The organism is Streptomyces sp. NPDC058985, assembly GCF_042740985.1.
Classification (GTDB): domain Bacteria; phylum Actinomycetota; class Actinomycetes; order Streptomycetales; family Streptomycetaceae; genus Streptomyces.
In genome coordinates this window covers 1-44,868 of the sequence record NZ_JBHYJX010000061.1, presented here as the reverse complement: position 1 = coordinate 44,868, position 44,868 = coordinate 1, and the positions used below count along the sequence as shown (strand labels likewise).

Below are 44,868 nucleotides of genomic sequence, written 5' to 3'. Positions count from 1 at the left end.
CCGCACGTGTCCCGGCCCGGCGCTCACCCCGTCACGTCAGCCGGCGCGCCCGGTCGGCGTGAGGGTCAGCGTCTGCTCCCCGGGGCCGCGCCGGCCGCCGACGCGGTCGCCGGTGCTGTCGGTCCAGGAGCGGACGGGCGTGGTCTCGGCGCGCCGGTGGGGGTTGCCGGAGACGCCGATCACCAGGCCGCTGTAGCGGTTGACCAGCCGGTACGTGCCGTCGGCGGTGGAGTCGGCGGAGGTACCGGGGATGATGAACCACTGCTGTCCGACGGAGGGTCCGCCGCTGCCGGGCCGGGTGACGGTGGGCTTGGTGCCCCATGCCCGGCCGGCCGTGGTGCTGGAGTCGACGCCGAGCAGCCCGCCGGTCGCGGCGTTGGCGATGCGGTAGGAGCCGTCGCCGTTGCCGGTGAAGACCCACTCCGCCAGTCCGGACGGCTTCGCACCGCGCACCGACGTGGTGGCGGAGCCGTGCGCCGTCCGCTGGGCGAGGGCCCGGCCGTCCGCCCCGGTGATCCGGTACGTCTTGTCCACGTCGACCGGTGCCGCCGGGTCGGAGGTGCCGATCGAGATGTCGACGTACTCGCCGGCCTTGCCGTCCGAGCAGCCGAAGGAGCAGTACGAGCGGAACGACTTGCCGACGATGCCGGAGCCGGTCCGGTTCACACCGTCGAGGAACCAGCGGTACCAGGACGCGTTGGTGTGGTCGCCGGTGTCGCCGATCGGGAACCACTTCTGCGTGGCGAGGTCGTCGGTGGCGTAGAACTGCTGCGGGGCGTCGCCGCTCTGGTCGACCGCCTGGGGTTCACCCACGTACAGGCCCAGGTGGGCGTTGTAGGTGACGTCCATGACGAACAGGGGCGAGGTCGGGGGCATCTCGCCCGCCGCCACCTGCTCGTCGACCTTGCCGGGAGTGGCCGGGTCGTACTCGTCCGCCACGGGCGTGTAACCGGTGTCCCCGGAGCCGCCGACCGGCACCATGTTGCTCTCGCGGCCCCCGACGCCGGGCTCGGACCAGGCGCCGTCGTACCACTTCTGCCAGGTGCCGGGCGCCATCTTGCCGGACATCGGCGCGCGGGCCACGTGGGCGTGGAACGCCTTCCAGCTGCCGCCCTTGTCCACGATCCGCGAGCCGTAGTAGACGTAGAAGTACCCGGAGGCGGTGTCGGCGAACAGGCGGGGGTCGCCGTCGCCGTAGTGGTAGGTCTGCTCCGGGAACGCCTCGGTGTCACCGCGCTCCGTGCTGTACGGCGAGGTGATGACGTGGTCCTCGACGGACCAGGTCCGGCCCTGGTCGCGGGAGACCGCGTAGTCGATGCCGTCGTAGTGGAGGCCGTCGGCGAAGGGCTGCGGGGTGAACTCGTTGTGCACCAGGCCGTACCAGTCGCCGGTGTCCGGGTCCACCCACACACCGGCCAGGTCGCAGTAGTTCTTCTGCGCGTAGTGCGAGCCGGCGGGCGGGAAGGTGGACTCCTTGCCGGTCGGGCTGTTGTTGCACCGCCAGGTGGTGTCGTCGTTGCGGTCCCTGGGCTCGCCGGGGTCGACGGCGTCGCTGATCGCGGACCGTTCGGCGGTGTCGAAGTCGGTGCCGGTGTAGAAGCTCCAGGCGCGGCTGTCCTCGGCGCCGTACAGCGCGTGGGCCTGCTGGTAGTAGAAGGTGCCGTCCTTGTCGATGTAGGTGGCGGCCGGGGTGTCGTCGGGCCGGGTCCAGGAGCCCTTGTCCCCGACGGTGACGATGTAGGTGGTGCCGGGGCCGGACGCGGCCGCGGGCGGGGACCCGAGCGAGGCGCCGCCGGCGAGGGCGAGCGCGGTGGCGACGGCCGCGAGGGCGAGTCTGCTTCGGGGAGCGGTCAACCGTGACACGGGTACTCCTCAACTCGTTTTGCTACCAGTGGGGGTTGGTGAAGCGATTGCGGTGTGCGGGCCGGTGAGCGGGGGCGGGTTCGGTCAGTCAAAGGTCTCGACGTACTCCTCGGCCGGTCCGAGGTCGGGGCGGTCCACGAGGGCGATGTGGTCGCCGAGGCGTTCCAGCTCCAGGACGGTGAGGGTGTTGGGGCCCGGGCGGAGGAGGGGCCGGGGCAGGTAGAGGGTGGTCTGGGGGCCCGCCTCCCAGTACCGCCCGAGCAGCATGTCGCCGACCCAGACGAAGCCCTTGGCGAATCCGGGCAGGGCGAGGAAGGTGTCGGCGGGTTCGGGGACGTCCAGCACGGCGGTGGCGAACCCGGCCGTGGAGCCGGGCCCGGCGGCCGACGTGGCGCGGGCGATGTCGTGCGGCGACCACTCGTCCAGCGGGAGCGGGTGCATGGTCCAGCCGTGCACGAGCCGGCGCTCGACCCGTACGCCGCCGAGGATGCCCTTGCCCTGGCCGAGGAGCGGCCCGTAGTTGATCCGCCCCTGGTTCTCCACCAGCAGCTCCAGCCGGACGCGCGCACCGGTGCCGGTGAGGGGGAAGGCGGCGGTCTCGCGGTCGAGTACGGCGACGGGCACGCCGTCGGCGAACACCTGGGCCCGGTCGTGCAGTCCGGTCACGGTCACCTCGTGGCGGCCGGCGGGCAGCAGTGGGTGGGCCGTGTAGAGCACGAGGCCGGCGGACTGGCCGAGTTCGTCGAAGCCGAGCGGCACGGGCGCGTGCACGGGCTCGGCGGCGGCGCGCACTCCGTCCAGCAGGGCGGCCCGCCGGGTCACGGGCAGCGTCGCGGGCGGCAGCAGGGGCGGGTCGGCGGGCAGGGGCCGCAGGCGCTCCAGGACGCCGGGCACGGTGGCGAACCTCTCCCGCAGTGCGTGGAACTTGGGGGTGAGCGCGCCGTGTTCGGACACCGGGGCGTCCGAGTCGTAACTGGTGACCGTGGGTTGCAGGGAGTCCCCGTCGTGGTTGGCGCCGGCCCACAGGCCGAAGTTGGTGCCGCCGTGCGCCATGTAGAGGCTGACCGAGCCGCCCGCGTCGAGGATGTCCCCGACGTCCCGGGCGGCGCTGTCCGAGGACCGCACGTGGTGTTTCTCGCCCCAGTGGTCGAACCAGCCGTTCCAGAACTCGGCGCAGAAGAAGGGCTCACCGGGCCGGCGTGCGCGCAGGAGTGCCGCCGCCTCCTCTGGCCGGGAGCCGAAGGTGGCGGCCGCCAGTTCGCCGGGGACGCTCCCGCCGTCGTGCATGAGCGGCGTGGGGCCGTCGGCGGTGTAGAGCAGTTCGGTGATGCCGCGGTCGGTCAGGGCGTCCCGCACCCAGCGGACGTAGTCGTGGTCGTCGCCGTAGCTGCCGTACTCGTTCTCGATCTGGACGGCGACGACCGGTCCGCCGTGTACGGCCTGGAGTTCGGCCAGGCGCGGGACGAGCGCGTCGAACCAGCGGCCGACCGCTTCCAGGTAGGGGCCGTGGCTGGTGCGCAGCCGCATGCCGGGGGTGCCGGTGAGCCAGGCCGGCAACCCGCCGTTGTCCCACTCGGCGCAGATGTAGGGACCGGGCCGCACCATCACGTCGAGGCCGGTCCGCTGGGCCAGCCGGGCGAAGCGCGCGATGTCCCGCCAGCCGTCGAAGTCGGCCTCGCCGGGGCGGCGTTCGTGGAAGTTCCACGGGACGTAGGTGTCCACGGTGTTGAGCCCGAGGGCCGCCAGCCGGTCCAGGCGGTCGGCCCACTGCTCCGGGTGGACGCGGAAGTAGTGCAGCGAGCCGGACAGGATGCGGTGCGGGCGGCCGGCGCGCAGGAACGTGCCGTCGGCGTGGGTGAGTATGGGCGTGCGCGGGAGGGTCACTCGACGGCTCCGGAAGTCGTGCCGGTCCCGCCCCGGTTGTTATCGATCCCTGGGCGGAGGCGGGTGCTGTCCCGCTTGACTATGGCAGACAATGTTATCGATGCCAACAAGTTGGGACGAGCACGGCCCAGGGCCCGGGAAACACCAGGTGACAGCTCATGTCAGCGATACCATCGGCCAGGAGGGCACCCGAGGAAGGACCGCATGACGAAGCAACAGGGCGACGGTGGGCGACGGCCGCCGGGGATGACCGACGTGGCCCGCGCCGCCGGGGTGTCCGCGCAGACGGTGTCGCGGGTGCTCTCGGGCCATCCGCACGTGCGGGAGAAGACGCGGGCCGACGTCATGGCCGCGGTGGCCAGGCTCGGGTACCGGCGCAACAACGCGGCCCGCATGCTCTCCTCCGGGCGCAGCCGCACGATCGGCGTGGTGACCCTCCGCACCACCTTCTACTCACGCGCCCTGGTCACCTCGGGCATCGAGGGCGCCGCACAGGCCGCCGGATACACGGTGAGCACCGCGACCACCGCCTCGCTGGACACGTCCGCCATCGAGGACGCACTGTCCCGGCTCACCGACCAGGGCGTGGAGGGCATCATCCTGTCGGTGCCGCTGATCCACACCAGCCCGCGGCTCGAAGAGCTGACCCGTGCCACCCCCACGCTCACCATCGACGGCTCCCGCACCGACGCCACCGAGGTAGTCGCCGTGGACCAGTCGCTGGCGGCCCGGCTGGCCACCCGGCATCTGCTGGACCTCGGCCACGAGACGGTCTGGCACCTCGCGGGCCCGGAGCAGTGGCTGGAGGCCGCCAGCAGACGGGAGGGCTGGCGGACCACGCTGGAGGCCGCCGGGCGCGCGGTGCCCCCGCCCCTGGAGGGCGACTGGTCGCCCGCCTCCGGGTACCGGGGCGGGCTGGTCCTGGGCAGGATCCCGGACGCGACGGCGGTGTTCGTGGCGAGCGACGAGATGGCGTTCGGCGTCGTCCGGGCCCTGCGCGAACTGGGGCGGCGCGTCCCGGAGGACATCTCCGTGGTGGGCGTCGACGACATCGAGCTGGCGGAGTACTGCTCACCGCCCCTGACCACCGTCGCCCAGCCCTTCGCGCAGATGGGCGAACTCGCCGTCGCCCACCTGCTGCGCTACATCGCCGCCCCCGAGACGGTGCCCGAACCCGCGTCAGTGGAGCCGCGCCTCGTCGTCCGCGCGAGCACGGCGGCGCCCGTCAGGGACTGAGCCGCCCCCCCCAGCGCCGTCCGCAGGGCCAGCGGGGTGGCCGCCGCCCAGGCCTGCGGGGAGCAGGAGTGGGGGTACGGGACCGGTGCGGGGGTCGCGGAGCGGTCGTAGCCGGCCAGGACCTCGGGGAGCCGGTGGCCGTGGTGGGACGCCGCCGCGATCAGGCCGTCGGCGACGGTGCGCACCTCGTCCGCGAGTCCCTGGCGGGCCAGGCCCAGCGCGACGACCGCGTTGTCGTGCGGCCAGGCGCTGCCCCGGTGGTAGGAGAGCGGGTGGTACGGGCGCTGTCCGGCGGCCAGGGTGCGGATGGCCCAGCCGGAGAAGAAGTCCGGCTCCAGCAGCCGTTTGCCCACCCGGCGGGCGCGGTCCTCGTCGAGGATGCCGGACCACAGCAGATGCCCGGCGTCCGAGGCCAGCGCGTCGACCTGGCGGCCGTCGCCGTCCAGGGCGAGGGCCGGGAAGCCGGCCCCGGGCATCCAGAAGTCCGCCGTGAAGCGGGCGCGCAGCCCCGCGGCGGTCTCGCGCAGGCGGCGCGCGTAGGGTTCGTCGCCCCAGACGCCGGCGGCGAGTTCGGCGGTGCGCAGGAGCGCGTCGTAGGCGTAGCCCTGTGCCTCCGAGACCGCGATCGGTCCCTCGGCCTGGGTTCCGTCGGCGAAGCAGACGGCGCCCTCGGAGTCCTTCCAGTTCTGGTTGACCAGACCGTTCGGGTCGGGGGTGTAGACGAGGTAGCCGTGCCGTTCGAGGCCGCCGTCGGTGAGCATCCAGTCGACGGCCCGCCGGGCGTGCCGCTCCAGGCGGACGGCGAGGGTGCGGTCCCCGGTCGTCTCGTGGTGGGCGTGGAGCAGCACGAGGAAGAGCGGGGTGGCGTCGACGGCGCCGTAGTAGCGGCCGTACGGGACCTGCCGGAAGTGGGCGAGTTCGCCGTGCCGGGTCTCGTGGACGATGCGTCCGGGCTGCTCGCCGCTGAAGGGGTCGTGGCGCTCGCCCTGGACGGCGGCGAGCGCACTCAGTACGGCTGCCGCCGTCGCGGGCCGGTACGGCAGCAGGAAGTACGAGGTCAGCAGCGAGTCGCGCCCGAACAGGGTCATGAACCACGGGATGCCCGCGGCGGGAACGCGCAGGTGCTCGCCGTCGACGCCGGTGACCGGGATGGTCAGCAGGTCGAGATCGGCCAGTCCGCGTTCACAGGTGCGGGTGAGGTTGTCCGTCGCCGGCGTGTGGCCGTGCGGGTGCCGTTGGCCGGTGACGGGGGTGGAGGAGGTCGGCGCGGTGTGTCCGTGCGGGTGGGCGCGGGCGGTCAGCCGCACCTCCGCCCGTCCGTGCGCGTCGAGCGGCAGCCGCCAGGACAGGGTCCGGACGGTGGCGTCCCCTTGCGGCTCGGCCAATCCGGCCGTCTCCGGGGCGGGGCGGCAGGTGAGTTCCGTACGGGCGTGCCATGCGGCCCGCCGGTAGGTGAAGACCGGCCCGTCGGCGCCGTCGTGGGTCTCGTACTCGGCGCCGGGCTTGGCGTAGTGGCGGTCGTCGGCGCGGAGTTCGAAGAGGTCGGCGAAGTCGGCGCCGACGGTCAGCTCGACGTGGGCGGTCACGGGATCGGGGCGGTTGCTGACCAGGGTCAGGTGCTCGGTGAACGCGCCCGCGGTGACGCTCTGCCGCCGGAAGACGGTGTAGGCGGGCGGGTGGTCCCGGGTGCCCTCGGGGGTCAGGACGCAGGCGGCCGTGGAGTCGCCGTCCGCCGTGGCGGGCACCAGGACGACGGGCGCGGTGCCGTCGACGGTGAGCCGCCAGCGGCTCAGGTGCCGGGCGTCCTGGAAGAACAGGCCGTCCGGGGCCGTGCCGCGGGTGCCGGTGATCTCGCCGTCGGTGCCGAGCCGTACGAAGGTGGCGTCGCGCACGAGTTGGACGCGGCTTTCGGCCGTGGTCATGACCGGGCCTCCGTCAGATCGTGTCCCGTCGGGTCGGACCCGGTCGGGTGGTCCGCCGCCGGGCCGTTGCTCAGCAGGTCGAGGGTGAGGGCGGCGGTCCAGGAGAAGTGCCGGGTGCCTCGGGCCGCGCCGGTGCCGGGGTCGACGTACTCGGCGAACCCCGAGTCTCCGGCCCGGGCGAGGAAGTCGGCGCGCAGCACGTCGGCGTCCTGCCGCAGGCCGTGGGTGCGCAGTCCCCGCTCGATCAGCCAGGCCGTGTTGAACCAGGCGGGGCCGCGCCAGTACCGGGTGGGGTCGAAGGCGGGGCCGGTCAGGTCGTAGCTCGGCACCAGCCGGGTGGCCGGGGCGCGGAAGTGCGCCCCGGTCAGCGTGGCGTGCAGGCTTCGGACGACGTCCGCGGGCAGGTGCGGGACGAGCAGCGGGACCAGGCCGCTGACGCTCCGCTCGTCGACGTGCGTGCCGGTGTGCAGGTCGCGGACGCGGAACAGTCCGGCCTCCGCGTCCCACAGCCGGTCCACCAGCGCCCGGGTCAGTGCGGCGGCCCGCTCCGTGTGCCGCTCCCCCGGCAGGCCCAGTTCGCGTGCCGTGGCGGCGAGCGCCAGTTCGCTGACGGCCAGCAGCGCGTTGAAGGACGGGTCCTCCACGGCGAACCGGTGGGGTGCCGTCCGGTCGTCGTAGCCGGCCTCCCGGTACTCGGTGGCCAGCCGCACGTAGCGGCCGTAGTCGAGGTCGGTGGGCCGGTCGGCGGGGTGGCCGTGGTCGAGGTCGGCGCGCCGGAAGGTGCCGGGCGGGCTGGGCTCGATCCGCTGGAGCGCCCGGTCCCAGCAGGGGCTGTTGTCCATGCCGGGTTCCCACGGGTGCACGACGGCCGCGAGGCCTCCGCCGCCGAGGTCGCGGCGGTCGAGGAGGTAGTCGTGCCAGGCGGCGAGGCGCGGGTGGACGCGGGCGAGGAAACCGCGGCGGCGGGACTCGTCCGGGTCGGCGCGGTGCACCAGCCAGGCCGCCAGCGCGTGCACGGGCGGCTGGACGATGCCCGAGGTCTCGGCGGCCGACGGTGCGCCCGCGGCGCGGCCGGCCCGGGAGGACTGCCAGAAGTCGGGGCTGGGGAAGTAGGCGCCGTGCGGCAGGGCCGGGTTGAAGACGATGTGCGGGACGCGGCCGTCCGCCCACTGCGCGGCCAGCAGGGACTCCAGTTCGCGCTGGGCGCGGCGCACCGACAGGTGGCACAGCCCGATGGCGACGAAGGCGGAGTCCCAGCTCCACTGGTGCGGGTAGAGGGTGCGGGAGGGGACGGTGGAGGCGCCGGTCCAGTTGTCGAGGAGGACCCGCGCCGCGCCGCGCCGCAGGGTCAGGTCTGCGGGCGCGGCGGGCGCGGGCCGGTCCAGGAGGTCGGGGGAGTTCACGCGCCGGACCTCGCGAGGAAGCCGGGGACGGAGCGCACGGCGTCCAGGGGGTCGCCGGTCAGCCGGCATTCGAGGGCGAGGTGGCCGTCGTAGCCGATGGTGTGCAGGGCGCCGAGCCAGGCGGGCCAGTCGAGGTGTCCGGCGCCGGGCTGGAAGCGGTTGGAGTCGGAGACCTGGGCGTGGCCGATGACGTCGGCGTGGGCGACGATCGCGGCGGCGGGGTCGGTCTCCTCGATGTTCATGTGGTAGCTGTCGATGCCGATCCGGACCGAGTCGAGGCCGACGGCGCGGATCAGGCCGGCGGCCTGGTCGAGCCGGTTGACCATGTGGTCCTCGTAGCGGTTGAGCGGCTCCAGGAAGAGCGTGACGCCCTCCTTGCGGGCGTGCTCGCCGAGTTCGGTGAGGCCGGCGAGGAGCACCTCGCGGTCCTCCTCCTCGGTGCGCGGCGGCTCGAAGGGCGGCAGCCGGCGGGAGAACATGCCGTACGAGGCGGGGGTCTGGGCGCCCACGCCGCCGATCTCGGCGATGACGGTGAGCTGGGACTTCATCTGGGCGACGGCGTCGCGGCGGACGTCCTCGTCGAAGGCGCCGAGGAAGTGCAGCATGTCGACGCAGACGGTCGGCATCACGACGCCGTCCTGGCGGGCCTGCTTCAGTTCACCGAGGCGGGAGGCGAAGTGGAAGTCTCCCTTGCCGCGCAGTTCGATCGCGTCGTATCCGGCCTGCCGGGCGAAGTCCCACTTGGCCTGGAGGGTGTCCCCGGGCAGCAGCTGTTCCTGGACGGCGGTCTTGAGCATGGGGGGCCTTTCGGGAAATACCGGTCGCAATGGAGCGGGTCTCAGAATTCCAGGACGACCTGCAGCGCCTCGGCGGGCCGCTCGTCCAGCAGTACGTAGGCGTCGGCCGCGTCGGCGACGGGGACGACGTGGCTCACCAGGGCGTCGACGTCGACCTGGCCCTCGGCGACCAGGCGCAGGAAGGTCTGCTGGAGGCGTTCGACGGTCCAGCGGTTGGACAACTGCGGCGGGACGCCGCCGATCTGGGAGCAGATCAGCTGGACGCGGTTGTGGTGGAACTCGTCGCCGAGCCGCAGGCCGATGCCGTCGCCCTGGTAGAAGCCGGAGGCGACGACGCGTCCGCCCGCGGCGACCGAGCGCAGCGCCTCGTGCAGGGCCGGGTAGGCGCCGCTGATCTCGATGGCCAGGTCGGCGCCGAGGCCGCCGGTGGCCTCGCGGACGCGTTCGGCGACGGCGTCGGCGCGGGCGTTGAGGGTGTGCTGGGCGCCGTACCGCTTCGCGGCCTCCAGACGGCCGTCGAGGGCGTCCACGGCGGTGACGCGGGCGCCGCTGAGCCGGGCGAGCCGGGTGGTGAGCAGGCCGATGACGCCCTGCCCGAAGACGGCGACGTCCTCGCCGAGGTGGATGTCACCGGCCAGGACGGCGTTGTACGCGATGGCGCCGACCCGTGCGAAGGCGCCGGCCAGCGGTTCGAGGCCGGGAGGGAGGGTGTGGCCGATCATGCGCTCGGCGGGCACGATGCCCTCGCTGCGGTGGCCCCAGATGCCCCACACCAGCTCGCCGGCGACCGGCAGGCCGGGGGTGCCGGCCAGCTCCGGAGAGACCTCGACGACCTCGCCGACCTCGGAGTAGCCCCAGCCGGCCACCGGGTACTCGATGCCGGGCGCGCCGTCGCGGAAGAGCCGCGCCTCGGGGTCCCAGGTCCGGGTCAGATACGGGTTGGTGCCGCGGTAGGCGGTGAGTTCGGTGCCCGCCGAGATACCCGAGTACCGGGTGCGGACCCGCAGGTGGCCGGGCGGCAGTTCGGCCCTGACGTGCTCGGCGACCTCGACCTGGCGGGGGCCGGTGAACTGGACGACCCGCTCCACGGACGGCACGGGCGACGCTGCTGACTTCGGCGACACGGATGACACGGAGGGCTCCGGAAGGGTTGCTGATGCGGTTGCGTCGACAATATCCGCAACTTATGTCTTGTCAACAAGCAAAAGTGATGCTGTGATGCGTGGCGAGCAGACGTAAGCCGGAACGAGGACACTCAATGCGCATCAGGACCCTGCGGTCGAGGACGACCGCGGTCGGCGTCACGGCGGCCCTGGGAGTGGGGCTGCTCTCGGGCTGCGCGGGCAGCACCGGGCCCGGCAAGCCGGACCGTGAGATCACGGTCTGGTCCCAGGAGAACCTCCCCGACCGGGTCGCGGCGACGCGGAAGGTCGTCGACGGGTTCGAGAAGAAGACCGGCATCAAGGTCAAACTCGTCGGGGTCGACGAGGCCCAGATGCCGCAGCTGATCATGTCGGCGGCGGCCTCGGGCACGCTGCCCGACGTCATCGGCGCCGCCCCCATGGGCCAGGTCTGGCAGATGTACACCAACGGCCTGCTGAACACCGACATCCCGAAGCGGATCGTCGGCGAACTCGGCCGGGACACGTTCAACGCCAACGCGCTGGAGCTGACCTCCGACGGCGCCACCAGCCTCGGTGTGCCCTCCGACGCCTGGCTCCAGTTGCTGGTCTACCGCAAGGACCAGTTGGCGCAGAAGGGCCTGCCGGCGCCCGACGACTACGCGAAGACGCTGGCCGCCGCCAAGGCGCTGACCACCAGGGGCCATGACGGCATCTCGGCGGCCACCGACCCCAGTGACGTCTTCACCTCGCAGAGCTTCGAGAGCATCGCCCTCGCCAACGACTGCCAACTGGTCGACGACCGGCACGAGGTCGCCCTCGACTCCCCGCAGTGCCAGACCGCCTTCCGCACCTACGACCGGCTGGCCCGCACCTACGGGGCGCCCGGCACCCAGACCGTGGACTCCACCCGGGCCACCTACTTCGCCGGGCGCTCCTCGATGGTCGTCTGGTCCTCGTTCCTGCTCGACGAACTCGCCGGCCTGCGCAAGGACGCCCTCCCGAGCTGTCCCCAGTGCGCGAAGGACCCCCAGTACCTGTCGGACAACAGCGGCATCGTCACCGCGATGAAGGGCCCCGACGCCAAGGAGGCGGCCCAGTTCGGCGAGATCACGTCCTGGGTGACCACCAAGACCGCCGAGACCGCGGCCTCCCGCGAGTTCATCGAGTACATGATGGGCACCGGCTACGAGTCCTGGTTCGGCATGGCGCCCGAGGGCAAGATCCCGGTCCGCAAGGGCACCGCCGACGCCCCGGAGCGCTACCTCGAGTCCTGGCGCCACAGCGAGATCGGCGTCGACACCCGCAAGCCGCTGGACGAGGTCTTCCCCGACAGCCTGCTGGACCAGCTCGCCGACGGGGTCAGCAACATGCGCCGCTGGGGCATCTCCCAGGGCGAGGGAGCCCTGGTCGGGGCCACCAACGGCGAACTGCCCGTCCCGAAGGCGGTCGGCGCCATGACCAGCGGCCAGAGCTCGCCGTCCGAGGCGGCACGCGACGCCGACGAAGAGGTCGCCGCCCTGAAGAAGTCCTTGCAGTAGCCGCCCGCCTGCACCTCACGAAGGTCCCTCATGACTACAGCTCCAGCCGGCGCACCGCAGCGCCGGGACTCCAGCCCCCGGTCCACCGACCGGTCCGCCCCCTCGGGTCGCCGGCCGATGACCGCCAGCCGGCGGGCCAACCGGGCGGGACTCGCGTTCGTCTCCCCCACCTTCCTCGTCGTCCTCGTGGTGGTCGTGCTGCCCATCGCCTGGACCGTGCTGCTCGCCTTCCAGAAGGCCCGGCTCGTCGACATCCAGGGCATGAGCCTGTTCGGCAACTGGTCCCTGGACAACTTCGCGCAGGTCTTCGACTCGGCCGGCTTCTGGTCCAGCCTGGGCACCACCCTGCTGTACACGGCCGGCTCCACCTTCGGCTCCGTCGTCCTCGGCCTGATCGCCGCGCTCGCGCTGCGCAAGCCGTTCAAGGGACGCGGGCTGCTGCGCGCGGCGATGCTGCTGCCGTACGTCGCGCCCGTCGTCGCCGTGGCCTTCGTCTGGGAGGTCGCGCTCAGTCCGCAGTACGGCGTGGTCAACGACTGGGGCAAGCGGCTGTTCGGCTGGGACGACCCGATCGCCTTCCTCTCCACCCGGGAGTACGAAGTCCACCTGCTGGGCCTGCACTTCGACATCCCGCTGGCGCTGCTGACCGTCATCGTCTTCGAGTGCTGGCGCTACTTCCCGTTCGCGTTCCTGTTCATCCTGGCGCGGCTGCAGGCGGTGCCCGACACCCTGGAGGAGGCGGCGCTGGTCGACGGGGCCACCCCGACCCAGCGGTTCCGGCACGTGCTGCTGCCCCAGCTGATGCCGGTCATCGCGCTGCTGTGCGTCCTGCGGTTCATCATGACGTTCAACAAGTTCGACGACGTGTACCTGCTCACCGGCGGCGGCGCCGGCACCGACGTGGCCGCCGTGCGCGTCTACGACTTCCTCACCGCCCGCTACGACGTGGGAGCCGCGGCCGCCCAGGCGCTCGTCCTGGCCGTCTCGCTGATGATCCTGCTGGGCTTCTACTTCAAGTTCTTCGGCAACAAGGTCCAGGAGGAAGCGTGACGCGCAAGGCGGCCCTGTCCCGGGCCCAGTTCGAGGAGCGGTTCATCGGCGTGCTGCGCTGGTTCGTCATCGCGTTCCTCGCGGTGATCACCCTGCTGCCGTTCTACTACATGGTGCTGCTGTCGCTGAAGCCCATCGACGCGCTCCTGCTCGACCCCGGATCCCTGTGGATCTCGGCGAAGGACTTCACCCTCGCCACCTACCAGGACGTGCTGCGCTCCACCTCCGACGGCGGCCAGGGCTTCCTGAAGTTCCTGCGCAACTCCGCCCTGGTCTCCCTCGGCACGGTGGTGCTCACCCTCGTGGCGGCGGTGCCCGGCGCCTACGCGGTGAGCCGGCTGAAGTTCTTCGGCCACCGGCAGGTCAGCGCGCTGTTCCTGGCGGTCTACCTCTTCCCTGCGACGCTGCTGGCCGTCCCGCTCTTCGTCATCTTCGCCCGGATCGGCCTCTCCTCCAGCCTGGTCGGCCTCGCCATCGTCTACGTCGCCCAGACGGTGCCGGTGTCGATCTACATGCTGAAGAACTACCTCGTCACCATCCCGGCCTCGATCGAGGAGGCGGCCGCGCTCGACGGGTGCTCCCGGCTGCAGACCGTCCGCAAGGTGATCCTGCCGCTCGCCCTGCCCTCCCTGATGGCGACCGGCCTCTACGTCTTCATGATCGCCTGGAACGAGTTCCTGTTCGCGCTGCTGTTCCTCGCCGCCGACCCCGGCCAGTGGACCGTCTCCCTGGGACTGGCCCAGCTGTCCAACGGCATCGAGGTGCCCAAGACCGTCCTGATGGCCGGTTCCGTGGTGCTGACGATCCCCGTGGTACTTCTGTTCTTCGCCGCCGAACGCCTCCTCACCGAGGGGCTGACCAGCGGCGCCGACAAGAGCTGAGCCGTGGGGGACTCCATGATGACGTCAAGTCAGGCCAGCGCGGGTGCGCTGCTGCAGCTGATCCGCAGCGGCCGCGCCAACACCCGCGCCGACCTCCAGCAGGCGACCGGCCTGTCCCGCTCCACGGTCGGACAGCGCCTCGACCTGCTCAACCGCGCGGGGTGGCTGCGCCACGCCACGGGCAGTTCCACCGGCGGCCGCCCCTCCCACCGGATCGTGTTCGAACCGGGCCACGCCTCGGTGATCGCCTTCGACCTGGAGACCCGGCACGCCCGGGCCGCCGTGCTCGACCTGGCGGGCACCATCCTGGCCGAGCACACCGCTCCGCTGGACGTCGCCGAGGGGCCCGAACACGTCCTGGACCGGCTGGCCGAGTGGTTCCCGGACCTCATCGCGGCGGCCGGGATCCCGGCCTCCCACGTGGCCGGCATCGGACTGTCCGTGCCGGGCCCGGTCGACTGGGAGTCCGGGCAGGTGATCGAGCCGCCGATCATGCCGGGCTGGGACCGGTACCCCATCAGGGAGCGGCTCCAGAAGGCGTACGCCGCGAAGACGGGCCTGGACCCGGCGGCGCACGCGGTGCCGGTGCTCGTGGACAACGACGCCAACCTGATGGCGCTGGCCGAGTACCAGGCCAACCACCGGGACTGCGCCTCGTTCGTCCTGCTGAAGGTGTCCACCGGCATCGGCGCGGGGGTCGTCATCGGGGACAGCCTCTACCGCGGCATCGACGGCGGCGCCGGGGACATCGGGCACATCCGGCTGCACGACCGGTCCGACGCGCTGTGCATGTGCGGCTCCCACGGCTGCCTCGCGGCCGTCGCCAGTGGCCGGGCCATCGCCAGGGAGCTGTCCGCCCTCGGCCTCGAGACCACGTCGGGCCGGGACGTGCGGCGGCTGCTCAACGAGGGGCATCCGGACGCGGTCCGGCTGGCCCGGGAGGCGGGACGGCGGGTGGGCGAGGTCCTGGTGACCGTCGTGACCCTGCTCAACCCCGGAGTGCTCATGATCGCCGGTGAGCTGTCCGGGGTGCCCTTCCTGACCGGGGTGCGGGAGCTGGTCTACCAGCGGGCCATGCCCCGCGCCACGGCCAACCTCCAGGTCGTCACCTCGCGGCTCGGCGACCACGCGGGGCTCGTCGGGGCCGCCGCCATGGTCGTGGAGCACCTCTACTCCCCCGCCGGCGCCGACGCCCGGCTCGACCGCCTCGCACCGTGAGCACACCGCATGGCCACCGTGTGCCGTACCCCGCGAAGACAGGAACACCGTGAACGCTGTCCCCGCCCCCTGGACCGACCGGCCCGTCGAGGTCGGGCTCGTGGGCGCCGGCCCCTGGGCCCGCGCCATGCACGCCCGGGTACTGGCCGCCGGGCCGGAGACCCGGCTCGCCGCGGTCTGGGCCCGCCGCACCGAGGCGGCCCGCGAGGCCGCCGCGCCCTACGCCGCGCATGTCGCCGCCGGTTTCGAGGAGTTGCTGGACCACTGCGAGGCCGTGGCGTTCGCCGTACCGCCCGCCGTCCAGGCCGAGCTGGCGCCACTGGCGGCGAAGCGGGGCAAGGCGCTGCTGCTGGAGAAGCCGCTCGGACCCGACCTGTCCGCGGCCCGCCGCGTCGCCGACGCCGTCGCCGAGGCCGGTGTCGTCTCCCAGCTGGTGCTGACCAAGCGCTACCACCCGGCCACCCGCGCCTTCCTCGAAGCCGCGCGTTCCTTCGAGGCGACCGGCGCCCGCTCCTGTTACCTCCACGGCGCCTTCCTGGGCGGCGAGTTCGCCACCGGCTGGCGTCTGGAACACGGCGCCCTGCTCGACCTCGGCCCGCACCTCCTCGACCTGCTGGACGCCTCGGTCGGCCCCCTCACGTCCATCCGCGCCACCGGCGACCCGCGCCGCTGGACCGAGTTGACCTGCACGCACGAGAACGGCGCCGTCAGCCAGGCCTCTCTGTCCGGCTCGGTGGCCGTCCCCCACGCGCTCACCCGCGTCGAGCTGTTCGGGCCGGACCAGCCGCTGGTCTACGACACGGCGGGCATCGACCACGAGGAGTGCTGGCCGGTCCTGCGCCACGACTTCGCCACCGCGGTCCGCACCGGCACACCGACTCCGGTGGACGCCCGGCGCGGGCTGTACTTGCAGGGGCTGCTGGACCGGGTCACGTACGACTGACCGGACGCATCACCCGTACCGGTCCTTTTCAATCGACGACCGCCGTGGCCTCCACCTCGACCAGGTGCTCGGGCATGTCCAGCGCCGCGACGCCCAGCAGGGTGGCCGGTGCGGCCGGGGTCACGCCCAGTCTGGCGGCGGCCCGGGCGATGCCCTCGAGGAGCAGGGGCATCTTGTCGGGGGTCCAGTCGACGACGTGGACGTTCAGTTTCGCCACGTCGGCGAAGGTGGCGTCGGCCGCGGCGAGGGCGGTGCCGACGTTGACGTAGCACTGCTCGACCTGCGCGGCGAGGTCGCCTTCGCCGACGGTGGCGCCGTCGGCGTCCCAGGCGACCTGCCCGGCGACGAACACCAGCCTCGTGCCGGAGGCGACCGACACCTGCCGGTAGACGTCGATCTCCGGCAGCTCCGCGGGGTTCACCAGCGTGATGGCCATGGCTGCTCTCTCCTTGCCCTTACTCTCCAGTGGTTACTCGGGAACCGTAGGAGAGTGGCCGGTGACATGGAAGAACGCACTTTTTGGTGACCGGGGCACCTGTGGGTGACCCAGCAGGTCAGCGGCGGGCGCGGCCTCGGAAGACGGCGAACCGCAGCACCAGGAAGCGCACCACGGTGACGGCGACGGACGTGGCGGCGAGGACCGCGGTCTCCGCGGCGGGCGAGGCGTCGGGCCGCTCGTGCCGGAACCACAGCACCGCGCCGGACGTCACCAGGTAGCCGAGCACGAAGAGCCCGCCGGCCCCCAGATGGGCGCGGACCGGACCGGCGTCGGCGTGCCGGAACGTCAGGCGCCGGTTGGCCTCGGTGTTGAGCACGGTGAGGACCAGCAGGGAGACCAGGTTGGCGGCGGCCGGGGGCCACCACAGGCGCAGCGCCCAGTACAACGCCGCCTGTCCGGCGGTCGAGACGACGCCGATCGCGACGAACCAGCCGACCTCGCGCGACCACACCGTCCGCCGGGCGGCGGGAACACGGGGCGGTCCGGCGGCCTCGGCGACCGACGACCCCTTCAGCCGAGCCACACCGACGCCTCCACCCGGCCGACCGAAACGGCAACTCCTGGTCGCGCAGCCTACTACGGCACCGGTAGGCTCTTTGCTCTGTCTTTGCCTTCCGGGAACCCCGTGGTCCCGGAGGGCGTTGATCCTGATGACCGCGAGAGATCGCGGCCGGGCACCATGACCGACAAGCAGCAACAGAAGCCGAGGTGGCACGAGTGGCGATGTGGGACAAGATCAAGGACCAGGCCAAGACCTTCCAGCAGTCCCAGGGCACTCGGGGAGCGACCGGATCGGGGCACGGGGCGCAGGGGCACCAGCGGCCCGGCGGGACGGGCTCGTCCTCCGGTGGCTCCAAGGCCCAGCTGATGGGGCTGTTCAAGTCCCAGCTCGCCTCGGTCAAGACCGAACTCAAGAGCGGTTCCTACCGGGACGCGAGCATGGCCATGTGCGCGCTGGTCGCCGCGGCCGACGGCCGGGTGGAGCCGGCGGAGCGGCAGCGCGTGGAGGAGCTGATCGTCTCCAACGAGGTGCTGCAGAACTTCCCGGCGGACCAGCTCCGCCAGCGGTTCAACCAGCACGTGGACAAGCTTCTGGCCAACTTCCAGCTGGGCAGGACCGAGGCGCTCCAGGTGATCGCCAAGGCCGCCAAGAAGCCGCAGGAGGCGCGTGCGGTCGTCCAGACCGGCATGGTGGTGGCCGGGGCCGACGGCGCCTTCGAGCCGTCCGAGCAGCAGGCGATCCGCGAGGCGTGCACCGCGCTCGGCATCTCGCCGACGGAGTTCGGCGTCTGATCACCCGTCGGCCCCGCGACGGCGGGGCTGCCGGCACCCGTCCGGAAAGCGTTTGACGGCCGTCCGCGCCGAAAGGTCGGATGGGTGGAATGAGTTCAGGTCAGATGCATCCGGACGCGTATCCGATCGACGGACCTCTGGTGCGGCGGCTGGTCGACGGGCAGTTCCCGCGCTGGGCGGGGCTGCCCGTCGAGCGCGTTCCGTCCGGTGGCACGGTCAACGCGATGTACCGGCTGGGCGACGACATGGTCGTCCGCCTGCCGCTCGTCAAGGGCGGCGTGGCGGACGTGACGGCCGAACGGCACTGGCTGCCCCGGCTGTCGCCCCTGCTCCCCGCCGCCGTGCCCGAGGTGCTCGGGGCCGGTGAGCCCGCCGAGGGTTACCCGTGGCCCTGGTCGGTGTACCGGTGGCTGCCCGGGGAGATCCCCGAGGCAGGGGCGCTGACCGATCCCGTGGCGCTGGCGGGTGATCTGGCCGGGTTCGTCTCGGCGATGCGGACCGTCTCCCTGCCCGACGCTCCCGGGGCGCACCGCGGCGGCCCGCTCGCCACGCTGGACGCGGCGACGCGGGCCGCCCTCGACGCTCTGCGCGGCCTGCCCGAGGAGGACGTCGACTGCGACGCGCTGGCCGCCGTGTGGCAGGACGCGCTGCGGGCCCCGGCCTGGGACGGGCCGCCCGTCTGGCTGCACGCCGACCTGATGCCCGGCAACCTGCTGGTCGGGGGCGGCAGGCTCACCGCGGTCATCGACTTCGGGTGCGCGGGAGTGGGCGACCCGGCCTGTGACCTCTTCCCGGCGTGGAACCTTCTGCCCACGGGCGCCCGGGAGGTCTTCCGCAAGACGCTCGGCGTCGACGACGCGACCTGGCGGCGCGGCCTGGGGCGGACCCTCTCCCAGGCACTGATCGCGCTGCCGTACTACCGGAAGACCAACCCGGCGATGGCGGGCAACGCCCGCCACGTGATCCGCGCGGTGCTGGCGGAGCGGGGGCAGGTCCCCCGGGGCGCGGCCTAGGGAGCGATCCCCACACCGTCGATCCCGCTCCACGCCCGCTCCTGGGCGGCGGTCATGGCGGGCCAGTGGAGTCCGTCGGGCCGGGGACGCACCCGGGAGGCGTACGGCGCCGGGCGGAAGCCGGGATCGTAGAAGCAGCCCTCGCCGTAGGTCGCGTCGAAGGCGGCGCAAGAGGCCGCGACCGAGCGCGCTCCGGGCTTGCGGCCCGTGCGTGCCCAGGTGTCGAGCGCGGCGATGGAACCGGCGTACTCGGAGTCGCTCAGCGCACTGTGCTCGGACTCCTTCGTGAAGGTCTGGACGAGGTTCCCGCCCCGGCCGGCGCCCCGGAGAGTGGCCCGGTAGGCCGCCTCGTGCTCCACGAACGCCGTGGGGTCGTCGATGGCGTGCAGGGTGAGGACGGGCAGGTCGACGCGGCCGGTGAGGTCGCTGTCGTAGGAGAGGTCACGGCGTGCGGTGGGGTCGGCCGAGAAGCGTTCCACACCCGCGTTGAGCGCCTTGTCGTCGTGCGAACCGGAGTACCGCACACCGCGGTTGCTCCACGGGTTCCGCCCGTCGAGCCGGTTCGACACGATGTCCCGGAACGTGAACGTGGCGAACTTCAGATGCGACTCCAGGGTGCGCTCGGGGATGCGGGTGACGGCGAGGATGTCGTCGAGGTTGCGCTGCTGGAGGGCGGTCCGGTCGGCCGGGTCGGACTGGTGGCCGGTGCACTCCTGGAGACGGGCGGCGAGCCCGGCGCTCGTCATCGTGGAGCCGGGGCGCAGGCCCTGCCACAGCGGGTACTGCGGCTCGGTCGGGCGCGGGTGGTTGTGGCAGTAGTACTGGTAGACGACCCGCAGGTCCACGCGGTAGTCGTAGCCGCGCGAACCGCCGCCGAGGACGCCGTTGGTGAGCAGCACCCCGTCGTACGCGCCGTGCCGCCGGCCGTAGGTCTCCGCGACCTTGGCGGCGACGTTGCCGCCCCATGACTGGCCGTGCAGGTAGGTCCGTTCCGGCCGGCCGAACTCCTCGGTGAACAGGCGGCGTACGTTCTCGGTGTCGGCGGCGGCCATCCGGGCGCCGTAGCCGCCGCGCCGGTAGGCGGACGCGGCCCACGCGTACCCCTCGTCGACCATCACCGCCCAGCGCTCCAGGTCCTCGGTGCTGCGGGCCGGGTCGGAGGTGTCGCCGAGGCCGGGGCCGCCGTGCGCGTGCACGACGAGGGAGCCGTTCCAGTCCTTCGGCACGGCCATCGTGTAGTACGCCCCGTTGCCGTCCCGGCCGGTGTAGCACGAGGCCTTTTCGGCCAGGGCGGGCGGGCAGTCGGCGGCCACCGGCCGGTCGGCCGCCTGCGCGGGGGCGGCCGACACGTTGCCGAGGGTGCCGAGGAGGACGGCCGTGAAGGCGGCCGCCACCACCGCCGGACGGCTTCGGCGGTGCGCGGTCCGGGTGACGGGCGCGGGAGCGTCGGGTCTGGTCAAGGTGCGGCTCCTGTACGTGCTGCGTGCCGGCGCGAAGTTGCGCTGCGAGCCGGGATGCTAGGAATCCGCCGCGGCCGGGGCCACCCCTTCGATCATTGCGTTCATAGTGTTCGCCCCACACCACCGGATCGGCGTCCGCCGGCCGTCCTCCAGGACTCCCTGCGCGGCCCCTTGACGCCCCATTGGTCTCTACCTATCGTCACCGCGCAGTCGAACGTTCAGAACAACACTCAGCGTTCACGTAGACGAACGGATGGACCCCCCACATGTCCTCTGCTTCCACATCCCGCCACCGCAGATCCCGAGCCGTCCTCCTCACGGCCCTCACCGCCGCGCTGGCCGGCACCCTCCTGGCGGGACCCGGCCCGGCCGCTCCCCGCGCGCAGGCCGCACCGGCCGCGTTCACCCACCCCGGAGTCACCGTCTCCGAGGGCCAGCTCGACTTCGCCCGCGCCAAGGTGCAGGCCGGGGCCCAGCCCTGGAAGGGCGCCTTCGACCAGATGATGCGGAGCAGGTACGCCGACCTGAACCGCGTCCCCAAGCCCCGCGCGGTGGTCGAGTGCGGTTCCTACTCGAACCCCAACATCGGCTGCACCGACGAGCGCGAGGACGCGATCGCGGCCTACACCAACGCGCTGACCTGGTACCTGACCCGCGACGAGCGGTACGCGCGCAAGGCGATCGAGCTGATGGACGCGTGGTCCGCGGTGATCCGGGACCACACCAACAGCAACGCCCCGCTCCAGACCGGCTGGGCCGGCTCGTCCTGGCCCAAGGCCGCGGAGATCATCAAGTACACGTACACCGGCTCGTGGGCCAACTCCGGCCGCTTCGCCACCATGCTCCGCGACGTCTACCTGCCCGAGATCATCAACGGCTCCCACTCCAACGGCAACTGGGAGCTGACGATGATGGAGGCCGCCGTCGGCATCTCCGTCTTCCTGGAGGACAAGGCGTCCTACGACAGGGCCATGGCCAAGTTCCGCACCCGCACGGCCGCGTACGTGTACCTGGCCTCCGACGGGGGCCTGCCCAGGACCGTGCCGAGCCAGAACCTCAACACCCGGGACAAGATCGTCAAGTACTGGCAGGGCCAGTCCACCTTCGTCACCGGCCTCACCCAGGAGACCTGCCGGGACTTCACCCACACCGGGTACGGCATCTCGTCCATCGCGCACGTCGCCGAGACCAGCCGGATCCAGGGGCAGGACCTGTACGGCACCGACGTGGGCGAGCGGCTGCGGCACGCGCTCGGCTTCCAGGCCAAGTACGAGCAGGGCGCGGCGGTCCCGGACTGGCTGTGCGGGGGCTCCGTGCACCTGGGCCTAGGCCCGGTCACGGAGGTCGGCTACAACGCCCTGCACAACCGCCTCGGCCACGCCATGGACAACACCCAGGCCCTGACCGAGCGCACCCGCCCGTCCGGATCGAACAACCTCTTCGTCGCCTGGGAGACCCTCACCCACGGCGACAACCCGGCGTGAGGCGGCGCCGGGTGACCGCGGCTCAGCTGTCGTAGTCCACGGTCAGCTTCTCGGAGACCGGGTACGTCTGGCAGGTCAGCACGTACCCGGCGTCGACCTCGGCGTCCTCGAGGGCGTAGTTGCGGCGCATGTCCGCCTTGCCGTCGGTGACCAGGGCGCGGCAGGTGCCGCAGACCCCGCCCTTGCAGGCGAAGGGCAGGTCGGGCCGGGTCTGCTGGGCTCCGTCGAGCAGCGTCCGCTCCCGGGACAGCGAGGCGATGGTGGAGCGGCCGTCCAGGGTGACGGTGACCTCGCTGACGGGTCCCTGCGGGCCGGTCTCCTCGTGGCGGACCTCCCGCACGGGCTCGTCATCGGCGAAGAACAGCTCCCGGTGGACCCGGTCCGCCGGGACGCCGAGGCCGGCCAGGACCTGCTGGGCGTCGGCGACCATGCCCTGCGGGCCGCACAGCCACCAGTGGTCGGCGGCCGCCACGTCCACCAGCGAGCCGATGAGCGCCGAGAGCCGTCCGGCGTCCAGCCGGCCGGAGAGCACCTCGGCCTCGCGGGGTTCGCGGGAGAGCACGTGGGCCAGGTGGAAGCGGGTCGGGTGGAGGTCCTTCAGGTCGGCCAGATCGTCGGCGAACATGACCGTGTCCGTGCGGCGGTTGCCGTAGAACAGGGTGACGGACGACCGGTCGTCGGCGGCCAGCACCGACTCGGCGATGGACACCATGGGCGTGATGCCCGACCCGGCCGCGATCAGCACGTGGTGGCCGGGGACGGTCAGGTCGGGGGTGAACAGCCCGGTGGGCGCCATGACCTCGACGGTGTCGCCGGGCCGCACCTCCTCGACCAGCCACGAGGAGAACACCCCGCCGGGCACCACCCGGACCCCGATGCGCGGCACCGAACCGGCCGGTGCGCAGATCGAGTACGAGCGCCGTTCGTCCCGGCCGTCCACCTCGCGCCGCAGGGTGAGCGACTGGCCGGGCGCGAAGGCGAACTCCCCGGCCAGCTCGTCCGGGATCTCGAAGCTCACGGCCACCGCGTCCGCGCACAGCCGCTCGACGGCTGCCACCCGCAGACGGTGGAAGGCGGGCCGGCGGCGGGCGCGCACCGGCGCTGCCGGGACGGGGGCGGTCGGGGCCATCAGATCTCCTTGACGTACTCGAACGGCTCGCGGCAGGCCCGGCAGCGCCACAGGGCCTTGCAGGACGTGGCGGCGAAGCGGGAGGTCTCCTCGGTGTCCGCCGAGCCGCAGCGGGGACACGGCACCGCCGCCCGGGTGGGTGACAGCACGAGAGGAACCGGGCCGCCACGGGGTGCGGGACCGGGCGGGGCGATGCCGTGCTCGGCTAGCTTGCGGCGGCCGGACTCGGTGATCCAGTCGCTGGTCCAGGGCGGGTCGAGGACCGTGCGGATCTCCACGCGCTCGTATCCGGCGTCCCGCAGCCGGGCGGCGACGTCCGCGCGCATCTCGGCCATGGCCGGGCAGCCCGAGTAGGTGGGGGTCAGGCTCGCCACCACGGTGCCGTCCGCGCCGACCTCGACGCCGCGCAGGACGCCGAGGTCGGCGAGGGTCAGCATGGGCAGCTCGGGGTCCGGCACCCGCTCGGCGACGCGGCGGGCGCGGGCGGTCTCCGGGAGCACGGTCACCATGTCGCCTCCGGGTGGGCGCGGGCGACGCCCTGCAACTCGGTGAGCAGCGGCGCCAGATGCTCGGTGTGCTCGCCGGCACGGCCGGAGCCGGGCAGCGGACGGTACACCGGCAGGGGCAGGCCGGCCGCCTCGGTGACCTGGCGCAGCACGTCGGCGACCTCGTCCCGTACGTCGTACGCCGTGTGCAGCTCGCCGAGGTACGGGGCGACCGCGTCCAGCGCCGCGTGCATCCTGCGCCGCGACTCGTCGGTGCCGTCGCCCAGGCGGACGGCCCACTCGGCGGCGTACTGCCGGTGGTAGGCCAGTTCCTTGACGCCCTTGGCCGCGACCGCCGCGAGGACCGGGTCGGGGTGGTCCACCAGCCGCTGGAAGTGGGCCAGCCGCCAGCTGGAGAGCACCAGCAGCCGCACCACGGCGAACGCGAAGTCGCCGCGCGGGAGTTCGGCCAGGGTCACGTTGCGGAAGTCGCCGGCGTCGCGGAAGTAGGCGAAGGCGTCCTCGTCGCGGCCGGTGCCGTCGACCTGCCCGGCGCGCGCGTACAGCAGGCGGGCCTGGCCGAGGAGGTCGAGGCCGATGTTGGCCAGCGCCACCTCCTCCTCCAGCTCCGGGGCGCGGGTGACCCACTCGGCGAGCCGCTGGGCGCTGATCAGGGCGTCGTCGGCCAGCGCCACGCAGTCCGCGGCCAGTGCGGCGGCGTCGACGCCCTCGGGCACGGTGGTGTCGACGCCGTGCAGCGGGTCCTCGAAGCCGGTGCCGTAGGCCCAGCGGGTGTCGTCCTCGTGCCCCTCGGCCAGGGTGAGGTAGACGTGGTCGTCGCTCATGCCCTGCTCCTAGATGTGGGGGACGTCGTCGGGGATGTCGTAGAAGGTCGGGTGGCGGTAGACCTTGTCCGCGCTGGGGGCGAAGAAGGGGTCCTTCTCGTCGCGGGTGGAGGCGGCGACGTGCTCGGAGCGGACGACCCAGATGCTCACGCCCTCGTTGCGCCGGGTGTAGAGGTCGCGGGCGTGGGTGAGGGCCATGGCGTCGTCGGCCGCGTGCAGCGAGCCGACGTGCACGTGGTTGAGGCCGCGCTTGCCGCGCACGAAGACCTCGTACAGCGGCCAGCCCTGCTTCCGGGGCTTCTCGGTCTTCTCGGGGGTCATGCCACCGCTCCCTTCGCCGCGCGGGCGGCCTGCTTGGCTGCGTGGGCGGTGGCCGCCTCGCGCACCCAGGCGCCCTCTTCGTGGGCGGTCCGCCGCCGCTCGCTCCGCTGTGCGTTGCACGGGCCGTCGCCCTTGATGACCCGCATCAGCTCGTCCCAGTCCGGGGTGCCGAAGTCGTGGTGCCCCGCCTCCTCGTTCCACCGCAGCTGAGGGTCGGGCAGGGTGACGCCGAGCTTCTCGGCCTGCGGAACGGTCATGTCGACGAAGCGGCGGCGCAGCTCGTCGTTGCTGTGCCGCTTGATCTTCCAGGCCATCGACTGCGCCGAGTTGGGCGAGGCGTCGTCGGGCGGGCCGAACATCATCAGGGACGGCCACCACCAGCGGTCCACCGCGTCCTGGACCATCTCGCGCTGGGCCGCGGTGCCGCGCATCATGGTCATCAGCAGCTCGTAGCCCTGCCGCTGGTGGAACGACTCCTCCTTGCAGATGCGCACCATCGCGCGCGCGTACGGGCCGTACGAGCTGCGGCACAGCGGTACCTGGTTGCAGATGGCCGCGCCGTCCACGAACCAGCCGATCACGCCGACGTCGGCGAAGCTGAGGGTCGGGTAGTTGAAGATCGACGAGTACTTCTGCCGGCCCTCGATCAGGCGCTGGGTGAGGTCGTCGCGGTCGGCACCGAGGGTCTCGGCCGCCGAGTACAGGTACAGGCCGTGTCCGGCCTCGTCCTGGACCTTGGCGAACAGGATCGCCTTGCGGCGCAGCGACGGCGCCCGGGTGATCCACTCGCCCTCCGGCTGCATGCCGATGATCTCCGAGTGCGCGTGCTGGGCGATCTGCCGGATCAGCGTCTTCCGGTAACCCTCGGGCATCCAGTCGCGCGGCTCGATGCGCTGGTCGTGCGCGATCGTCGCGTCGAAGTGCTCCTGGAGACCGTCCGGGGGCGGCGCCTCGGCGGCGTGTGTCGTGGTCATCGTCACCAGCTTCCCAACCGACCATTCGTTCGGTACCAGTGTGACGGGTTTCCGGGCACCGGGCAAGACCCGGGACCCCGCCGCTCACACTCTTGACAGGGCGCCCACGCGGCTGGATTACTGGGCCATGCCGCGCCCTAACCGAATGGTCGGTCGGGACAGCAAGTGGTGGGAAGGGTGGTGGGACGGATGTCGCAGGCCACTGGGCCGACACCCACGGAGACGATGTTCTCCGCGGACGAGGCCTCCCGGGGGCTGGGCATCGAGCTGGTCGAGCACGGCGAGGGGACCGCCGTGCTCCGGATGACCGTGACCCCGGCGATGGTGAACGGACACCGGATCGCCCACGGCGGCTTTCTGTTCCTCCTCGCCGACACCGCCTTCGCCTGCGCCTGCAACAGCCACGGTCCGGTGACCGTCGCGGCCGGCGCCGACATCGTCTTCGTCACCCCGGCCCGCGAGGGCGACGTCCTCGTGGCACGCGCCGAGGAAAGGGCCCGGTTCGGCCGCAGCGGCGTGTACGACGTGAGCGTGCGGCGCGGCGACGAGGTGATCGCGGAGTTCCGCGGACGCAGCCGCAGCATGCGGGACAGCACCGGGAGCCGCACGCCTGGCACGACGACGAAGGAGCCGTGATGAGCAGCGAGCCGACGACCGGGGCGGCCCCGGCACCCCGCCCGGGTGAGCCACTCCCCCACGACCTGCTGGACGACGCCGAGCGCCTCTCCCGGGAGCAGCTCGCCGAGCTCCAGCTGGACCGGCTGCGCGCGACCCTGCGGCACGCCTACGAGAACGTGGAGCTGTACCGCAAGAAGTTCGACACCGCCGGGGTCACCCCGGACGACTGCCGCAGCCTGGCGGACCTCTCCCGGTTCCCCTTCACCACCAAGGCGGACCTGCGGGACACCTACCCCTTCGGGATGTTCGCGGTCCCGATGGAGGACGTGCGGCGGGTGCACGCCTCCAGCGGCACCACCGGCCGCGCCACCGTCGTCGGGTACACGGACAACGACCTCTCCATGTGGGCGGACGTCGTCGCCCGTTCGATCCGGGCCGCGGGCGGGCGCCCCGGCCACAAGGTGCACATCTCCTACGGCTACGGCCTGTTCACCGGCGGTCTCGGCGCGCACTACGGCGCCGAACGCGCCGGATGCACGGTGATCCCGGCCTCCGGCGGCATGACCGCGCGCCAGGTGCAGATCATCCAGGATTTCAAGCCCGAGATCATCATGGTCACCCCCTCCTACATGCTCACCCTGCTCGACGAGTTCGAGCGGCAGGGCGTCGACCCGCGCTCCACCTCGCTGAAGGTGGGCATCTTCGGCGCCGAGCCGTGGACCGAGGAGATGCGCCGCGAGATCGAGGAGCGCGTCGGCATCCACGCGGTGGACATATACGGGCTGTCCGAGGTGATCGGCCCGGGTGTGGCGCAGGAGTGCGTCGAGACCAAGGACGGGCTGCACGTGTGGGAGGACCACTTCTATCCGGAGGTGGTGGACCCGCTCACGGACGCCGTCCTGCCCGAGGGCGAGGAGGGCGAGATCGTCTTCACCTCCCTCACCAAGGAGGCGCTGCCGGTCGTCCGCTACCGCACGCGCGACCTGTCACGCCTGCTGCCGGGCACCGCCCGTCCAGCCTTCCGCCGGATGCAGAAGGTCACCGGCCGCTGCGACGACATGATCATCATGCGTGGGGTGAACGTCTTCCCCACCCAGATCGAGGAGATCGTGCTGCGCACGCCGGGCGTCGCCCCGCACTTCCAGATCCGGCTCTCCGAGCGCGGCCGGATGGATCACATGACCGTGCGGGTCGAGGCCCGCCCCGCCGCCGGTCCCGAGCAGCGCGAGGCCGCCGCCCGGGCGATCGTCCAGGGCGTCAAGGACGGAGTGGGCGTCACGGTCGAGGTGGAGGTCGTCGCGCCGGAGACCCTGGAGCGCTCCCTCGGCAAGATCCGCCGGGTCCGGGATCTGCGCGGCGCGTGAAACGTGAGGACGGACACGTCCGTTCACTCCTCGTGCTGGTGTGCGGAGAGGTACGGATGGGCAGTGAATGCGTGATCGGGGGAGGTTGCGTCCGTCCTGGGGGGAATTCCCGTGCGTGTGTGTGTGATCGGTGCAGGTCTGTCGGGATTGGCGGTGGCGCACTCCCTCAAGGAGCGGGACATCGGCTTCGTCTGCCTGGAGAGGGCACCGGACGTCGGCGGGATCTGGCGGCAGCCGGAGGCCGGCGAGCGGGGGCCGGGCTACCTGTCGCTGCACCTGAACACCGCGAAGCAGCTGACCGGATACGCCGGTTTCCCCATGCCGTCCTCGTACCCGCTCTACCCCCGGCACAGCCAGGTCGCCGCGTATCTGCGCTCCTTCGCCGAGTGGGCGGGCCTGCTCGACCACGTCGAGCTGCGGACCGAGGTGGTCGCCGTGTGGCAGGCCCCGGACGGCGCGTGGACGGTGGTCAGCCGCGACGCGGAGGGCACCGAGTCGGCCCGCCGCTTCGAGCAGGTGATCGTCGCCTCCGGGCACCACACCGACCCGGCCCTGCCCGACCCCCTCCCGCCCGGCGCCGACTCCTTCGACGGAACGATTCTGCACTCCCTCGACTACCGTGACGGCGCCGACTTCGACGGACGCAGGGTGGTCGTCGTCGGGCTCGGGGCGTCCGCCGTGGACATCGCGGCCGACCTCTCGCGGCACGCCGAGGAGACCGTGCTGTCGGTGCGGCGGGGACTGCACATCGTGCCCAAGCAGCTCTTCGGGATGTCGGTCGACGAGATCGCCGAGGCGCCCTGGTGGACCGAGATGTCCTTCGCCGAGCAGCGCGCTTGGGTGGAGCGGTCGCTGCTCGTCGCACGCGGCAGACTGTCGGACTACGGCCTGCCCGAGCCCGACCACCCGGTCTTCTCCTCCGCCGTGACCCTCTCGGACGAGATCCTCAGCCGGATCCGGCACGGCGCCGTGACCCCGAAGCCCGCGATCGCCTCCTTCGACGGCGACCGGGTCGTCTTCACGGACGGCACCTCCACGAGCGCGGACGCCGTCGTGTACTGCACCGGCTTCCACATGACCTTCCCCTTCCTGCCGGCCGGCTGCCCGGTGGCGGCGGGCGGTTCGGTCGAGCTGTACCGACGGGTCGTCCCGGCCGAGCGGCCGGGACTCTACTTCGTCGGGCTGGTCCGGCCCGTGGGCGCGATCACCCGGCTGGTGGAGGCGCAGGCGGAGTGGGTGGCGCGGATCATCGACGGCGAGGCCGAACTGCCCGCGGTGGAGGCGATGCGCGAGGAGATCGGCACCTACCTCACCTCGGTGGCCCAGCGCTACGGCCGGACCGAGGGCGCCTCGATCCAGGTCGACGTGGGCCCGTATCTGGCCCAGTTCCGGGAGTTGCTGCCCGTGTGACCGCCCCGCAGGACTCCACGCCCAGGGGCTCCCGGTGATCGACCGGGAGCCCCTGTGGTGTGCCGGGCGGCCGGCTCAGTGCACCGCGACCGGATGCCGTACCGGCACCCCGGCGGGCGGCCGGACCGCGTACGCCTCCGAGGAGAGGTACGCCGTCACCCGCGGCGGCCGGCCCCGCTGGAGGGCCAGTGCCAGGTAAGCGATGAGCCCGACCCCGTCCTCCGGCCGCCGGTCGGTGACGGCGGCCAGCGCCCGGACCAGCACCGAGGCGTCCATGCCGTACCGGCGCAGCAGCCGCGACGCCCGGACCAGTGCCTCCCCGTCGTGCGGGGCGTAGTCCCTGACCGGGATGTGCAGGGTGAACCCGCTGGGCCGGGGGTCCGCCGGGCCGGTGAAGGAGTGGCAGGACAGGCCGGGCAGCCCGTCGAGTCCCGTCGCCCCTGGCCCGGCGCCCGCGACCGTGTGGAAGAAGCCCTCGACGTCGGCCGGAACCGGCTCCGGGATCATGCGGGACAGTCTCCCGGCGCGGGCGGCGGTCAGGCTGTCGTGGCGTACGTAGACCTTCACCCGGGGTTCCTCCCAGTCCCCCAGGTCCAGGGCGAGGAACGGATGGCCGCTGCCCGGCGGCAGGTTGGCGTAGGCCCTCCCGAGGCCCAGTCGGCGCATGGCCTCCCGCACCGTCGCGGCGGAGAGTTCCTCTCCGTTGGCGGCGGGGTTCAGGTAGACCTTGACCTTGGGCACACCTCCGGGTGTCAGCTCCAGCGCGCACCACAGGGCCAGGGGGCCGTGCGGAGCGGACGGCAGGAAGAGGTCCGTCACCTCGTCGAGGGGGCCGGTGCCGAACCGCCACCGGCGCGCCATCTTCCGGACCGTCTCCAGTCCGACGCGGCCGTTGTGAGCCAGGCTGTCTGCGCCGCAGCCAGGTTCGACGAGCACCCGCAGAACGGGGGCCGCGTCCGGCCGGAAGGAGAGGGAGAACTCGACGGGGGTGTGGTCGTCGGAGAGGAAGGTGCGGTAGGGCGGCGGCAGGTGGAGCGGCCGCCCGGCCACCGGTCCCAGGGAGTCCGTCAGGACCCGGGCGTAGGTCTCGGTGTCCGCTCCGGCGAGGCCGGCGACCGCGCCGAGTCTTCGCAGCTGGCCGCCCGTGAGGGCGCCGAGTGTCGGGATGCCCCGCGGGTCCGTTCCCGTCGGCGCGGTCACCGGCCCGTCCCGGGCCGGGGCCGCTCAGAGTGATACCCGCCTGGAGAGGCGGGTATCGGGGGTTTCGGCGGCGGGAAAGCGGCGTTCGTGGATATGTGGTCCACGACACCTCCTTTTATTCGTAAGCAACTTGAATGCCGCGTTGCTCACTACCCGTGCCGTTCAACCTTCATGCGGAAGGGGCTGGTTGGGTGGGTGTTGTACAGATCACCGTGTGAGCCAGTTGAGGAACTGACTCCACATGCCGCTGCGTTCGGCCGGCCCGGCCGGGGCGGCGGCCTCGGGCTCCGCCGCACCCGGGGCCGGCCGCGGTTCGGCACCGCGTCCGGTGCGGGCCGGGGTGAAGCGGGCCGGCAGGGTGGCCAGGGCCCGGTTGAAGGGGCCCGGACGCCAGGTCAGGCTGTCCTCCGGTACGGCGAGTTCGACATCCGGCAGCTCGTTGAACAGGTGCTCGATGGCGGTGACCGTGATGTGCCGGGCCGGTTCCTTGGACGGGCAGGCGTGCGGTCCGGCGCTCCAGGCGAGGTGCGCGCGGTTGCTGCCGGCCTGGCGGGAGGCCCTGAGGGCCGGGCCGGTGTTGGCCGCGGCGAAGCTGACCAGTACGAGGTCGCCCGCCTGGAGGTGCTGTCCGGCGAGTTCCGTGTCGGCGGCCGGGTAGTGCGGCGCGTAGTTCGACATGGGCGGGTTCTCCCACAGCGTGTCGTCCAGCGCCTCGTCGATCAGGCCGCCCTCGCGCGCGTACCGCTCGTGGGTGAGGAGACGGTGCAGCGTGTTGCCGATGAGGTTGCGCAGGGGCTCGGCGCCCGCGCCGAGGAGCAGGGCGAGCTGGTGGACCATCTCCTCGTCGCTGAGGCCCGCCTCGTGCCGCATCAACCAGGAGGTGACGTCGTCGCCGGGCCTGCTCCGCTTGAGCGCGACGAGTTCCCCCACCGCCTGGAAGAGCACCTCGGTGGCCTTCTCGGCGTTGACGCCGTCGAACATGCCGGAGATGCCGAACAGCACCCGGTCACCGATGTCGGCGGGGCAGCCGAAGAGTTCGTTGAACACGAACAGCGGCAGCTGCTTGGCGTAGTCGCCGAGCAGGTCGGCGGAGCCGCGGGCGGCGAACTGGGAGATGAGGTAGCCGGAGATCTGCTCCGTGCTCCGGCTCAGCCGCCGGGTGTCCACCCGCGCCATGCTGTCGGTGACGGCCTGGCGGAGCCTGAGGTGGTCGGCGCCGTCGGCGAACATGCAGTTGGGCCGGTAGGCGAGCAGGGGCGCGACCGGACTGTCCGGGCCGACCTTGCCCTCGTTGAAGGCCCGCCAGCGCCGGGCGTCCTTGCGGAAGGATCCGGAGTCCTGGAGCAGCTGGAGGGCGGCGGCGTAGTCCGTGACCAGGGTCGCCTCGACCCCCGGGGCCAGTTCGACGGGCGCCGCGGCACCGTAGTGGCGCAGGTACTCGTAGTACGCCTGCGGGTCGGCGGCGAACTCCGGTCCGTGCAGGGGCACTCTGGCGCCGGAGCCGTGGGCCGGGCACCCGGGCGGCGGCACCGGGGCCGTGTCGTGAGCGTTCATGTCTGCTCCCAGCTCCTAGCGGGTGCGGTCCAGCAAGTAGCGGACGAGGGTGGTCAGTGCGGCCGCCGAGGACTTCTCGTCGCGGGCGTCGCAGGTGACGACGGGGGTGTCGTCGAGCAGGTCGAGCGCCTCGCGCAGCGCGTGTTCGTCGCGCAGCGGGGTGCCGTCGAAGTGGTTGACGGCGATGGCGTAGTCGAGCCCGTAGTGCTCGATGAGGTCGATCACGGGGAAGGAGTCCGCCAGCCGCTCGGGGTCGACCAGCACCAGGGCGCCGAGCGCGCCGCGTGCCATGTCCTCCCACATCTGGACGAAGCGCTGCTGGCCGGGGGTGCCGAAGAGGTAGAGGACGACGCGGTCGCTGATGGTGAGGCGGCCGAAGTCCATGGCGACCGTGGTGGTGGTCTTGCCCTGCACGCCGCCCAGGTCGTCGACCGACTCGGCGGCCTGCGTCATCGTCTCCTCGGTGGACAGCGGCTCGATCTCCGAGATGGAGCCGATGAGAGTGGTCTTGCCCACCGCGAAGTGTCCGACGACGAGGATCTTGACCGCGGTCTGGGTCGCCCCGCCGCGTACGTAGTCCCGCTCATCCAAACTTGGCGCGGAGCCCATTGAGCACCTCCTCCAGGATCTCCCGGTCCGCGAGCCGGGCGCGGGCCACCGGCGGGCGGGTCATGAGGTGGCCGCCCTCCATCAGGGAGGCCAGCAGGATCCGCACCACGCCGAGCGGGAAGTGGGTGTGTCCGGCGATCTCGGCGACCGAGAGGTAGCCGGCCGAGCAGAGGTCCAGCAGGCTCTGCTCCTCGGGGGAGAGCCGCAGCGGCCGCCGGGTGTCCTCGGCGGAGGCGGTGACGAGGGTGATGAGGGAGAGGTGGTCCTCGTCGGGCAGGCCGCGGCCCTTGGTGATGACGTACGGCCGTACTAACTCCGGCGCCTCGGGCTCCCAGCCGTCGTGGCCGGTCATGAGCGGGCGCCGAGGTTCTCGCGCGGCGGTGTCGTCAGCCGTTTGCCGAGCTGGGCGACGAGCTGCTGCATCCGGAAGGTGATGTCGGCCATGTCCACCTCGGGGGAGGCGGAGACACCGAGGTAGGCGCCCTCGCCGGCGGAGATCAGGAACACCCAGCCGCCGTCGAACTCGACCAGGGTCTGGCGCCAGGACTGGCTGGGGTCCTCACAGAAGAAGGCGAGGGTGCGGCTGAGCGACTGCACCCCGCTCATCGCGGCGGCGACCCGGTCGGCGTCGTCCTTGTCGAAGTCCTGCGTCCGGGCCATCAGCAGGCCGTCGGCGGATATCAGGACGGCGTGCAGGGCGCCCGGAATCTCCAGGGCACTGTCGAGCATCCATGACAGATCGTCGTTCACGAGACCTCATGTCCTTCGCTGCTGGCACCAGGTGTTCTGCGCGTCCGGTCGGTGCCCTCGGGGTCGGTGTCCCGGCCGGACCGCGTTCCCCGCTGGAAGGCACCCATGACCTGTGCCTGCTCGGAGTCGGAGCGGCCCGCCGGGCGGGGGGTGGGCTCGTTGCCGGGCACGATGGCCATCGGCCGCTTGCGGCGCCGCCGGGGCAGACCGTCGTCGGTGCGTGCCGAGACGGGCGCGGCCTCGGGGCCGCCGTCCCGGACCGGCCGGGCGGTGGCGTGGGCGGCGGGGGCGGGAGTCTTCTTCTCCGGCATGCCGGTGAGCAGTTCGTGCGGCAGCAGGACCACCGCCCGTACACCTCCGTAGGGGGACGAGGAGTCCACCGACACCTCGAAGCCGAATCGTTCGCACAGCAGGCCGATGACGGCGAAGCCGAACTGCGGCGGATTGCCGAGCCCGGCCACGCCCGAGGCGCGCTCGGTGGCGAGCAGCCGGTCGGCGCGGGCGCGCTCCTCGTCGCTCATGCCCACACCGGCGTCGTCGACGACCACGCAGATGCCCTTGGGCACGGTCCGGAGGTTGATCTCGACGACGGTGTCGGGGCTGGAGTAGCTGGTGGCGTTGTCGAGCAGTTCGGCGAGGGCCAGGGCGACGGGCTCCACGGCCCGGCTGGTGATGCCGAAGTCGACCTGGGAGAGGATGTCCACCCTGCGGAAGTGCCGGATGCGCCCCTGCGCGCTGCGCACCACGTCGTACACCGAGGCGGTGTCGCGCCGCCCGCCGAGCCAGCCGTCGCAGAGCACGGCGATGGACTGGGCACGCCGGCCGAACTGCGAGTTGGTGTGGTCGATCTCCAAGAGGTCCTGGAGGAGGGCCGAGTCGCCGTACTTGGTCTGCAGGCGGGAGAGGACGAGCTGCTGTTCCGCGGCGAGGCCCTGAAGGGTCCGCATGGCGGACTTCAGGACGGTCTTGGTCTCGTCCTCGGCCCGTTCCTGGGCGGCCTGTACGGATTTTCCGTAATCGTTCTCCAGCTCGGTGTAGTGGTCCTTGAGTCCCTGCACCTGCTGCCGCAACGCCCGGGCCGCCCTGCGCTGGCGGCTGATGAGCACGGCGGCGGCCACGAGGGCGACGAGGGCCACCCAGAGCAAGGGGTTCCCTGTGTATTCCGTCATAAGACTCTCTTCAGGCGACTGACGGCCGGCTTGCTGAATTCCCGTCTACGCGGACGGCCGGTGGACCGCCCGTACCGGGGTACCTGTCCGGGCGGTCCCTGAAGTCGGGGATGCCGTCTTTCACCCATCCGCCCGCTCCGCAAACGCGGTGATCGTATCACCGCATGATCAGGTGAATTAACGTCAAGAACCGTCCATCCAGGAACGGTTGGGTACCACCGGACGTACCATTTCTGCCGGTGGGTACAGTCGGCCCCGTGAAAGATGCACCAGACACCTTCCGGCCGCCCCGTGGTACGGCCTCGGACGGCCCGGGGTGACGCCCGAGGCCATGGCCGCGGTGTTCGCGGCCGGCGTCGGGGCGGGTGCCATCAACAGCGTGGTCGGCTCCGGCACCCTGATCACCTTTCCCGTGCTGCTGGCCACGGGCCTGTCGCCGGTCACCGCCACCGTCTCCAACGCCCTCGGCCTCATCCCCGGCTCCATCAGCGGGGCCATCGGCTACCGCGAGGAACTGCGCGGCCAGCGGCGGCGGGTCCTGAAGCTGAGCGCCGGCGCCCTGATGGGCGGTCTCGCGGGCGCCACACTGCTGCTCGCGCTCCCGGAGGACGCCTTCGAGACGGTCGTGCCGGTCCTGGTGGGCCTCGCCCTGGTGCTGGTGGCGCTGCAGCCCCGGATCGGCACGTGGGTGCAGCGCCGCCGTGCGCGCACCGGCGCCTCCCCGCGCCGGGACGGCGGTCCACTGCTGTTCACCGGCCTGACCCTGGCCAGCGTCTACGGCGGCTACTTCACGGCCGCGCAGGGGATCATCTACCTGTCCCTGATGGGCATGCTCCTCGACGAGCCGCTGCAACGCCTCAACGCCGTCAAGAACGTCCTCGCCGCCGTCGTCAACACCGTCGCCGCGCTCTTCTTCCTCTTCGCCGCGGACTTCGACTGGACCGCCGTCGGCCTGCTGGCGGTCGGCTCGGCCCTCGGCGGGTACGGCGGGGCCAAGGTGGGCCGCCGCTTCAAGCCCGTCGTCCTGCGGACGCTGGTGGTGACGGTCGGGACCGTGGCCCTCGTGCAACTGCTGCTGCGCTGACCCACGGAATCCGGGCCCTGTTGCCGGCGGTCCGGCTCAGGGACACCGCCCGCCCGGGCCGCCGGAGGCCACAGGCCGCGGCGACGCCGTGACCGTCTCCGTCCGCACTGCCGCGGACGTGGGCGGCGCGCACCACCGACCGGACCGTCCCGCGGCATAACGCCGCGTTATGGGAAGTCGGGAGTGCCGGTGCCGTGGCCGGGCCCGGGATGCTGGGCGCCCCCACAGACCGAACACGCGTCCCGACGCGTGTCCGTCGGAATCGAGGAGCCTTGCGAACCTCCAGACTCGTCCCCACCCTGACGGCCGCTCTCACGGCCACGCTTCTGTCCGCCCTCGCGCTCGCTCCGCACGCGTCGGCGGCGGAGCCCCGCCCCGGTGACGGCGGTCCCCAGCCGATCATCGGCGGCGGCTACGCGCAGAACGCCCCCTGGGCGGCCCGGCTGTTCTCCAACGGCGCCCAGACGTGCAGCTCGACCATCGTCTCGCCCACCTGGATCCTGACGGCCAAGCACTGCGTCACAGGCGGCGGCCTGTCCTTCCGTATCGGCAGCCTCGACCAGGGCTCGGGCGGCACGGTGGCGAACGGAACACAGACCACCACCCATCCCTCGGCGGACCTCGCGCTGGTCCGGCTCGACCGCTCCGTCTCCGCCTCCTACGCGCCGCTCGGTCAGCCGGGCACGGTGCGCGTGGGTCAGACCGTGCAGGTCTACGGCTGGGGCGCAACCTCACGGTGCGGCTCGGAGATCAACTGCCAGTCCCGGTACCTCAAGGTCGCCAACCTGAGCGTCACCAGCGGGTGTTACGACGCCTACAACGGCCGGGCGATATGCGCCCGCCCCGGCGACGGCATCACCGCGGGCGGCGACTCGGGCGGCCCGATGATGGCCGGTGGCGTCCAGGTCGGCGTCGCCTCGACCAGCGACCGGCAGTCCACCACGGCGTACACGAACGTGACCGCCTACCGGTCGTGGATCCAGTCGGTGGCGGGCGTCTGACCCTTCCCCTCCTGCCCGGGGACCCGACCGGTTCCGGCCTGCCTCCGCCACAGCGGGGGCAGGCGTCCCCGCCCTTCGGGGCCGCGGTGACCGCGGCCGCCAGGTCCCCGAAGCGCCCGTCACCGGCCGGCGGCCCGGGCGCGGAACAGGACGTGTCCCCGTGTCCGTTCGATGGTGCCCGACTCCGGCCGCCACGCCCCCGGGCCCGGTGTAACCGGGTCGTCACGGCGTCCGGATCTGGAGCGGTGAGGTCCACGGGGACACTGGCCGCACTGGCCCGCGCGGGCGCTACGGAGTGCCGCGGCCCGCGGCGGCGGTGCTCCACCGAGGTACCGAGGCCGGCCCCGGACGGGTCCGCGTACCGGATGTCCGGGGCCGCCCCTCTGCTCCCCCGCCGGGCCCTGCCCGTCCCCCGCCCGGCAAAAACGCCGGGCGGGCACGACCGGGCGCAAGTGCACGCCCACGGGCTACCCCGGTCAACACGGCGTACCGTACGGCGGGCGGCCCGTCCCTACGCCGCGTCCCGGGGCGGCGTCATCGCCCAGCGGATGCCCGCGGTCACGGCCGACCCGAGCGGGCGCACGCACAGGCCCTCGGCCGGGGGTACGCGCGGCAGGCCCAGGGCGCGTGAGGCCCAGACCGGCAGCAGGGACACCGCGTTGGCGGCGAGCAACCCGTAGGGCAGCCGCGCGAGCAGCGGGACGGGCGGCCTGAGCAGCAGGAAACGGGCGGTGCTGCGCGCCTCGGCGGTCGCACGCAGTTCACCGCGGTAGGCGGCGATCCGTTCGGTGAGTCCGGCGCGGTCGACGGGCGGATCCGGCACGCCGAGCGCGGTGGCGATGCGGGCCATGTCGGCCACGTAGCCGTCGCACCCGTCGTCGTCCAGAGGGTGGGCGCCGTACCGCTGGTGGGCGCGCAGGAAGCTGTCGGCCTCGGCGACGTGCACCCAGCACAGCAGGTGCGGGTCGGCGGCGGCGTATTCCGCACCCTCGGCCGTGACGCCCCGCACCCTCTCGTGCACGGCCCGTACCCGCTCGCACGCCTCCTGCGCGCTGTCCGCCGTCCCGTAGGTGGTGACCGCGAGGAAGGTGCTGGTGCGCTGGAGCCGGCCCCAGGGGTCGCCGCGGAAACCGGAGTGCGCGGCGACCGCGGCCATGGCCAGGGGGTGCAGCGACTGGAGCAGCAGGGCGGACAGGCCGCCGATGAACATGGAGGCGTCCCCGTGCACCCGCCGGATCGGCCGCTCCGGGCCGAACCAGCGCGGGCCCGGTGTGCCGTGGATGCGGGCACGGTTGCCCGGGCCCTCCGGGCCCGCCACGCGGGAGAAGATCATCTCTCCCAGCCGTGCGCGCGGGTCGGGGAGGCGGTCACCGGGGAGACGTGGCATGTCTGCCGAGCCCTCCTTCGCCCTCCTGCGGCCGGGCGGCTCACACCCCTACGTCTGCCCAGGACCGCCGGGCGGGAACATCAGGCGCAGCCCCAGGCGTTCATCCCCTGGATCCGGGCCAGGCGCTCGGCGACGGCGATCTGCTCCGCGCGGCTGGCGAGGTCCGCGCGCGGGGCGTACTTGAGACCGCCGGCCGCGATCCAGCTCGACGTCTTGAACTGCAGACCGCCGTAGTAGCCGTTGCCGGTGTTGGCCTTCCAGTTGCCGCTCGACTCGCAGGCGGCGATGGCGTCCCAGTCGGTGCGCAGGGGGACGGACGGTGCGGCGGCCGCTTCGGTGGTGGCGCCCAGTGCGGTCGTGGCGAGCAGCGCCGCCACGGCGATCCGGACCCCACGGCGGTGCGCGCCGCACACGTCACTCCGATGAGCATTTCGTCTACAGATCATACTGGGACTGTTACCGCACGTGACGATCTGACGACGCACCGTCCGCCGTCTCCTTACTCCGGTCGGAGCAGGCGAACCACCCTCCGGCCGGCGTCCGCCTCACTTCGCCGTCGGCACGGACGGCGGGCTCTCCACCGCCGCCTCGGTGGCCAGGTAGTCCGGCACGGCCTCGGGGTCGACGAGACGGTTGAGCCGGCTCGGGACGTCGAAGCCGATCAGCAGGATGACCACCAGGGTCAGTGAGAAGGTGAGCACCGCGAGCGACTGCCCCAGCGACATGCTCGACGCCAGCCGGGCACCGAGCACGGGGGCGACGGCGCCGCCCAGCGCGCCGACGTTGTAGGTGAAGCCCAGGGACGCGGCGCGGGTCTCGGTCGGGAAGTGTCCGGCGATGTACTTCGGCAGCAGTCCGGAGATGCCCTGCATGCAGGCGAGCATGAGGAACAGCAGGATCCCCAGGCTGAGTTGGCTGTCGCGGATCGCGAAGACGGGGAAGACGAAGGCGATGCCGACGGCGAGTGTGCAGGCGTACGCCCTGCGGGTGCCGAACCGGTCCCCGATGAAGCCGGTGACGATGCAGCCGGCCATCGTGCCGAACCCGGCGTAGTAGAGCGCGTCGCTGACCTGCGCGGGGGTGAAGCCGAGTTCGCTCTTGAGGTAGGTGGGCAGCAGGGCCTGGACCGGCCAGCTGTAGAGGAAGGCGCAGAAGACGGTGACGCAGAGCGCGACGAAGAGCAGCCAGCGCTTGCGCCCGCCCAGCTGCACGGCGAAGGCGAGGAGACAGGCCGTGGCCACGACGGAGAGGACGGGCACCGCTCCCGCGCCGAGCGGGGTGAAGACCGCGAACAGCGCTCCCGTGGCGACGACCGCGAGCACCGTGTTGACCGTCGCCCGGCGCCGGCCCGCGAACAGCGGCCGGAAGGGGTTGGGCCGCTCGCCGGTGGCGCCCACCCGGGCCTCCCAGTCGTCGGCCTCGGGCAGCGCCCGCCGCACCCACAGCGCGACGACCACCGGGAACAGGCCGATGTAGAACAGCCAGCGCCAGCCGTGCCCCGGCACCACGTGCTCGTAGACCTCGGCCGCCAGGACGCCGCCCAGGGAGAAGCCGGAGATGAGGAATCCGGAGGCGCGGTTGCGCAGCCGGGCGGGCCAGCTCTCCAGTACGTAGGTGGCGCTGGCGCTGTACTCTCCGGCCATGCCCATGCCGATCAGCAGGCGGGCCGTGAACAGGCTGGTGTAGTCCCAGGCGAAGCCGCAGGCGAAGGTGCCGACCGAGTACAGCAGGATGCTGGCCACCATGGCGCTCTTGCGGCCGAAGCGGTCGCCGAGCGCGCCGAGCACGGCGCCGCCGAGCCAGCGGGTGATGAAGGCTCCGGAGACCAGACTCGCGGACTCGACGGTGGACAGCCCGAAGTCGTCGGCGATCTCGGTCAGTACGAGGGTGATGAGCACGAAGTCGAAGCCGTCGAGGAGGTAGCCGATCCAGGCGGCGAAGAAGGACTTCCACTTCTCCCGGGTGATCTCGCGGTACCAGGGCGGGGCGGTCGGGGTGGGGCGCGCAGATGACATGACGGATCCAATGCGGGTGGGAAGACGCGCGTGGGGGGGGACGGACAGCGGGACGGGAGGGGAAGGGACGGGATGCGGGGACGGGACCGGGGCCGGACCGGCGGCCCCGGTCCGGGGATCACAGGAGTCCGGCCTCGGTGAGCCGGGTGCGGACGCGGGCGACGGCCGCCTCGTCGAGCGGCACCTGCGGTGCGGCGGTGGCCGCGCAGTCGATGAGGCCCAGCAGCCGGGCGGCGGCCTTGAAGGCGCCGAGCGCGCTGGAGCTGGCGCCCATCAGGGCGGGGTCGCCCGCGTCGGTCAGGGCGAACAGGGCCGCGAGCCGGTCCTGCTCCGCCCTGGCGGCGGCCCAGTCACCCGCCCGGGCGGCCGCGTAGAGGCGTACGTAGCCGTGCGCGTCGACGTTGCCGAGGCCCGGCACGACGCCGTCCGCGCCGGCGAGGAGCGCGCCGTCCACGGTGAGTTCGGAGCCGGTGAGCACCGAGAAGTCGGGGGTGCGCGCGCGCAGTTCGACCAGCAGCCGGCGCAGCGAGCCCTCGTCGCCGCTGGAGTCCTTCAGCCCGGCGAGGGTGCCGTCGGCGGCCAGGCCGAGGACCACGTCCCGGGGCAGCTTGGTGTGCACGGCGACCGGGATGTCGTAGGCGAACAGCGGCAGGCCCGCGCCCTCGCGGATCCGCCGGAAGTGGTCGGCGATCTCCACCGGGTGGGTGCGGGTGTAGAAGGGCGCCGTGGCCACGAGCGCGTCGGCGCCGGCCCGGACCGCGTCGGCCGCCCGGTCCAGGACGCGGGCCGTGGTGGTCTCGATGACACCGGCGAGCACGGGGACGCGGCCGGCGGCGGCGTCCACGGCGGCTTCGAGCGCGGTCAGCCGCTGGCGGTCCGTGAGATAGGCGGTCTCGCCGCTGGACCCCAGCAGGAACAGACCGTGCACACCGGCCGTGATCAGGTGCTCGGCCAGTCGGCGCACCGACCCGGTGTCGACCTCCCCTGCCGGGGTGAGCGGGGTGATGACCGGGGGGATGACGCCGCGCAGCGGCGTGGGGATGGGCATGCGGTGACTCCAGGTCGTGCCGTTCTTCCGTCCCGGGGGCAGGGGGCGGCGGCGCGCCCGGAGTCCCGGAACCCGAGGACGTAGGATGTCCTACGTCCTGTTAGAGTGACACACGACGGAGCAGGGGATGTCAAGGGTCGAGAGGGGACGCCACATGGGCTCGGTCGCCGCCGACGCCGAGGAGCGGATCAAGGAGCTGATCGTCGAGGAGGGCCTCGGCCCCGGCGACCCGCTGCCCACCGAGACGGAGCTGATGGAGCGGTTCGGCGTCAGCCGCAACTCGCTGCGCGAGGCGCTCAAGTCCCTGCAGGCCATGCACATCGTCGAGATCCGGCGCGGCTTCGGCACCTACGTCGGCACCATGTCGCTGGAGCCGATGACCGAGGCCATGGCGTTCCGCACCGTGGTCGGACACCGACGGGGCCAGGGCAGCCTGCTCGAACTGCTGCAGCTGCGCGAGGCGCTGGAGGCGGGGCTCATGCACCGGCTGGCGGGCCGGCTGCCCGACGCCGACCTGGCGGAGCTGGACGCGCTGGTGGAGACGATGCACACCGAGGTGCGCGAGGCCGGCGAGATCGCGGCCCGCACCGACCGCGCCTTCCACCGGGTGCTGCACCGCTCCCTGGACAACGAACTGCTCAGCGAACTCCTCGACGCCTTCTGGAGCGCCTTCCACCGGGTGCGCACCCAGGCCCAGGGGCTGGGCGCGGCGGCCGACGGCGAGGAACTGGCCCGGATGCACGCCAGGATCGTCGACGCCGTGCGCGGGGGTGACGCGGAGGCCGCGGAGCGGGCGGTGCACCGGCACTTCGACGACATCCGCAGCCGGCTGTCGCGGCGGTGAGCTGACCCTCGTCCGGCAGACTCCTCGTTCGTGTGAAGAAGGGCGAGGACGTCGTCCGGTCGGGTGACGGCCGTCCGGGAACGCCCCGGCGCGCGCTTACGGTTTCGCGATGACCTCGATCTCCACCGCACCGCGTCCCCTGCGATCCGCCGACCTCGGCACGCTCGTCATCATGTCCTGGAGCCGTGAGACACCCGACGGCGACGTCCCCTTCCTCCTCGCCTGCTCCCTCGGCGACGGCGAGGGCGGCCCGGAGGCGACCCCGGCCGCCGTCGAAGGGCTGCTGAGCCACTCCGGGATCGCCGTGGGCGACGGCGTGCTCGACGCCACCGGCCTGACCGACCTGCCGGTCACCCTGCTCGTCGTGCCCGGTGCGGCGGCGCTCACCATGCCGGGCGTCAACGCGCAGTTCGTGCCCACGCCGCAGTGGCGCGAGGCGGTGGACGAGCGCGGGTACGCCTGCCTCGTCTTCGCCACCCGCCCGTGGTCCGGCGGCGAGCCCGGCGAGGCCGGGGCGGTCGCCGCCTTCGCCAACCACCCGGACACCCTGCGGACGGCGGCGCAGCTCGTCCTGCCCGTGCGCAGCCTGCGGACCTGACACCGGCCGGCCGACCCGGCCCGCCGCGCCGCGGATCGCCTCAGGTCCACAACTCGTCGCTGTCGCAGACCCGGGCACCCATGTTGCGCTCCATCATGCGCAGGGCGGCGTCCGCGAGATCGGCGTGGATGTGGGCGACCGCGTCGCGCGGGACGATGACCTGGAGATGGCGGATGTGGGCGTCGAGCGCCGAGTACAGCACACACTGCTCGGTCACCTGCCCGCACAGCACGAGCCGGTCGATCCCCTGCTGGTGGAGGAGATAGGTCAGCGGGGTCTCGAAGAAGATCGAGTGGCGCGCCTTGACCACGAAGAGGGACGACTCGTCGGGCCGCAGCGGCTCGACGAGTCTCGCGTGCGGCCCCGAGAGGGCCTTGTCGAGGATCTCGCCGTGGTGCGAGCGCCACTCCCCGAAGTTGTCGTTGGCGTAGATCACGGGGACGTGGTGGCGTCGCGCCCGCTCCAGCAGGCCGGTCAGCTGCGGCAGCACCGACTCCGCGGCCGGGATCAGCACTTCGGCGTCCTGATGGTCGTAGGTGTTGATCATGTCGATGACGATCAGTGCGGTCTTGCCCATGCCGCTCAGGTTGCCATCCTGACACGCCGTCGGATGGCTCATCCCGGCCGCGCCCGAATATGTCCGGCATATCTTTCCGAATATGAAGAAATGCCATGTCGTGTACCTGGTGTGCACCGCAGCGATGATCGGTACGGGGCTCGGAGCGGCTCCGGCGTCCTCCGTCCCCATGACCCACGTGGTCAAGCCCGGCGAGTCGATCCAGAAGGCGGTGGACGCCGCCGAATCGGGGGACACGGTCCTGGTCACTCCCGGCACCTACCACGAGAGCGTCAACGTGAGCACCCCCGGGCTCACCCTGCGCGGCATGGGCCGCGAGACGGTCCTCAAGCCCGGCACGGAGAAGGCGGCCGCCGGCACCTGCGCCGAGGGCGGCAACGGGATCTGCGTGACCGGCACGAAGGGCAAGAACGTCAAGGGCGTCACCGTCGCCGACCTGAAGGTGACCGGCTTCACCCGCGCCGGCCTCTACTCGACGGCCACCGACGGGCTGACGGTGCGGAACGTGACGGCCGTCAAGAACGGCGTCTGGGGCATCGCCCAGGAGCAGTCGGTCCACGGCATCTTCCGCGGCAACGCCGCCCTCGACAACGGCGACGCGGGCATCTTCCTCGCCAACACGGTCACGGCCGAGAAGGGCGCCACCGACACCGAGGGAACCCTCGTCGCGCGCAACCTCCTCGAGGGCAACCGGATCGGCGTCACGGTCCGGCGGCTGCGCAACCTCGCCGTCGCGGCCAACACCGTCACCGGCAACTGCGCCGGCGTCTTCGTCGTCGGCGACGAGAACAAGCCCAAGGCCGGTGACCTGGTCGTGCGCGACAACCACGTCGTGGCCAACAACAAGTCCTGCCCGAAGACCGAGCGCCTCGACGCCCTCCAGGGCTCCGGAATCGTCCTGACCGGCACCGAGAAGGTGCTGGTCGCGGACAACACGGTGCGGGGGAACTCGGGCAAGTCCCCGCTGTCGGGCGGCATCGTCCTGTTCAAGAGCTTCGTGGGCGTCACCAGCGAGAAGAACGAGATCAAGGGCAACTCGCTGCGCGACAACTCCCCCGCCGACCTGGTCGACACCGAGACGGCGGCCACCGGGAAGAACAACACCTTCGAGGGCAACACCTGCGGCGCTTCCAAGCCCGCGGGACTGTGCTGACCGGCCGGCCACAGCCACTCGTGCACCGAAGAAGGAAGGAAAGCGGCACATGACGACCGCACAGACCGCCCCACCCCCGCCCATGCGGCTGAGGGAGCTCGTGTTCGGCGCGGCATGTGCCGCCGCCCTCCGCACGGCCGCCCGGCTCGGAGTCGCCGACGCCCTCGGGGACACCCCCATGACCGTGGACGACCTCGCGACCGCGGTGAAGGCCGAACCCAAGCCCCTGCGCCGGCTGCTGCGCGCCCTGACCTGCTACGGCGTCTTCGCCGAGCACAAGAACGGGACGTTCGCGCACACCGACATGTCCCGGCTGCTGCGCGAGGACGACCCGCACAGCCTGCGCTACATCACCCTGTGGTGCACCGAACCGTGGACCTGGGACGCGTGGCCCCTGCTCGACGAGGCGGTGCGCAGCGGCCGCAACGTCGTCGAGGGCCTGTACGGCAAGGAGTTCTTCACCTATCTCAACGAGGACGCTCCCCAGTCGGCCGAGGTCTTCAACCGCGCCATGACGACCTCCAGCCGGCAGTCGGCGGAGGATGTCGCGGCCCTCCTCGACCTGTCGGGCAGCTCGTCGGTCGCCGACATCGGCGGCGGCCAGGGGCACGTGGTGGCGAGTCTGCTGGAGAAGTACCCGTCCATGCACGGCACCCTGCTCGACCTGCCCAGGGTCGTGGAGAACGCCGACCCCCGGCTGCGCGCGGGCGGCTCGCTCGCGGACCGGGTGCGGATCGTGCCCGGGGACTGCCGCGAGGACATCCCCGTACGGGCCGACGTGTACGTCATCAAGAACATCCTGGAGTGGGACGACGACAGCACCGCCCGCGCCCTGCGGGGCGTCATGCGGGCGGGCGGGCCCGGGGCCCGGGTCGTGGTCATCGAGAACCTCGTCGACGACACCCCGTCGATGCGGTTCAGCACCGCGATGGACCTGCTGCTGCTCCTCAACGTCGGCGGGGCGAAGCACACCACCGACAGCATGGTCGGCCGGCTGACCGAGGCCGGCCTCGTCATCGACGACATCCGCCCGGTCAACCCCTACCTGCACGCCTTCGACTGCACCGTCCCCGAGTGAACTGACGCCCGGGCAGACGGCGACGGCCGCCGGACCGCATGTAGCGG

Annotated in this window: 43 protein-coding genes; 18 read left to right on the top strand and 25 right to left on the bottom strand. The window is 72.4% G+C overall.

Going from position 1 to position 44,868, the window contains the following annotated elements:
• Positions 1–36: 36 nt before the first annotated feature.
• Together ACFW01_RS34750 and ACFW01_RS34745 are read right to left on the bottom strand one after the other, a co-directional pair.
• Complete coding sequence (locus tag ACFW01_RS34750; RefSeq protein ID WP_384510369.1) at positions 37–1,854, bottom strand: RICIN domain-containing protein; 1,818 nt, start codon at positions 1,852–1,854, stop codon at positions 37–39.
• Positions 1,855–1,947: 93 nt separating this feature from the next.
• The gene (locus ACFW01_RS34745) at positions 1,948–3,747 is read right to left on the bottom strand and encodes a beta-galactosidase family protein (RefSeq protein WP_384510360.1); all 1,800 of its coding nucleotides are present in this window, start codon (positions 3,745–3,747) and stop codon (positions 1,948–1,950) included.
• Between the two features lie 204 nt (positions 3,748–3,951).
• Between ACFW01_RS34745 and ACFW01_RS34740 the strand changes: the two genes are divergently transcribed.
• Entirely contained in the window at positions 3,952–4,983 is a 1,032-nt protein-coding gene (locus ACFW01_RS34740) for a LacI family DNA-binding transcriptional regulator (protein WP_384510357.1), read from the top strand.
• Here the strand turns inward: ACFW01_RS34740 and ACFW01_RS34735 are convergent.
• Genes ACFW01_RS34735 through ACFW01_RS34720 form a run of 4 tightly spaced genes read right to left on the bottom strand, consistent with a single transcriptional unit; the run spans position 4,890 to position 10,193 of the window.
• Positions 4,890–6,905 carry a glycogen debranching N-terminal domain-containing protein gene (locus ACFW01_RS34735; protein WP_384510354.1) on the bottom strand — a complete coding sequence of 672 codons (2,016 nt, stop codon included), beginning with the start codon at positions 6,903–6,905 and terminating at the stop codon, positions 4,890–4,892. The two genes, ACFW01_RS34740 and ACFW01_RS34735, sit on opposite strands and share 94 nt — an antisense overlap.
• Positions 6,902–8,308 (bottom strand): trehalase family glycosidase, encoded by a 1,407-nt coding sequence (locus tag ACFW01_RS34730; protein WP_384510351.1) that lies wholly within the window; start codon positions 8,306–8,308, stop codon positions 6,902–6,904. The genes ACFW01_RS34735 and ACFW01_RS34730 overlap by 4 nt, the downstream gene beginning before the upstream one ends.
• The gene (locus ACFW01_RS34725) at positions 8,305–9,105 is read right to left on the bottom strand and encodes a sugar phosphate isomerase/epimerase family protein (RefSeq protein WP_234959891.1); all 801 of its coding nucleotides are present in this window, start codon (positions 9,103–9,105) and stop codon (positions 8,305–8,307) included. Before ACFW01_RS34725 ends, ACFW01_RS34730 begins: the two co-directional genes overlap by 4 nt.
• 41 nt (positions 9,106–9,146) lie before the next feature.
• On the bottom strand, positions 9,147–10,193 hold the full coding sequence (locus ACFW01_RS34720; RefSeq protein ID WP_384510366.1) for a zinc-binding alcohol dehydrogenase: 1,047 nt from the start codon (positions 10,191–10,193) through the stop codon (positions 9,147–9,149).
• Positions 10,194–10,363: 170 nt separating this feature from the next.
• Here ACFW01_RS34720 and ACFW01_RS34715 point away from each other — a divergent pair, with 170 nt between their 5' ends.
• From ACFW01_RS34715 to ACFW01_RS34695, 5 genes are read left to right on the top strand one after another with little or no spacing between them, the layout of a single operon-like run.
• Entirely contained in the window at positions 10,364–11,767 is a 1,404-nt protein-coding gene (locus tag ACFW01_RS34715) for an ABC transporter substrate-binding protein (RefSeq protein ID WP_384510347.1), read from the top strand.
• A 30-nt stretch (positions 11,768–11,797) separates the two neighbouring features.
• Positions 11,798–12,817, top strand: coding sequence for a carbohydrate ABC transporter permease (locus ACFW01_RS34710; RefSeq protein WP_384510344.1), 1,020 nt, complete (start codon positions 11,798–11,800; stop codon positions 12,815–12,817).
• Positions 12,814–13,698, top strand: a complete 885-nt coding sequence (locus ACFW01_RS34705; RefSeq protein ID WP_384510341.1) for a carbohydrate ABC transporter permease — start codon at positions 12,814–12,816, stop codon at positions 13,696–13,698. Before ACFW01_RS34710 ends, ACFW01_RS34705 begins: the two co-directional genes overlap by 4 nt.
• An 18-nt stretch (positions 13,699–13,716) precedes the next feature.
• A complete protein-coding gene (locus ACFW01_RS34700; protein WP_384510363.1) occupies positions 13,717–14,916 on the top strand; it encodes an ROK family protein in 1,200 nt (399 codons plus the stop codon).
• A 49-nt stretch (positions 14,917–14,965) separates the two neighbouring features.
• Positions 14,966–15,859 (top strand): Gfo/Idh/MocA family protein, encoded by an 894-nt coding sequence (locus ACFW01_RS34695; protein WP_384510338.1) that lies wholly within the window; start codon positions 14,966–14,968, stop codon positions 15,857–15,859.
• Positions 15,860–15,887: 28 nt separating this feature from the next.
• Here the strand turns inward: ACFW01_RS34695 and ACFW01_RS34690 are convergent, their stop codons facing one another.
• Complete coding sequence (locus ACFW01_RS34690; protein WP_234959886.1) at positions 15,888–16,295, bottom strand: Rid family hydrolase; 408 nt, start codon at positions 16,293–16,295, stop codon at positions 15,888–15,890.
• A gap of 118 nt (positions 16,296–16,413) precedes the next feature.
• Positions 16,414–16,881: a GtrA family protein gene (locus tag ACFW01_RS34685; protein ID WP_234959885.1), complete on the bottom strand. Its 468-nt coding sequence runs from the start codon at positions 16,879–16,881 to the stop codon at positions 16,414–16,416.
• A gap of 194 nt (positions 16,882–17,075) precedes the next feature.
• Here ACFW01_RS34685 and ACFW01_RS34680 point away from each other — a divergent pair, with 194 nt between their 5' ends.
• Both ACFW01_RS34680 and ACFW01_RS34675 read left to right on the top strand, forming a co-directional pair.
• A complete protein-coding gene (locus ACFW01_RS34680; protein ID WP_234959952.1) occupies positions 17,076–17,651 on the top strand; it encodes a tellurite resistance TerB family protein in 576 nt (191 codons plus the stop codon).
• Between the two features lie 89 nt (positions 17,652–17,740).
• On the top strand, positions 17,741–18,664 hold the full coding sequence (locus ACFW01_RS34675) for an aminoglycoside phosphotransferase family protein (protein WP_384510333.1): 924 nt from the start codon (positions 17,741–17,743) through the stop codon (positions 18,662–18,664).
• On the opposite strand, the gene ACFW01_RS34670 is transcribed toward ACFW01_RS34675, so the two are convergent.
• Positions 18,661–20,124 carry an alpha/beta hydrolase family protein gene (locus ACFW01_RS34670; RefSeq protein WP_384510330.1) on the bottom strand — a complete coding sequence of 488 codons (1,464 nt, stop codon included), beginning with the start codon at positions 20,122–20,124 and terminating at the stop codon, positions 18,661–18,663. The two genes, ACFW01_RS34675 and ACFW01_RS34670, sit on opposite strands and share 4 nt — an antisense overlap.
• Positions 20,125–20,390: 266 nt before the next feature.
• On the opposite strand from ACFW01_RS34670, the gene ACFW01_RS34665 reads away from it, so the two are divergent.
• A complete protein-coding gene (locus tag ACFW01_RS34665) occupies positions 20,391–21,608 on the top strand; it encodes an alginate lyase family protein (RefSeq protein ID WP_384510327.1) in 1,218 nt (405 codons plus the stop codon).
• 22 nt (positions 21,609–21,630) lie between these two features.
• On the opposite strand, the gene paaE is transcribed toward ACFW01_RS34665, so the two are convergent.
• The 5 genes from paaE to paaA are packed head-to-tail and all read right to left on the bottom strand — an operon-like array spanning position 21,631 to position 25,362.
• Positions 21,631–22,737 (bottom strand): 1,2-phenylacetyl-CoA epoxidase subunit PaaE, encoded by a 1,107-nt coding sequence (paaE, locus tag ACFW01_RS34660; protein ID WP_234959881.1) that lies wholly within the window; start codon positions 22,735–22,737, stop codon positions 21,631–21,633.
• Positions 22,737–23,246 carry a 1,2-phenylacetyl-CoA epoxidase subunit PaaD gene (gene paaD, locus ACFW01_RS34655; RefSeq protein WP_234959880.1) on the bottom strand — a complete coding sequence of 170 codons (510 nt, stop codon included), beginning with the start codon at positions 23,244–23,246 and terminating at the stop codon, positions 22,737–22,739. Before paaD ends, paaE begins: the two co-directional genes overlap by 1 nt.
• On the bottom strand, positions 23,240–24,067 hold the full coding sequence (gene paaC, locus ACFW01_RS34650) for a 1,2-phenylacetyl-CoA epoxidase subunit PaaC (protein WP_384510323.1): 828 nt from the start codon (positions 24,065–24,067) through the stop codon (positions 23,240–23,242). The genes paaD and paaC overlap by 7 nt, the downstream gene beginning before the upstream one ends.
• Positions 24,068–24,076: 9 nt before the next feature.
• Positions 24,077–24,388 carry a 1,2-phenylacetyl-CoA epoxidase subunit PaaB gene (gene paaB, locus ACFW01_RS34645; RefSeq protein WP_234959878.1) on the bottom strand — a complete coding sequence of 104 codons (312 nt, stop codon included), beginning with the start codon at positions 24,386–24,388 and terminating at the stop codon, positions 24,077–24,079.
• Positions 24,385–25,362 carry a 1,2-phenylacetyl-CoA epoxidase subunit PaaA gene (gene paaA / locus ACFW01_RS34640; protein ID WP_234959877.1) on the bottom strand — a complete coding sequence of 326 codons (978 nt, stop codon included), beginning with the start codon at positions 25,360–25,362 and terminating at the stop codon, positions 24,385–24,387. Before paaA ends, paaB begins: the two co-directional genes overlap by 4 nt.
• Before the next feature lie 189 nt (positions 25,363–25,551).
• Here paaA and paaI point away from each other — a divergent pair, with 189 nt between their 5' ends.
• The 3 genes from paaI (at position 25,552) to ACFW01_RS34625 (ending at position 28,754) form a co-directional block, all read left to right on the top strand.
• Positions 25,552–25,998 (top strand): hydroxyphenylacetyl-CoA thioesterase PaaI, encoded by a 447-nt coding sequence (gene paaI, locus ACFW01_RS34635; protein ID WP_384510318.1) that lies wholly within the window; start codon positions 25,552–25,554, stop codon positions 25,996–25,998.
• Entirely contained in the window at positions 25,998–27,344 is a 1,347-nt protein-coding gene (gene paaK, locus ACFW01_RS34630; RefSeq protein ID WP_384510315.1) for a phenylacetate--CoA ligase PaaK, read from the top strand. Before paaI ends, paaK begins: the two co-directional genes overlap by 1 nt.
• 111 nt (positions 27,345–27,455) lie before the next feature.
• Entirely contained in the window at positions 27,456–28,754 is a 1,299-nt protein-coding gene (locus ACFW01_RS34625) for an NAD(P)-binding domain-containing protein (protein WP_234959874.1), read from the top strand.
• Between the two features lie 75 nt (positions 28,755–28,829).
• Here ACFW01_RS34625 and ACFW01_RS34620 read toward each other — a convergent pair whose 3' ends face one another.
• The 6 genes from ACFW01_RS34620 to ACFW01_RS34595 form a co-directional block, all read right to left on the bottom strand.
• Complete coding sequence (locus tag ACFW01_RS34620) at positions 28,830–29,954, bottom strand: tryptophan dimethylallyltransferase family protein (RefSeq protein WP_384510312.1); 1,125 nt, start codon at positions 29,952–29,954, stop codon at positions 28,830–28,832.
• Between the two features lie 207 nt (positions 29,955–30,161).
• Entirely contained in the window at positions 30,162–31,508 is a 1,347-nt protein-coding gene (locus tag ACFW01_RS34615) for a cytochrome P450 (protein ID WP_234959872.1), read from the bottom strand.
• A 15-nt stretch (positions 31,509–31,523) separates the two neighbouring features.
• Entirely contained in the window at positions 31,524–32,117 is a 594-nt protein-coding gene (locus ACFW01_RS34610; protein ID WP_122617770.1) for an ATP/GTP-binding protein, read from the bottom strand.
• Complete coding sequence (locus ACFW01_RS34605; RefSeq protein WP_161328003.1) at positions 32,092–32,469, bottom strand: DUF742 domain-containing protein; 378 nt, start codon at positions 32,467–32,469, stop codon at positions 32,092–32,094. The genes ACFW01_RS34610 and ACFW01_RS34605 overlap by 26 nt, the downstream gene beginning before the upstream one ends.
• A complete protein-coding gene (locus ACFW01_RS34600; protein ID WP_109032225.1) occupies positions 32,466–32,867 on the bottom strand; it encodes a roadblock/LC7 domain-containing protein in 402 nt (133 codons plus the stop codon). Before ACFW01_RS34600 ends, ACFW01_RS34605 begins: the two co-directional genes overlap by 4 nt.
• Positions 32,864–34,036 carry a sensor histidine kinase KdpD gene (locus ACFW01_RS34595; RefSeq protein WP_234959871.1) on the bottom strand — a complete coding sequence of 391 codons (1,173 nt, stop codon included), beginning with the start codon at positions 34,034–34,036 and terminating at the stop codon, positions 32,864–32,866. The genes ACFW01_RS34600 and ACFW01_RS34595 overlap by 4 nt, the downstream gene beginning before the upstream one ends.
• Positions 34,037–34,367: 331 nt before the next feature.
• Here ACFW01_RS34595 and ACFW01_RS34590 point away from each other — a divergent pair, with 331 nt between their 5' ends.
• Entirely contained in the window at positions 34,368–35,120 is a 753-nt protein-coding gene (locus ACFW01_RS34590) for a sulfite exporter TauE/SafE family protein (RefSeq protein WP_234959951.1), read from the top strand.
• A gap of 272 nt (positions 35,121–35,392) precedes the next feature.
• On the top strand, positions 35,393–36,121 hold the full coding sequence (locus ACFW01_RS34585) for a S1 family peptidase (RefSeq protein WP_384510305.1): 729 nt from the start codon (positions 35,393–35,395) through the stop codon (positions 36,119–36,121).
• Positions 36,122–36,632: 511 nt separating this feature from the next.
• Here ACFW01_RS34585 and ACFW01_RS34580 read toward each other — a convergent pair.
• The 4 genes from ACFW01_RS34580 to ACFW01_RS34565 all read right to left on the bottom strand — a co-directional run bounded on the left by ACFW01_RS34580 (position 36,633) and on the right by ACFW01_RS34565 (position 40,571).
• Entirely contained in the window at positions 36,633–37,508 is an 876-nt protein-coding gene (locus ACFW01_RS34580; RefSeq protein ID WP_234959868.1) for an oxygenase MpaB family protein, read from the bottom strand.
• Between the two features lie 80 nt (positions 37,509–37,588).
• A complete protein-coding gene (locus ACFW01_RS34575) occupies positions 37,589–37,954 on the bottom strand; it encodes a transglycosylase family protein (RefSeq protein ID WP_234959867.1) in 366 nt (121 codons plus the stop codon).
• 99 nt (positions 37,955–38,053) lie between these two features.
• The gene (locus tag ACFW01_RS34570; protein WP_234959866.1) at positions 38,054–39,523 is read right to left on the bottom strand and encodes a sialate:H+ symport family MFS transporter; all 1,470 of its coding nucleotides are present in this window, start codon (positions 39,521–39,523) and stop codon (positions 38,054–38,056) included.
• Positions 39,524–39,641: 118 nt separating this feature from the next.
• Entirely contained in the window at positions 39,642–40,571 is a 930-nt protein-coding gene (locus tag ACFW01_RS34565; RefSeq protein ID WP_384510300.1) for a dihydrodipicolinate synthase family protein, read from the bottom strand.
• A gap of 127 nt (positions 40,572–40,698) precedes the next feature.
• On the opposite strand from ACFW01_RS34565, the gene ACFW01_RS34560 reads away from it, so the two are divergent.
• Complete coding sequence (locus tag ACFW01_RS34560) at positions 40,699–41,415, top strand: FadR/GntR family transcriptional regulator (protein ID WP_234959864.1); 717 nt, start codon at positions 40,699–40,701, stop codon at positions 41,413–41,415.
• Positions 41,416–41,524: 109 nt separating this feature from the next.
• A complete protein-coding gene (locus tag ACFW01_RS34555) occupies positions 41,525–42,013 on the top strand; it encodes a DUF5949 family protein (RefSeq protein WP_234959863.1) in 489 nt (162 codons plus the stop codon).
• A 40-nt stretch (positions 42,014–42,053) separates the two neighbouring features.
• On the opposite strand, the gene ACFW01_RS34550 is transcribed toward ACFW01_RS34555, so the two are convergent.
• Positions 42,054–42,590, bottom strand: coding sequence for a cysteine hydrolase family protein (locus tag ACFW01_RS34550; RefSeq protein ID WP_384510296.1), 537 nt, complete (start codon positions 42,588–42,590; stop codon positions 42,054–42,056).
• 82 nt (positions 42,591–42,672) lie between these two features.
• Between ACFW01_RS34550 and ACFW01_RS34545 the strand changes: the two genes are divergently transcribed.
• Positions 42,673–43,743 carry a nitrous oxide reductase family maturation protein NosD gene (locus ACFW01_RS34545; protein ID WP_384510294.1) on the top strand — a complete coding sequence of 357 codons (1,071 nt, stop codon included), beginning with the start codon at positions 42,673–42,675 and terminating at the stop codon, positions 43,741–43,743.
• 49 nt (positions 43,744–43,792) lie between these two features.
• Complete coding sequence (locus ACFW01_RS34540; RefSeq protein ID WP_234959860.1) at positions 43,793–44,821, top strand: methyltransferase; 1,029 nt, start codon at positions 43,793–43,795, stop codon at positions 44,819–44,821.
• The last annotated feature ends 47 nt before the right edge of the window (positions 44,822–44,868 follow it).

What these genes read in the sequence shown, in the direction of transcription:
- ACFW01_RS34740 (WP_384510357.1), top strand. Translation starts at nt 3,952, where the DNA reads ATGACGAAGCAACAGGGCGACGGTGGGCGACGGCCGCCGGGGATGACC.
- ACFW01_RS34735 (WP_384510354.1), bottom strand. Translation starts at nt 6,905, where the DNA reads ATGACCACGGCCGAAAGCCGCGTCCAACTCGTGCGCGACGCCACCTTC.
- ACFW01_RS34725 (WP_234959891.1), bottom strand. Translation starts at nt 9,105, where the DNA reads ATGCTCAAGACCGCCGTCCAGGAACAGCTGCTGCCCGGGGACACCCTC.
- ACFW01_RS34715 (WP_384510347.1), top strand. Translation starts at nt 10,364, where the DNA reads ATGCGCATCAGGACCCTGCGGTCGAGGACGACCGCGGTCGGCGTCACG.
- ACFW01_RS34710 (WP_384510344.1), top strand. Translation starts at nt 11,798, where the DNA reads ATGACTACAGCTCCAGCCGGCGCACCGCAGCGCCGGGACTCCAGCCCC.
- ACFW01_RS34700 (WP_384510363.1), top strand. Translation starts at nt 13,717, where the DNA reads ATGACGTCAAGTCAGGCCAGCGCGGGTGCGCTGCTGCAGCTGATCCGC.
- ACFW01_RS34690 (WP_234959886.1), bottom strand. Translation starts at nt 16,295, where the DNA reads ATGGCCATCACGCTGGTGAACCCCGCGGAGCTGCCGGAGATCGACGTC.
- ACFW01_RS34675 (WP_384510333.1), top strand. Translation starts at nt 17,741, where the DNA reads ATGAGTTCAGGTCAGATGCATCCGGACGCGTATCCGATCGACGGACCT.
- ACFW01_RS34665 (WP_384510327.1), top strand. Translation starts at nt 20,391, where the DNA reads ATGTCCTCTGCTTCCACATCCCGCCACCGCAGATCCCGAGCCGTCCTC.
- paaE (WP_234959881.1), bottom strand. Translation starts at nt 22,737, where the DNA reads ATGGCCCCGACCGCCCCCGTCCCGGCAGCGCCGGTGCGCGCCCGCCGC.
- paaD (WP_234959880.1), bottom strand. Translation starts at nt 23,246, where the DNA reads ATGGTGACCGTGCTCCCGGAGACCGCCCGCGCCCGCCGCGTCGCCGAG.
- paaC (WP_384510323.1), bottom strand. Translation starts at nt 24,067, where the DNA reads ATGAGCGACGACCACGTCTACCTCACCCTGGCCGAGGGGCACGAGGAC.
- paaB (WP_234959878.1), bottom strand. Translation starts at nt 24,388, where the DNA reads ATGACCCCCGAGAAGACCGAGAAGCCCCGGAAGCAGGGCTGGCCGCTG.
- paaA (WP_234959877.1), bottom strand. Translation starts at nt 25,362, where the DNA reads ATGACCACGACACACGCCGCCGAGGCGCCGCCCCCGGACGGTCTCCAG.
- paaI (WP_384510318.1), top strand. Translation starts at nt 25,552, where the DNA reads ATGTCGCAGGCCACTGGGCCGACACCCACGGAGACGATGTTCTCCGCG.
- paaK (WP_384510315.1), top strand. Translation starts at nt 25,998, where the DNA reads ATGAGCAGCGAGCCGACGACCGGGGCGGCCCCGGCACCCCGCCCGGGT.
- ACFW01_RS34615 (WP_234959872.1), bottom strand. Translation starts at nt 31,508, where the DNA reads ATGAACGCTCACGACACGGCCCCGGTGCCGCCGCCCGGGTGCCCGGCC.
- ACFW01_RS34610 (WP_122617770.1), bottom strand. Translation starts at nt 32,117, where the DNA reads ATGGGCTCCGCGCCAAGTTTGGATGAGCGGGACTACGTACGCGGCGGG.
- ACFW01_RS34605 (WP_161328003.1), bottom strand. Translation starts at nt 32,469, where the DNA reads ATGACCGGCCACGACGGCTGGGAGCCCGAGGCGCCGGAGTTAGTACGG.
- ACFW01_RS34595 (WP_234959871.1), bottom strand. Translation starts at nt 34,036, where the DNA reads ATGACGGAATACACAGGGAACCCCTTGCTCTGGGTGGCCCTCGTCGCC.
- ACFW01_RS34590 (WP_234959951.1), top strand. Translation starts at nt 34,368, where the DNA reads ATGGCCGCGGTGTTCGCGGCCGGCGTCGGGGCGGGTGCCATCAACAGC.
- ACFW01_RS34580 (WP_234959868.1), bottom strand. Translation starts at nt 37,508, where the DNA reads ATGCCACGTCTCCCCGGTGACCGCCTCCCCGACCCGCGCGCACGGCTG.
- ACFW01_RS34575 (WP_234959867.1), bottom strand. Translation starts at nt 37,954, where the DNA reads ATGATCTGTAGACGAAATGCTCATCGGAGTGACGTGTGCGGCGCGCAC.
- ACFW01_RS34570 (WP_234959866.1), bottom strand. Translation starts at nt 39,523, where the DNA reads ATGTCATCTGCGCGCCCCACCCCGACCGCCCCGCCCTGGTACCGCGAG.
- ACFW01_RS34565 (WP_384510300.1), bottom strand. Translation starts at nt 40,571, where the DNA reads ATGCCCATCCCCACGCCGCTGCGCGGCGTCATCCCCCCGGTCATCACC.
- ACFW01_RS34560 (WP_234959864.1), top strand. Translation starts at nt 40,699, where the DNA reads ATGTCAAGGGTCGAGAGGGGACGCCACATGGGCTCGGTCGCCGCCGAC.
- ACFW01_RS34555 (WP_234959863.1), top strand. Translation starts at nt 41,525, where the DNA reads ATGACCTCGATCTCCACCGCACCGCGTCCCCTGCGATCCGCCGACCTC.
- ACFW01_RS34550 (WP_384510296.1), bottom strand. Translation starts at nt 42,590, where the DNA reads ATGGGCAAGACCGCACTGATCGTCATCGACATGATCAACACCTACGAC.
- ACFW01_RS34545 (WP_384510294.1), top strand. Translation starts at nt 42,673, where the DNA reads ATGAAGAAATGCCATGTCGTGTACCTGGTGTGCACCGCAGCGATGATC.
- ACFW01_RS34540 (WP_234959860.1), top strand. Translation starts at nt 43,793, where the DNA reads ATGACGACCGCACAGACCGCCCCACCCCCGCCCATGCGGCTGAGGGAG.